General features: G+C 65.0%; 47 protein-coding genes (1 of these 47 cut by a window edge). 29 read left to right on the plus strand and 18 right to left on the minus strand.

Annotated elements, in window-relative coordinates; genetic code table 11:
* Positions 1 to 627 carry the 3' end of a methyl-accepting chemotaxis protein gene (locus KYG_RS19055; RefSeq protein WP_008906561.1) on the plus strand. Its footprint begins 1,047 nt before the window's first position, so only the last 627 of its 1,674 coding nucleotides appear in the window; the start codon falls outside the window, past its left edge; the stop codon is at positions 625 to 627.
* A 194-nt stretch (positions 628 to 821) separates the two neighbouring features.
* Here KYG_RS19055 and gph read toward each other — a convergent pair whose 3' ends face one another.
* The 4 genes from gph to KYG_RS19070 form a co-directional block, all read right to left on the minus strand.
* A complete protein-coding gene (gene gph, locus KYG_RS19060; protein ID WP_008906562.1) occupies positions 822 to 1,514 on the minus strand; it encodes a phosphoglycolate phosphatase in 693 nt (230 codons plus the stop codon).
* 97 nt (positions 1,515 to 1,611) lie between these two features.
* A complete protein-coding gene (locus KYG_RS24525; protein ID WP_255344436.1) occupies positions 1,612 to 2,655 on the minus strand; it encodes a DUF5666 domain-containing protein in 1,044 nt (347 codons plus the stop codon).
* Positions 2,652 to 2,984, minus strand: a complete 333-nt coding sequence (locus KYG_RS24880) for a hypothetical protein (protein ID WP_237707296.1) — start codon at positions 2,982 to 2,984, stop codon at positions 2,652 to 2,654. The genes KYG_RS24525 and KYG_RS24880 overlap by 4 nt, the downstream gene beginning before the upstream one ends.
* Before the next feature lie 126 nt (positions 2,985 to 3,110).
* On the minus strand, positions 3,111 to 3,971 hold the full coding sequence (locus KYG_RS19070; RefSeq protein ID WP_034695410.1) for a DUF6502 family protein: 861 nt from the start codon (positions 3,969 to 3,971) through the stop codon (positions 3,111 to 3,113).
* Between the two features lie 245 nt (positions 3,972 to 4,216).
* On the opposite strand from KYG_RS19070, the gene KYG_RS25290 reads away from it, so the two are divergent.
* Genes KYG_RS25290 through KYG_RS19100 form a run of 6 tightly spaced genes read left to right on the plus strand, consistent with a single transcriptional unit; the run spans position 4,217 to position 10,407 of the window.
* The gene (locus KYG_RS25290) at positions 4,217 to 4,606 is read left to right on the plus strand and encodes a type IV pilin protein (RefSeq protein WP_008906566.1); all 390 of its coding nucleotides are present in this window, start codon (positions 4,217 to 4,219) and stop codon (positions 4,604 to 4,606) included.
* A gap of 13 nt (positions 4,607 to 4,619) precedes the next feature.
* Positions 4,620 to 5,120, plus strand: a complete 501-nt coding sequence (locus KYG_RS19080; protein ID WP_008906567.1) for a GspH/FimT family pseudopilin — start codon at positions 4,620 to 4,622, stop codon at positions 5,118 to 5,120.
* Positions 5,108 to 5,659 (plus strand): type IV pilus modification protein PilV, encoded by a 552-nt coding sequence (pilV, locus tag KYG_RS19085; RefSeq protein ID WP_008906568.1) that lies wholly within the window; start codon positions 5,108 to 5,110, stop codon positions 5,657 to 5,659. Before KYG_RS19080 ends, pilV begins: the two co-directional genes overlap by 13 nt.
* Positions 5,656 to 6,765 carry a PilW family protein gene (locus tag KYG_RS19090; RefSeq protein WP_085942622.1) on the plus strand — a complete coding sequence of 370 codons (1,110 nt, stop codon included), beginning with the start codon at positions 5,656 to 5,658 and terminating at the stop codon, positions 6,763 to 6,765. The genes pilV and KYG_RS19090 overlap by 4 nt, the downstream gene beginning before the upstream one ends.
* Positions 6,762 to 7,343 carry a PilX N-terminal domain-containing pilus assembly protein gene (locus KYG_RS19095; protein ID WP_008906570.1) on the plus strand — a complete coding sequence of 194 codons (582 nt, stop codon included), beginning with the start codon at positions 6,762 to 6,764 and terminating at the stop codon, positions 7,341 to 7,343. Before KYG_RS19090 ends, KYG_RS19095 begins: the two co-directional genes overlap by 4 nt.
* 16 nt (positions 7,344 to 7,359) lie before the next feature.
* Positions 7,360 to 10,407 carry a pilus assembly protein gene (locus KYG_RS19100; RefSeq protein ID WP_160165355.1) on the plus strand — a complete coding sequence of 1,016 codons (3,048 nt, stop codon included), beginning with the start codon at positions 7,360 to 7,362 and terminating at the stop codon, positions 10,405 to 10,407.
* 77 nt (positions 10,408 to 10,484) lie between these two features.
* Here KYG_RS19100 and rpe read toward each other — a convergent pair whose 3' ends face one another.
* Positions 10,485 to 11,168, minus strand: a complete 684-nt coding sequence (gene rpe, locus KYG_RS19105; RefSeq protein ID WP_008906572.1) for a ribulose-phosphate 3-epimerase — start codon at positions 11,166 to 11,168, stop codon at positions 10,485 to 10,487.
* A gap of 88 nt (positions 11,169 to 11,256) precedes the next feature.
* Between rpe and apaG the strand changes: the two genes are divergently transcribed.
* The 7 genes from apaG to KYG_RS19140 all read left to right on the plus strand — a co-directional run bounded on the left by apaG (position 11,257) and on the right by KYG_RS19140 (position 18,232).
* The gene (gene apaG / locus KYG_RS19110) at positions 11,257 to 11,664 is read left to right on the plus strand and encodes a Co2+/Mg2+ efflux protein ApaG (protein ID WP_008906573.1); all 408 of its coding nucleotides are present in this window, start codon (positions 11,257 to 11,259) and stop codon (positions 11,662 to 11,664) included.
* Positions 11,661 to 13,658, plus strand: coding sequence for a site-specific recombinase (locus KYG_RS19115; RefSeq protein WP_008906574.1), 1,998 nt, complete (start codon positions 11,661 to 11,663; stop codon positions 13,656 to 13,658). Before apaG ends, KYG_RS19115 begins: the two co-directional genes overlap by 4 nt.
* 173 nt (positions 13,659 to 13,831) lie before the next feature.
* Positions 13,832 to 15,091 carry a cation:proton antiporter gene (locus KYG_RS19120; protein WP_008906575.1) on the plus strand — a complete coding sequence of 420 codons (1,260 nt, stop codon included), beginning with the start codon at positions 13,832 to 13,834 and terminating at the stop codon, positions 15,089 to 15,091.
* Complete coding sequence (locus KYG_RS19125; RefSeq protein WP_008906576.1) at positions 15,081 to 16,202, plus strand: YbdK family carboxylate-amine ligase; 1,122 nt, start codon at positions 15,081 to 15,083, stop codon at positions 16,200 to 16,202. Before KYG_RS19120 ends, KYG_RS19125 begins: the two co-directional genes overlap by 11 nt.
* A 157-nt stretch (positions 16,203 to 16,359) precedes the next feature.
* Positions 16,360 to 17,334, plus strand: coding sequence for a thiamine-phosphate kinase (gene thiL / locus KYG_RS19130; RefSeq protein ID WP_008906577.1), 975 nt, complete (start codon positions 16,360 to 16,362; stop codon positions 17,332 to 17,334).
* A 134-nt stretch (positions 17,335 to 17,468) separates the two neighbouring features.
* Positions 17,469 to 17,672 carry a DUF2892 domain-containing protein gene (locus KYG_RS19135; protein ID WP_008906578.1) on the plus strand — a complete coding sequence of 68 codons (204 nt, stop codon included), beginning with the start codon at positions 17,469 to 17,471 and terminating at the stop codon, positions 17,670 to 17,672.
* Positions 17,669 to 18,232 (plus strand): RNA polymerase sigma factor, encoded by a 564-nt coding sequence (locus KYG_RS19140; protein ID WP_008906579.1) that lies wholly within the window; start codon positions 17,669 to 17,671, stop codon positions 18,230 to 18,232. The genes KYG_RS19135 and KYG_RS19140 overlap by 4 nt, the downstream gene beginning before the upstream one ends.
* Positions 18,233 to 18,387: 155 nt before the next feature.
* Here KYG_RS19140 and KYG_RS19145 read toward each other — a convergent pair whose 3' ends face one another.
* Together KYG_RS19145 and KYG_RS19150 are read right to left on the minus strand one after the other, a co-directional pair.
* Complete coding sequence (locus KYG_RS19145) at positions 18,388 to 18,858, minus strand: hypothetical protein (RefSeq protein WP_008906580.1); 471 nt, start codon at positions 18,856 to 18,858, stop codon at positions 18,388 to 18,390.
* A gap of 17 nt (positions 18,859 to 18,875) precedes the next feature.
* Complete coding sequence (locus KYG_RS19150) at positions 18,876 to 19,574, minus strand: hypothetical protein (protein ID WP_008906581.1); 699 nt, start codon at positions 19,572 to 19,574, stop codon at positions 18,876 to 18,878.
* A gap of 226 nt (positions 19,575 to 19,800) precedes the next feature.
* Between KYG_RS19150 and KYG_RS19155 the strand changes: the two genes are divergently transcribed.
* From KYG_RS19155 to KYG_RS19190, 7 genes are all read left to right on the plus strand, one after another.
* Positions 19,801 to 21,453, plus strand: a complete 1,653-nt coding sequence (locus KYG_RS19155) for a DUF4139 domain-containing protein (RefSeq protein ID WP_008906582.1) — start codon at positions 19,801 to 19,803, stop codon at positions 21,451 to 21,453.
* An 88-nt stretch (positions 21,454 to 21,541) separates the two neighbouring features.
* Positions 21,542 to 22,018 (plus strand): universal stress protein, encoded by a 477-nt coding sequence (locus KYG_RS19160; RefSeq protein WP_008906583.1) that lies wholly within the window; start codon positions 21,542 to 21,544, stop codon positions 22,016 to 22,018.
* Between the two features lie 22 nt (positions 22,019 to 22,040).
* Entirely contained in the window at positions 22,041 to 22,574 is a 534-nt protein-coding gene (locus KYG_RS19165; RefSeq protein WP_008906584.1) for a phosphatidylglycerophosphatase A, read from the plus strand.
* On the plus strand, positions 22,574 to 23,101 hold the full coding sequence (locus KYG_RS19170; RefSeq protein ID WP_034695413.1) for a CinA family protein: 528 nt from the start codon (positions 22,574 to 22,576) through the stop codon (positions 23,099 to 23,101). Before KYG_RS19165 ends, KYG_RS19170 begins: the two co-directional genes overlap by 1 nt.
* A 213-nt stretch (positions 23,102 to 23,314) precedes the next feature.
* Positions 23,315 to 25,204: a cyclic nucleotide-binding and patatin-like phospholipase domain-containing protein gene (locus KYG_RS19175; RefSeq protein WP_008906586.1), complete on the plus strand. Its 1,890-nt coding sequence runs from the start codon at positions 23,315 to 23,317 to the stop codon at positions 25,202 to 25,204.
* A gap of 84 nt (positions 25,205 to 25,288) precedes the next feature.
* Complete coding sequence (locus KYG_RS19180) at positions 25,289 to 25,777, plus strand: nuclear transport factor 2 family protein (protein ID WP_008906587.1); 489 nt, start codon at positions 25,289 to 25,291, stop codon at positions 25,775 to 25,777.
* Between the two features lie 301 nt (positions 25,778 to 26,078).
* On the plus strand, positions 26,079 to 26,489 hold the full coding sequence (locus KYG_RS19190; protein ID WP_034695415.1) for a hypothetical protein: 411 nt from the start codon (positions 26,079 to 26,081) through the stop codon (positions 26,487 to 26,489).
* Positions 26,490 to 26,779: 290 nt separating this feature from the next.
* On the opposite strand, the gene KYG_RS19195 is transcribed toward KYG_RS19190, so the two are convergent.
* Positions 26,780 to 27,637, minus strand: coding sequence for a UPF0149 family protein (locus tag KYG_RS19195; protein ID WP_008906590.1), 858 nt, complete (start codon positions 27,635 to 27,637; stop codon positions 26,780 to 26,782).
* A 215-nt stretch (positions 27,638 to 27,852) separates the two neighbouring features.
* Here KYG_RS19195 and KYG_RS19200 point away from each other — a divergent pair, with 215 nt between their 5' ends.
* The 5 genes from KYG_RS19200 to KYG_RS25545 all read left to right on the plus strand — a co-directional run bounded on the left by KYG_RS19200 (position 27,853) and on the right by KYG_RS25545 (position 32,114).
* Positions 27,853 to 29,595 carry an FMN-binding glutamate synthase family protein gene (locus KYG_RS19200; protein WP_008906591.1) on the plus strand — a complete coding sequence of 581 codons (1,743 nt, stop codon included), beginning with the start codon at positions 27,853 to 27,855 and terminating at the stop codon, positions 29,593 to 29,595.
* A complete protein-coding gene (locus KYG_RS19205) occupies positions 29,592 to 30,404 on the plus strand; it encodes a hypothetical protein (protein ID WP_008906592.1) in 813 nt (270 codons plus the stop codon). The genes KYG_RS19200 and KYG_RS19205 overlap by 4 nt, the downstream gene beginning before the upstream one ends.
* A 104-nt stretch (positions 30,405 to 30,508) precedes the next feature.
* The gene (locus KYG_RS25535; protein ID WP_369750063.1) at positions 30,509 to 31,060 is read left to right on the plus strand and encodes a hypothetical protein; all 552 of its coding nucleotides are present in this window, start codon (positions 30,509 to 30,511) and stop codon (positions 31,058 to 31,060) included.
* The gene (locus KYG_RS25540) at positions 30,978 to 31,214 is read left to right on the plus strand and encodes a hypothetical protein (protein WP_342721010.1); all 237 of its coding nucleotides are present in this window, start codon (positions 30,978 to 30,980) and stop codon (positions 31,212 to 31,214) included. The genes KYG_RS25535 and KYG_RS25540 overlap by 83 nt, the downstream gene beginning before the upstream one ends.
* A 21-nt stretch (positions 31,215 to 31,235) precedes the next feature.
* Positions 31,236 to 32,114, plus strand: a complete 879-nt coding sequence (locus KYG_RS25545; protein ID WP_369750065.1) for an ATP-binding cassette domain-containing protein — start codon at positions 31,236 to 31,238, stop codon at positions 32,112 to 32,114.
* A gap of 10 nt (positions 32,115 to 32,124) precedes the next feature.
* Here the strand turns inward: KYG_RS25545 and KYG_RS19215 are convergent, their stop codons facing one another.
* The 9 genes from KYG_RS19215 to argS all read right to left on the minus strand — a co-directional run bounded on the left by KYG_RS19215 (position 32,125) and on the right by argS (position 40,766).
* Positions 32,125 to 32,619 carry a putative toxin-antitoxin system toxin component, PIN family gene (locus tag KYG_RS19215; protein WP_008906593.1) on the minus strand — a complete coding sequence of 165 codons (495 nt, stop codon included), beginning with the start codon at positions 32,617 to 32,619 and terminating at the stop codon, positions 32,125 to 32,127.
* On the minus strand, positions 32,609 to 33,901 hold the full coding sequence (locus KYG_RS19220; protein ID WP_008906594.1) for a class I SAM-dependent RNA methyltransferase: 1,293 nt from the start codon (positions 33,899 to 33,901) through the stop codon (positions 32,609 to 32,611). The genes KYG_RS19215 and KYG_RS19220 overlap by 11 nt, the downstream gene beginning before the upstream one ends.
* Positions 33,902 to 33,925: 24 nt before the next feature.
* Positions 33,926 to 34,357: a thioesterase family protein gene (locus tag KYG_RS19225; RefSeq protein ID WP_008906595.1), complete on the minus strand. Its 432-nt coding sequence runs from the start codon at positions 34,355 to 34,357 to the stop codon at positions 33,926 to 33,928.
* 66 nt (positions 34,358 to 34,423) lie between these two features.
* A complete protein-coding gene (locus KYG_RS19230; RefSeq protein ID WP_008906596.1) occupies positions 34,424 to 36,022 on the minus strand; it encodes an RNA polymerase factor sigma-54 in 1,599 nt (532 codons plus the stop codon).
* 88 nt (positions 36,023 to 36,110) lie between these two features.
* Positions 36,111 to 36,908: an LPS export ABC transporter ATP-binding protein gene (gene lptB / locus KYG_RS19235; RefSeq protein ID WP_050813900.1), complete on the minus strand. Its 798-nt coding sequence runs from the start codon at positions 36,906 to 36,908 to the stop codon at positions 36,111 to 36,113.
* An 11-nt stretch (positions 36,909 to 36,919) separates the two neighbouring features.
* On the minus strand, positions 36,920 to 37,567 hold the full coding sequence (gene lptA / locus KYG_RS19240; RefSeq protein ID WP_008906598.1) for a lipopolysaccharide transport periplasmic protein LptA: 648 nt from the start codon (positions 37,565 to 37,567) through the stop codon (positions 36,920 to 36,922).
* Between the two features lie 109 nt (positions 37,568 to 37,676).
* The gene (locus KYG_RS19245; protein WP_008906599.1) at positions 37,677 to 38,333 is read right to left on the minus strand and encodes a thiol:disulfide interchange protein DsbA/DsbL; all 657 of its coding nucleotides are present in this window, start codon (positions 38,331 to 38,333) and stop codon (positions 37,677 to 37,679) included.
* A 68-nt stretch (positions 38,334 to 38,401) separates the two neighbouring features.
* On the minus strand, positions 38,402 to 39,043 hold the full coding sequence (locus KYG_RS19250) for an SPOR domain-containing protein (RefSeq protein WP_008906600.1): 642 nt from the start codon (positions 39,041 to 39,043) through the stop codon (positions 38,402 to 38,404).
* A gap of 13 nt (positions 39,044 to 39,056) precedes the next feature.
* On the minus strand, positions 39,057 to 40,766 hold the full coding sequence (argS, locus tag KYG_RS19255; RefSeq protein WP_008906601.1) for an arginine--tRNA ligase: 1,710 nt from the start codon (positions 40,764 to 40,766) through the stop codon (positions 39,057 to 39,059).
* Between the two features lie 133 nt (positions 40,767 to 40,899).
* On the opposite strand from argS, the gene KYG_RS19260 reads away from it, so the two are divergent.
* Positions 40,900 to 41,190 carry a PsiF family protein gene (locus KYG_RS19260; protein WP_008906602.1) on the plus strand — a complete coding sequence of 97 codons (291 nt, stop codon included), beginning with the start codon at positions 40,900 to 40,902 and terminating at the stop codon, positions 41,188 to 41,190.
* 82 nt (positions 41,191 to 41,272) lie between these two features.
* Here the strand turns inward: KYG_RS19260 and KYG_RS19265 are convergent, their stop codons facing one another.
* Positions 41,273 to 41,719, minus strand: a complete 447-nt coding sequence (locus tag KYG_RS19265) for a DUF2214 family protein (protein WP_008906603.1) — start codon at positions 41,717 to 41,719, stop codon at positions 41,273 to 41,275.
* Positions 41,720 to 42,082: 363 nt separating this feature from the next.
* Here KYG_RS19265 and KYG_RS19270 point away from each other — a divergent pair, with 363 nt between their 5' ends.
* The gene (locus KYG_RS19270) at positions 42,083 to 42,580 is read left to right on the plus strand and encodes a hypothetical protein (RefSeq protein WP_008906604.1); all 498 of its coding nucleotides are present in this window, start codon (positions 42,083 to 42,085) and stop codon (positions 42,578 to 42,580) included.
* The gene (locus tag KYG_RS24940; protein WP_202798349.1) at positions 42,462 to 43,859 is read left to right on the plus strand and encodes an FG-GAP repeat protein; all 1,398 of its coding nucleotides are present in this window, start codon (positions 42,462 to 42,464) and stop codon (positions 43,857 to 43,859) included. The genes KYG_RS19270 and KYG_RS24940 overlap by 119 nt, the downstream gene beginning before the upstream one ends.
* Positions 43,860 to 43,921: the final 62 nt, after the last annotated feature.

A 43,921-nucleotide genomic window follows, 5' to 3' on the forward strand; every position in this document is an offset into this window, starting at 1 on the left:
AACGACAGCAGCAAGAAGATTGCCGACATCATCAGCGTCATTGACGGCATTGCCTTCCAGACCAACATCCTGGCACTGAACGCCGCCGTGGAAGCCGCCCGGGCCGGTGAGCAGGGCCGAGGCTTTGCCGTGGTGGCCGGAGAAGTGCGCAGCCTGGCCGGGCGCAGCGCCGAGGCCGCCAAGGAAATCAAGGGACTGATCGGCACCAGCGTGGAACGCGTGGAACGCGGCACCGCCCTGGTGGACAAGGCCGGCGCCACCATGACCGAGGTGGTGGGCGCCATCCGGCGCGTGACCGACATCATGGGCGAGATCAGTGCCGCCAGCAGCGAGCAGAGCACCGGTGTGGCCCAGGTGGGCGAAGCCATCACGCAGATGGATCAGGCCACCCAGCAGAACGCGGCGCTGGTCGAAGAAAGTGCCGCCGCTGCCGACAGCCTGCGCGCACAGGCTGCGCAACTGGTGGAAGCCATGGCGGTTTTCCACACCGGCACAGGCAGCAGTGCTGCCGCCCGGTCCCGCATGCAGGATGCCTCGGCACGCAGCAGCGCGCCCGTGCCCTCTCCCCAGTCCCGACCGCTGGCATCAAACGCGGCACCACGGCAGCTCGGCAATAGCGCGGCCTGAAATCAAATAACCCCCTGTGGCGCTTCGCGCCTTCCCCCTTTCTCTCGCGCTGCGCGCGGGAAGGGGGACGCCCCCAGCGCGGCGGGGCGGCCCTTGCGCGGGGGCCGCTGGGATGGACTGCGCCCGATTCATACGCCACGGGTGATGCGACGCACCATGCCGCACCGTATGAAGACGCCTGTCCGCTGGGAGCCTCAGGCCGTTGCCGGTACGAGTTCGTGCAGCGCTTCAACCCAGCCATCCGCATCCACATCGCGGACCGGCTGGCCGTGGTTGTAGCCATACGTCACCAGCACCACGGGGCAACCGGCAGCGCGTGCGGCCTGCGCGTCGTTGCTCGAATCGCCCACCATCAGCGTGCGCGCGGGCTCGGTGCCCAAGGCCTCGCAGGTCTTGCGCAGGGGCAGCGGATCGGGCTTTTTTCGCTCAAAGGCATCCCCGCCGAAAACGCAGTCAAAAAATGAATCCAGCCCCTTGCTGCGCAGTAGCGGCACAGCAAAGGCCGTGGGCTTGTTCGTCAGGCAGGCCAGCCGCAGTCCCGAAGCGCGCAGGGCCTGGAGCCCTTCCACGACACCGGGGTAGACGCTCGCAAACTGTCCGTTGATGGCCAGGTAGTGCCGCTGGTAGCTGGGCCATGCACGGACATAAAGCGCTTCCATTTCCATAGCTTCTGGCGCTTTTCCTGCTTGCGTCAGGACGTGATTGAGCACTGAACGCAGCAGGTGTTCGGAACCCTTGCCCACCATGCGCTCGATGTGCTGCGCCGCAATAGGCGGCAACTCCAGATCGCGCAGCATGCGGTTCAGTGCCTCGGCAAAGTCACCGAGCGTGTCCACCATGGTGCCATCGAGGTCGATGATGGCGGCGTCACAAAGAGCAATGTTCATTCGACTGTGTAGAGTGCATCACACGCCCTGCGCATGACAGATGGTGACTCCAGAGTGATATCACCGGGGCCGCACCTCGACCCTCTGAGCGGCAGAGTCAGAGGAACTCCACCTGAGTGACGACGAGCACGCCTTCGAGCACCTTGCTGCCAGATACACGAACGCGGACCCCATTGCGCATGCCGAGCGATGTTCCATTGACAAAGGACACATTGGAGCCGCTGGCATCGGCCAGTTGCCCATTGACGCGGAAGTTGGATAAAGACCTGTACTGAGCCACCGGACCCGTCGCCTCATACACCACAGGGCCCCCGGTACCTGGAACATGACGGATGCGCAACCGCTCGGCCACCAACTGCCCTTGCACCATACGCCCGACCACATCCAGCTTGACGCCATTGCCGATGGAGGAGGCGGGCCCGCCAGTAATCTGCGCAGTGGCCGCATTTACCCGCACGCCTTGCAGCGTGAACAACTGTGGCGAGGTGAAATTTTCCACAATACCCTGCAACGCTACCGGTGAGTTCGTACTGTCGGGTAGAGCATGCGCGCGCCGTATTTCCGAGGCGACAAAAGCACCGCTTCCTGCTGCAGGTACACCCTGAACATAGACGGGAACGCCATCACTCAGCGCCGCTGCCGACCAACCGGAGGCAAAGTTTGCCTGCCCATACGACACTGCCATGCCGTTGAGCTGAAAGCTTTTGGTCGACCGGTTCAAGCCTTGCACCGCACCCCACAAGCGCTGGGTTGCTGCAGCAGCAACCCATTGAACCCGGGTTGCACGCATGCGTCCAGAACCTTCAGGCAGTGCATGCACCTGTACGTTCTGCGCCGGCTTGAGGGCATCCAGCCCCGAAAGTCCGGCATACAGGGTTGCATCGTCCACGGATACACGCACCCCCACCACTTCAAACCAGCCTGCGGTCGCATCCACGGCAGTCACCGGGCCGCGCAGCTCGGGCACCGAGAGCACATGCGTCGCCACACCGGACTGCAGCGTCGCGTCCATGCTGCCACGCACCATGACGGTCATTCCCAACTCAAGGCCTGCGACATCCTCAGCCACCGTCTGAGTGGCATCCGTATTGAAACGAACGCCATTGACGATGACGCTACCCCATCCACCGACCGAACCTATCCCGGCTGCATCGGCAGAAACTCCCGTTCCGCCAGAGCCAACACCACCCGAATCAGAGGGACCACTGGCAGTGCCGTCTCCAACACCGGTTCCCGCATCTCCATCAGTGCCTGCTCCGGTGCCGGTTCCTGTGCCCCCATCAGTTCCAGTTCCAGTTCCAGTTCCAGTTCCAGTTCCAGTTCCAGTTCCAGTTCCAGTTCCAGTTCCAGTTCCAGTTCCAGTTCCAGTTCCAGTTCCAGTTCCAGTTCCAGTTCCAGTTCCAGTTCCAGTTCCAGTTCCGGCTCCTGAGCCACCATCGGTGCCTGCGCCTGTACCTGTGCCTGTGTCACTTCCAGTACCTGTCCCGGCATCGGCGCCCGCTCCCCCGGGAGGCACGACAGCTGCGGGCTCACCCCCGCCCCCACAGCCGGCCAGCCCCAACATCGCGGATAACAAGATGGAATACAGCCAGACTTTCATGATCTTTCCTGTGGGTGGGCCTCGGCAGTGGGGCGCTCGGTCTTAGGAGCTGCTACCGAAATTCGCCCGTCTTCATCTTCATAATAGGTATACACACCCACCCGAATCCGGGCAGTACCCGACCCCTCGGCCTGCTCGTATGACTGAGTCATCTCCCGGACCAGCTTGTAATGCACAGCATCCCAGTGCTGCCGGGTCAACTGGTGTATCCGCTCACACTCCTGCAACGGGATTCCTGTTGCAAATACGGCTCGCTCCAACATGCGAGGCTCCCGACCAAGGGTGTTGCCTACCGCCGCCAGTAAATGATCCCTGGCATTGTCGCCCACAAAGGCCAGCATGTCGCGCAGGCTGTCCACCGGAACAAAAGAATCACCCCGAAGTTCGACCGATTCGCCTTGTAGATCGACCATGCCCAAGCGCACCAGCTCCTCCAGAACGGCCCGGTGGTGGACATCACCCCGCGCCGCCAAGCGGGCCAGCAACTCAAATGAGGGGCCATCACCGCAATCCATGATGGGCAAGCGACGGCGCTCCGGATCATCAGTGACCAGTTGCAACCACGCCGTATAGGCCTTGGTGACAGCGGAACCTTCCGTATGCGGCAAGGTATCGCGCGTTTCACGCACCCGCGCCGTGACTTCCTTGCGGTTCAGACCCGTTGTCATGGATAGCTGACTCAGGTTGGGATGCCCTACCCCCTTGGCATTCCAGAGGTGACGGGCCTCCTCTAGCAACAGCTGGCGCAGCACATCCTCTAACTGCACGTGCTTGAGCCCCATGGCCAACGCCAACCGTACCGCTGGCCGCAGTATCCGGGCAATGGCTGACTGGGTCCAGGACAAACGATCGTGCATGAAAGTTCGGAAAAGAGCGGATTGTGCGTGGTTTTACGTACGTGGCACCCCTTGTTGTTTCCATTGGACACAAAAGCAACACTGCTGCCCGAACGCCAAAATTCGAGCAATTCCGCTCATCCACCGAAAAGCGCCGTTTGTCTTTATTCGGACTACACTTCCTTGATATGTGATTTTTTCCCATGTACATTTTGCAAAACATAGGAGTGACGGGCCCATAGCCTTCACATCCCAGGAGGATTCAAATGCGGCGAAATGCTGGCTTCACACTCATCGAGTTAATGATCACCGTGGCAGTGGTCAGCATCTTGGCGGCCATTGCATACCCGTCTTATCAGGACCAGGTTCGCAAATCTCGCCGCGCGGAAGCGCAATCTTTGCTGATGGACATCGGCACCCGCCAACAACAACGGTTGCTGGATGTACGTAACTACGCTGCCTCCACAGCCGAGTTGAATGTCAGCATCCCGACGTCGGTGATCCCACATTACGCCATCACCATGGTTGCGCCTGCGAGCACCCCTCCCTCATTTACCGTCACGGCCACCCCAAAGTCTGGCCAAAGCAAAGACAAGTGCGGAGCGATGACCCTGAACAATACCGGAGCCAAGACCCCGGCCACTGGGTGTTGGTAGCAGGAGCCGCACCATGCACGCCCAACCACCACTTGCACGCCAGGCCAGCCGAGGCGTCACATTGATTGAATTGATGATCACCGTGGCAGTGCTGGCCGTGTTGATGTCCATCGCTGCGCCGTCCTTCCGGGAGATCATGGAGTCGCAGCGCATGCGTGCTGCCGCTTTCGACCTCATGGCAGACCTGACACTGGCACGGAACGAGGCCCTCAAGCGCGGCAACATCCCCGCGCCCGTAACCCTGAGCCCCGCATCGGCCGACTGGGCGGAGGGCTGGAGCGTGACGGTCGGCACAGAAGTTCTAAGCCAGAGAAACAAGGTGGGCTCGGGTGTGGCACCGAAACTGACACCGACCAACCTCGCCAAGCTCACCTTCGACCGCAACGGACGCGTTTCCAACACCACTGATGTGGCGCGATTCTCCCTGAGCAACTCCAGCGGCACCCGCAAGCGCTGCATCTCCCTCGACCCCTCCGGTCGCCCCAAGAGTTCAACTGCGGCATGTCCAACATGAAAAAGCACTCAACCCAACAAGGTGTGGCGCTGATCGAGGCGCTGATCGCCATGCTGATCGTGGCCTTTGGTGTACTGGGTTTTGTCGGCCTGCAGGCCAAGACCACCGTCGCCAACCTGGAGGGCTATCAGCGCTCGCAGGCTCTGATTTTGGTCAACGACATGGCCGAGCGCATAAACCTCAACAGAGCCAACGCGCTGTCTTACGTGAGCAACAACATCGGCGTCACCGATCCCGGCAACTGCAGCGGCTCTACGCTAACCACCGCCCAAAAAGACCTTTGCGAATGGTCCAAGCTCATTCGGGGTGCTTCCGAAACGCAGGGATCCACCCAGGTCGGTGCTGTTCTCAACGCGCGCGGTTGCATCACCAATCCCGCAACCAACCAGTACCTCCTTGCACTGGCTTGGCAGGGCGTCCAGGCCAGCGGGGCGCCCGTCAATACCTGCGGTAAGGATGCCTTCAGTAGCGAAGACATGCGCCGCGTTGTCACAGTGGTCGTACAGATCGCCAACCTGTCCCCTCCGGCTGCGCCATGACACTCAAAACCACCTCCTATCGCCAAGCGTCTCTGCTCCGGGCTTCCGCCCGAGCGAGGGGATTTTCGCTGGTCGAGCTCATGGTGGGCATGGCGATTGGTCTTGTGCTGGTCGCCGGTCTGTCCCTGCTTTTCGCCAACACCAGCCAGTCTGGCAACGAGCTGAACAAGAGCATTCGCCAGATCGAGAACGGTCGCTACGCGATGGACCTGCTGCACGATGACCTGATGCTGGCCGGCTACTACGGCGAAGTACCCGCAGACAGCCTGGCCACCTCCAGCCCCAACCTCTGCACAACCAGCGGTGCCGTCGCCCTCGGGTGGGACGCCACGATTCCCAGCACACCCAAAGTCCCGCCGCCGATTGTGGGGCTGTCCGACGACGAGGCATCGGCACTCACATGCCTGCCCAACAGACTGGCTGGCACACGTGCTTTTGCGGTGCACAGACTGGACACGGATACCATTGCACCCGCCGCCATCACGACAAAAACAGAAAATGTTTTGTATGTCCAGACCTCTCGTTGTCTGGCCGATCCGGCCACATCCCCTTTCATTGCATCCTCTGATCCCGACGAACTGATATTGAAAGAGAAGGACTGCACCACACCAAGTTCAGCCCGCAAATACATCTCACGCATCTACTACATCGCCAGCTGCAACGAATGCGGGGTAGATACCGTACCAACACTGAAAATGGCAGAGCTGCGTGGCAACCAGATGGTGCCCGTCCCCCTGGCCGAAGGTATCGAGAACATGGTCCTCGAATACGGATTCGACACCACGGACCCGCTCGATGCGGACCCTGCCACCCATGCCAGCAAAGGGGTGCCGGACACTTTCCTGGATAAGCTCAGTGGCGTCGTTGGCGCACGCGATAACGACTGGGCCAATGTCGTCGCTGCACGCGTGCATCTGTTGTCACGCACAACCGAGCCGTCCAGGGGCTACAACGATACGGGGAGGTTCTATGTACTAGGCCCCTCCACTACCGCCAGTGGTGATACCAGCGGTTTCAAACGCCGGGTCTACACCAGCACCGTACGCATCATCAACGTCGCTGGCCGACGTGAGACGCCTCCACCAGCTCCAGCGGCTTCATCATGAAAACCAACGCATCCCAACGTGGCGCCACTTTGGTGGTGGCATTGATCTTTCTGGTGTTGATGAGCCTCTTTGCCATCAGCGCGTTCAACAGCTCCAGCAGCAACTTGCGCATCGTCGGCAACAGCCAGGCCATTCAGGAAAGCCTCTCTGCTGCCCAGATGGCAGTGGAGTCCACCATCAGCACCCCAGAGTTCCATAAAAACCCCTTGGGCGTCGCCGCGGTACCGATCAATGTGGACATGAACGGTGATGGAACACCGGAGTACACGGCATCCATCACACCCGCCCCAGTCTGCTACCGCGCCAAACCCATCCTGCCCAGCGAACTTCCGGCCGCCCCCAAGAATGCGGCAACGGCCGATATCTGGGCGCCCTGCAGGCCGCCCGTCCGGTCGGGCGGAACGTTCATCGACTCCGAGGCCCCGGTGACGGGCACGGATCCAGAGAGCTGCGCCAATAGCGAGTGGAATGTCCGCGCCGAAGTCACTGACGCGGCCACCCAAACCCAAGTCTCGGTGAACCAGGGCGTGGCCGTCATTGTTTTCGGCAATGAAGTTTCGACTTACTGCACCAAATAAAAGCGAGGACAGCACTATGTCACACACTCCTTCATTCAGCATGCGTTCATGGGCCACTCTGACGTTAGGCCTTGCGCTGTCGTTTCCTGCTTTTTCGCAATTTACCAGCGACATTGACGTCTACACGAGCGCCGGCTCTGGCTCCGTCTCGAACGTGCTTTTCGTTCTCGATAGCTCTGCCAATTGGAATGCGAGCTTGAAGCATGATTGCGTCTATGTCGATGGCAGTGGAGCGCCCAGCAAAGGTCCAACCAAAGGTGGAATGGAGCAATGTGCGCTGTACAACGTTATTCACTCTCTCAAAACCAATGACGATGGCTCTGCAGCCTTCAATATCGGTTTCATGGTTTTCAATGAGACCAATGTAGAGACAGGGGCGCGTGTCATACAAGCACTGACCCCTCTCACTACCACGGGCAAAGACGCGTTGAAGGCGTTTATCAAGAAACTGGATCAAAACCAGTCGCCGGCACCCACTTCCTATGCGTTGGCCATGCATGAGGCCGGCCTGTATTTTTCACAAGAATCACCCTTCTCGGGCCAACGGGTCGGCGTCTTGCCCTACGACCGTGATGCGTTCAATGGCGGCAAATATGCCCTCCCCTTCGGGTCGGATTGCGGAAAAAATTACATCATCATGATCGCCAATGGCCCACCGCAAGGCGATCAGATCAAAAACGAAGTCATGCAGGCCATGCTTGCCGCATCGGGCGGCAGTACCGCGCCCATCACCTATCCTGCAGGCAGTGTAGACCCCAAGGACGCCGCCAACTGGACGGATGAATACGCACGCTTCCTCAATGGAAATCTCCGCAGCAGCTCTGCCACATCGGCCCTCGCTACCACCTTTGCCATCGCGGTCACGGGGGCCGCGAGCGACAAGGCCAGTTATCCGACTATTTTCAAAGGCATTGCGAATGCTGGGGGTGGGGATTTTTTTGAAGCCAAAAACTCTCTCACACTGGAAATCGCGCTAGGCAATATATTCAGCCAGTTGCAGGCCCAGAATAGCGTCTTCTCTTCCGCAAGCCTGCCTGTCAGCGTGAATTCACGCGGCACGTATCTGAATCAGGTTTTCATGGGCATGTTCCGCCCCGATGGAGACTCCAATCCCCGCTGGCGAGGCAACCTCAAGCAATATCAGTTTGGCTATGATGCCATCAATGATTCGCTATTTCTGGCAGACTCCTCAGCCAAGCCTCAATCAGCGATCAATACTGCCACCGGATTTATTTCTCCTACCGCCATTTCGTTTTGGACCGAAACCAGCACTTTCTGGTCCAACCAAGAAATGGGAACCCCTCCCAACCCATCGGACTCACCGGATGGGGAGGTCGTTGAAAAAGGCGGTGCCGCGCAACAAATTCGCACGGCTTACGCCACAAGCCAGTCCGCACGGAAAATATACACCTGCCTCAGCTGCGCCAATAACACCAAACTGGCCAGCTCATCCACTGCGCAGTTTTCTACCGCCAACAGCAGCAGCATGGCCACGATTGCTGCGGACAGCACCGAACGCGATCTGATCATCGGCTGGGTACGCGGTACGGACAACGCGGGTGATGAAAAAGGCCCGGGCGCTCCTACCACCATTCGCCCCAGCGTCCATGGGGATGTGCTGCACTCACGCCCCGCAGTGGTCAACTACGGTACCGCAGAAGCCCCAAATATCGTAGTCTTCTACGGTGCCAACGACGGTTTGCTGCGTGCGGTGAATGGCAACAAAACGGGTACCGGCGCAGGCCAGGAACTGTGGGGCTTCGTTCCCGAGGAACACTTTGGCAAACTCAAGCGCCTGCGGGACAACAGCCCCGAGGTCCGCATATCCACCACCACAATCAACGCGGCAGATCCCAAGCCGCCTTTGTTAAAGGACTATTTCGTTGACGGCTCGATCTCCGTCTACCAAAAAGTGGACTCAACTGGCAAGAGCGTGAAAGTCTATCTCTATTTCACTATGCGCCGAGGTGGCCGTTTCCTCTACGCACTGGATGTCACCGACCCTGCTGATCCCAAGTACCTGTGGCGTCGTTCGCACACCGAAGCCGACTTTGCCAAGCTGGGCCAGACCTGGTCTGAACCACGTGTGGCCAAGCTGAAGGGGGCCGTCGGCACGGACGGGAAAATCCAACCAAAATTTGTACTTGTCATGGGCGGCGGCTACGATGCTGCAGCAGAAGACTTGGCCACACCGGGCACCACCACGATGGGCAACGCCGTTTTCGTGCTCGACGCCTTCGATGGAACACTGATCAAACGCTTCGATACCACCCGAAGCGTTCCAGCCGACGTTGGCCTGATGGACTCCGATCTGGATGGGTATACCGATCGCGCCTACGCCGTGGACACCGGTGGCAACATCTACCGCATCGATTTCGAAACCAGTTCATCGACCGACAAAAGTGTCTGGGACATCTACAAGCTGGCCGAACTGGGCGGAGGCGCCCAGCGCAAATTTTTCTTCGCGCCCGATGTGGTCCCCACCCCGTCATTCACCGCCATCCTGGTGGGCTCGGGCGATCGCGAAAAGCCGTTGATGAAGGTCAGTTCAGATGCTTTCTTCACGGTGTACGACGACCGGATGGAAAAGGGAACGCCCGCACCAGGCAGCCCGATTACTACCCTGGGCAAGGTGGGAACAACCGAAAACATGGATGCGGGCTGCTATATCAATCTGGCCTCCGGTGAAAAGGTGGTGAACGCAGCGACGACCTTCCGAGGCGTGACCTACTTCGGGACGCACAATCCCAATCCACCTCCCGACAAGCCGAAGCTAACGTGCACCGCGGATCTTGGAACGGCTAAGAGTTATGCCGCACCCCTGTTCTGCCGCACCCCTTACTCCGAGGAGTTGAAGGGCGGCGGCCTGCCTCCGAGCCCTGTGGCGGGGTTCGTGGAAATCACCTACACACCAGAAGGCAGCAGTGAATCGGTGACCACACAAAAAGACTTCATCATTGGCGCACCCAACACGAAGAAGTCAGCCATTGAAACTGGAAAGTCCACGGGCGCCCTGAGCACGCCACGCAAGCGCCGTTACTGGTACCAGGAGAACGCCCGCTAAGCGTGGGTGGGATGCCAAGGAAAAGGGCCGACGGATCGTCGGCCCTTTTTCATGGAGGCACAGAATGGGAGGCTCCGTCAGGCGCCCAGCTGCCCCCGCATCGCTTCGATCACACCCCGGTAGTCGGGCTTGCCGAAAATCGCGCTGCCCGCCACGAAGGTGTCGGCCCCGGCATCGGCCACGCGGCGGATGTTGTCCTGCTTGATGCCGCCATCGACTTCGAGGCGGATGTCCTTGCCGCAGGCGTCGATGCGTTTGCGCACGGCCTCGATCTTGCGCAGGGCCGAGTCGATGAAGCTCTGGCCGCCAAAACCCGGGTTGACGCTCATGATGAGAATGAGGTCGATGTCGTCGATCACCCAGTCGAGCACATCCAGCGGCTCGGCGGGATTGAAAACCAGGCCGGGCTTGACGCCCTTGGCGCGAATCGCCTGGATGCTGCGATGCACATGGCCTGAGGCGTCCGGGTGGAAGCTGATGTAGTCGGCACCCGCCTCGGCAAAGGCCGCAGCCAGCGCGTCCACGGGCTGGATCATCAGGTGCACGTCGATCGGCACGGCCAGGCCGGCGGGCGTCTTGGCGTGCGGCTTGAGCGCCTGGCACACCATGGGTCCGAAGGTGAGGTTGGGCACGTAATGGTTGTCCATCACGTCGAAATGGATCCAGTCGGCACCGGCGGCAATGACATTGCGCACTTCCTCGCCCAGGCGGGCGAAGTCGGCGGATAGGATGGAGGGGGCGATTCGGAATGTGCGGCTCATCCCCCGATTGTCTCAAAGCGCAGCCGGTCTGGGGTTTTAGCCCCCTGGCACGCCCTGGGCGCAAATCTCCACGGTTACCATTCGCCCCATGCCAAAGTACCAGTTCGACGTGAAAGTACTGCCTGAATACCTGCCCGAGCAGTCTGCGCCGGACACGGGGGTGTACAGCTTCGCCTACACCATCACCATCACCAACACCGGCGAATCGCCCGCGCAGCTGATTTCACGCCACTGGATCATCAGCGACTCCAGGGGCCACACCGAAGAAGTGAAGGGCCTGGGCGTGGTGGGCCACCAGCCGCTGCTCAAACCCGGTGAATCCTTTCAATACACCAGTGGATGCCGGTTGCGCACTGCCAGCGGCACCATGCATGGCACCTTCCATTGCGTGACGGAAGACGGCGAGCCCTTTCACACCGCCGTCCCTCTTTTTGTGCTGGAGGCGACGAACCACGGCCCCTCGGGAGAGCCACTGAGCGGTCGGGTGCTGCATTGAGGCGCGTAGCCGCGGGCACCGACCTGGAAACCCTGCTGTCCTCGCTGGACCCGCAGGCACACCTTGCCCACCGCCATCTGTGGCTGATCCATCTGCTGGAATGGGTGCGGGGGCGCCGAGATTCCGTGCCGGCCGCCGTGGGACGCGTGCAGCTGTTTCTCGACGCGGTGCAATCCCGCCCTGACATCCAGGTGCGCCTTCAGGCGTGGTGGACGACACTGGTGGACCAGGTGGACATCACCACCTTGCTGGCGGATTTCGGGTTTGCGCCCCGCACCGCCCTCGTGAGCGAGCTGGCCGAGCGGGTACGCAACAAACTGCTGCCCGGCAGCCCGGAAACCATCGACGCATCCGAACTCTTCATGCTGGCATTGCCCAGCGAGTTCGATGCGCAGTGGCTGGCCGCGCTGGAGGAAACCCAGCTCAATCGCCTGGTCGGCCTTCTGTCAGGGACGGCTGGCGAAGCCTCCCCCGGCCCCTCGCGCTGGCACAAGGCCCTGCTGGACGCCATCACCTACTGCGCCGGCCAGATCCTTTCCACCGGTTTTGCGCCCGAGCTGCGGCTGCGCATGAGCGAGTCGGCCCGCGACGCCCAGCCTTTTCATGCACTGATCCGCGACGTGGAGAGCCTGCGCGTGGAGGTGCTGCACGCGCTGCGCACGCCCGACCGGCTCAACGAGGCTGCCCAGCGCCTGCGCGAACGGCTGGAGGCCTGCCGAGCCGCCGCCACCACGGTTTACACCCATTTTGAAGAGAACGGGATCTCGGTCGGCCTGGTGTTTCGCCTGCGGCAGCTGCGCGAGCGCATCCTGCGCGTGCGCGAACTGCTGGAGTGCCTGCTGTCACCCAAGCCCGCCGTCACGGCCGCGCGGCTCATGGCACATCTGGTGATGGTGGGGCAGGAGCGGCGCAGCCTGCGCGCCCTGGTGGCATCCAACTCCTCGCTGCTGGCGGCCAAGGTGGCCGAGCGCAGCGCCGAAACCGGCGAGCACTACATCACCCGTACGGGCGCCGAATACCGCGCCATGGTCCGCAAGGCAGCGGGCGGCGGCGCGGTGATGGCGTTCACGACGATGATCAAGTTCGGCCTGTATGCCCTTGCGCTTTCCGCGTTCTGGGGGGGCTTCTGGGCCGGTGTGAACTACGCCACCACCTTTGTGCTGATACAGCTGCTGCACCTCACGGTGGCCACCAAGCAGCCGGCCATGACGGCACCGGCCATGGCGGCCAAGCTCAAGGAGCTTGGCGCCAGCGGCGCGATCGAATCCTTCGTTGACGAGATCACGCACCTGGTGCGCTCCCAGGTGGCCGCCGTGCTGGGCAATGTGCTGGTGGTGTTCCCGGCCGTCATCGGGCTGGCCATGCTGTTTGCGCTGGTGGTGGGCAGCCCTGCGCTCAGCGAACCCCAGGCCCTGCAGGTGTTCGAGTCGCAGCACCTGCTGGGGCCTTCGCTCATTTTTGCGGGGTTCACGGGGGTGCTGTTGTTCGTGTCCAGCATCATCGCGGGCTGGACCGAAAACTGGTTCGTGCTCTACCGCCTGGATTCGGCCATGCACTACAACCCGCGCATCACCGGCCTGCTGGGCCAGGAGCGTGCGGCGCGCTGGGCGCGGTTCTTGCGCGAGAACCTCTCGGGCTTTGCAGCCAACATCTCGCTGGGCTTCATGCTGGGCCTGGTACCAGCGTTTGCAGGGTTTTTCGGGTTGGGCCTGGATGTACGCCATGTCACACTGTCCACGGGCCAGGTGGGCGCGGCAAGCGCGGCACTGGGCCTGGAGGTGTTGCACCTGCCTGCCTTCTGGTGGGCGGCGGCCGCGCTGCCCTTGATGGGTGCGCTGAATGTTTCGGTAAGTTTTTATCTGGCATTCCGGCTGGCCCTGCGCGCACAGAACGTCAGCGGCGTAGACCGCTCCCGGATCTACGCAGCCATCCGTGCGCGCATGCGTTCGTCACCCCTGAGTTTCTTCATGCCAGAGCGCCGTACCGCCGCCTGACACAAGGCGCTCAGGCCCCAGCAAGCAAGCGCCGCCCATGTCCTACAGTGAACGTTTGTTTCCGCCTGTAAATTCAGGCACCGCCAGGTACAACGCCCTCCCCGCGGGGGCGGCCCGCGCCTGGCTTCTTCACCCCGACGGGCCTGGCCCGTCTGACGCAGAGGTCCCAAGACATGAATGAAATCCTGACCTTCTGGGCGCAGTGGCTGCGCCCCTCGGCCGGGTTGCCCACGGTGCAATGGTCACTGCTGCTCGCAGTAGCCGCCATGGTGGGTTATCTCACGCAACGCCACACCGGGCTGCCCAAGGTGCTGGGCTACTCGCTGGTGGGCACCGCCGCCGGGCTGGCCGGTTTCAGCGGTGCCGTGTGGCCCTTGCAAGGCATCGGCCTGTTCCTGCTGGAGCTGGGCATCGCCCTGGTGCTTTTTGAGTGCGGCGGCCGCATCCCGCTGCGCTGGTTCCGCCACAACCCCATGGTGCTGGTGCAGAGCATTGCCGAATCGGCGCTGACCTACTTCGCCGTGTACTGGGTGCTGGTGTGGCTGGACCTGCCCACGCAGGTGGCAGGCCCGCTGGCGCTGGTGGCACTGGCCGCTTCGCCCGCCGTGCTCACCCGCGTGGTCGCCGACACCCGCGCGGCCGGCCCGGTCACAGAGCGCGCCATTGTGCTCACCACGCTTTCCACGCTGTATGCGCTCACGCTGGGCAGCGCCAAGGCCGAGCTGATCAATCGCCAGAGCCTGACGGTGGTGGAGACGGTGTACCCCGTGATGGTGGTGCTGGGCGTATCGATTGTGGTGGCGGCCGTTTTGGCCCTGGTGCTGCGCATGGCGCTGCGCTTCATGAGCCCCACGAGCGAAAACACCTCCATGCTCTTTCTGGCGCTGGTGGCTGCGGGCACGGCGGTGGCTGCGCACATGGGTGGCTCTGCGCCGCTGGCGGCGCTGCTGGGCGGCATGCTGCTCAAGCAGCTCAACCCGCGCCCCTGGGCCTGGCCGCGCCAGTTGGGCAATGCATCGTCGCTGCTCACCATGCTGATGTTCGTGCTGGTCTCCACCGTGGCCGCGCAAGCCGACTGGAGCGCCCCCGTGGCCGGCGTGGTGCTGGCCCTGATTGCCGTGCGCCTGGTGGCCAAGGCCACGGGCGTGGCCCTGGGCAACGTGGGCAGTGGCGCCAGCTGGAAGCAGGCCCTGTGGGTGGGCTGTGCGATGACACCCATGTCGTCCATCGCGCTGCTGATTGCCTCGCAGTTCGTGCTGGCCTCGCCCTCCACCGGCCACGTGATTGCCGGGGTGGCGCTGCCCGCCATCTTGCTGATGGAAGTGCTGGGGGCCGTGATTGCCACCGTGGCCATTTACCGTGCGGGCGAAAGCTCCAAACCCTGGGCGCCACTGACCCGTGGCAACAACGGAGAGAACAGCCGTGAGTCTTGAAGCCTTCAACCATTCCGAACCCCTGACGCTGGGCGTCGAGCTGGAGCTGCAGCTCGTCAACACTAACGACTACGACCTGGCACCCTACGCCGAGGACATGCTGCGCCTCATGAAGAAAACCCCGCTGCCCGGCAGCGTGGTACCCGAGATGACGAACAGCATGATCGAGATCTCCACCGGCATCTGCCATTCGGCCAGCGAGGTGCTGGGCCAGCTCACGCCCATCCGCGATGCGCTGGTGAAAAATGCCGACAAGCTCAACATCGCCGTGGTGGGCGGCGGCACGCACCCCTTCCAGCAGTGGCATGAGCGGCGCATCTACGACAAGCCGCGCTTTCGCGAGCTGTCCGAGCTGTACGGCTACCTGTCCAAGCAGTTCACCATCTTTGGCCAGCATGTCCACATCGGCTGCCCCGACGCCGACGCCGCGCTACTCATGCTGCACCGCATGAGCCGGTACATCCCGCATTTCATTGCAATGTCGGCATCCAGCCCCTACGTGCAGGGGCAAGACACGGCCTTCGACTCGGCGCGGCTCAACTCCGTGTTTGCCTTCCCGCTCTCCGGCCGTGCGCCCATGGCCCTCACCTGGCAGGACTTCGAGGCGTACTTCAACAAGATGACGCGCACCGGCGTGGTCAAGAGCATGAAGGACTTCTACTGGGACATCCGCCCCAAGCCCGAGTTCGGCACCATCGAGATCCGTGTGTTCGACACCCCGCTCACCATCGAACGCGCCGCAGCCCTTGCGGGCTACGTGCAGTCGCTGGGCGCGTGGTTTCTGGCCGACCAGCCCTTCATGCCCGAGGAGGACGACTACCTCGTCTATACCTACAACCGCTTCCAGGCCTGCCGCTTTGGCATGGACGCGGTGTATGTGGACCCGGCCACCGGCGACCACATGCCGCTGCGGGAACACATCCTCAAGACCATGGACAAGATCGCCGGGCACGCCGCCGTGCAGGGCGCATCCAGCGCCATGCACATGCTGCGCACCGAGGTCGAAGCGGGCCAGAACGACGCGCGCTGGCTGCGCCAGCGCCAGAGCGAAGAGCAGCTGCTGGCCGAGGTGAGCCGCCAGGCGGCGCAGCGCTTTCGCGGCATGAGTTGACCCCCCCTGAGCCGCTTCGCGGCTTCCCCCCCAGGGGGACGCCGCCCGTGCGGCGGGGCGGCCCTTGCACGGCGGCCGCTGGCCTGAAGCACGCCAGTATCCAGCCGCGCAGGCCATCATGACGCGCAGCCATTGAACCACCGGACAATCCAGCCCCATGGGTGAATTCGACCTCATCGCACGCCATTTCACGCGCCCCGTGCGCCGCGCCGTCCTGGGCGTGGGGGACGACTGCGCGCTGCTGGCGCCCACGCCCGGCATGCAGCTGGCCATCTCCAGCGACATGCTGGTGGAAGGCCGCCACTTCTTTGCCGACGTGGACCCCGAAGCCCTGGGCCACAAGGCGCTGGCCGTGAACCTGTCGGACCTGGCCGCCTGCGGTGCACGGCCGCTGGCGTTCACGCTGGCCTTGTCGCTGCCGCGCGTGGATGAACCGTGGTTAGCCGGGTTTGCGCGCGGCATGTGGGCGCTGGCCGATGCCCATGGCTGCGAACTCATAGGGGGTGACACCACGCAGGGCCCGCTCAACATCTGCATCACCGTGCTGGGCGAGGTGCCCACCGGCCAGGCCCTGCTGCGCAGCGGCGCCCGGCCAGGCGATGACATCTATGTGAGCAGCACGCTGGGCGATGCGCGGCTGGCGCTGGAAGCCCTGCTGGGCCACATCACCCTGCCTCCCGATCTGCTGGCCCGCGCACGCCAGCGGCTGGAGCGCCCCACCCCGCGCGTGGCCCTGGGCCTGGCCCTGCGCGGCGTGGCCAGCAGCGCGATGGATCTGAGCGACGGCCTGCTGGGCGACCTGTCGCACATCCTCAAGGCGTCCGGGGTGGGCGCGCAGATCGACACCCACAGCACTTCAAATTTAATAGCTGTCAGCGCTTATCCAGAAAGCGCTAGAACCCAATTTGATCCTGAATTCATCCGCCAATGCACCCTGGCGGGTGGCGACGACTACGAGTTGGCCTTCACCGCACCGCCCGCGCAACGTGACGCGGTGGCCGCCGCATCCCGCACCAGCGGCACGCCAGTCACCCGCATCGGCACCGTGCTGGCCGAGCGCGGCCTGCAGCTGGTGGACGCGCAGGGCCAGCCGGTGGACAACCGCTACGCATCGTTTGATCATTTTCGATAGCGGGCAGCAGGGACTGGCGGGCTTCGCAGCGACTTTTTTTGCAAAGCATGAATCCTTTTGCGAAACCCGCCGCTCTTGGTGGATGTGGCGCCTGTGTTGGCGCCTCATCCATCCACCTCAGGAGCTTGTTCACCATGCTGTACCGCAAAAACATCACCCGCCCCGAAAGCCTGGTCCGCATCGTCGCCGGGCTGGCCCTCATCGCCGTCAGCCTGGCATGGCTGGGCGTCACACCGATCGGCCTCGTTCTGGCAGCATCAGGTGCGGTGGGCATCGTGACTGGCGTCTTTGGTTACTGCCCCGCCTGCGCCATGGTGGGCCGAAAGCCCCTGAAATGACCCACGCCCCGGCCACCGTGGCCCAGCTGCTGCCCGCCGCGCGCAACGGCGATGCCACGGCGATGGAACAGCTGCTGCGCCTGACCCGCCCCGACATCCGCCGCTATGCGCTGCGCCACTGCGCGGCCACCGCAGCCACCGACGACGTGGTGCAGGAAGCCCTCATCATCGTGTACCGCCGCGTGGGCGCATTGCGCGAGCTGGCGGCTTTTGGCGGCTGGGTGGTGCGCATCGTGCAGCGGCTGTGCATGCGCCCGGCGCTGGCCTGGCTCAAGAGCGAGCCACTGGCGCAGGTGGAAGACGCCCTGGCCTGGTCACACCGGCCCGACCACGAACTGCGCCACGACCTGGCCCTGGCCATCGATTCGTTGCCGCCGCTGTACAGGGAGGCGCTCCTGCTGCGCGATTTTGAGGAGCTGACGATTGAGGAGATGAGCGAACGCCTGGGCACCACGCGCGAGGCGGCCAAGAGCCGGTTGCACCGGGCGCGTTGCCTGGTGCGGGAGTATCTTGTGCAGCCCACCTATCCCGATGCCGAACAACCTGATCAAAAACGATAGCTGCCAGCGCTTATCAGGCAAGCGTTAGACGCCTTTTTGGCTTGAATTGACCATGGCGCATCACAGCCAGGCACCGCGAAATCCGAACCCGCCTCAGGATTCAGGCGGTGTACGGCTTTCTGGCGGCGGGGCGCCCCTGGTGCTCTCGGCACGCGCTAAGCACGCTCGGGCTGCGGCTGGCCACGCACAACGAAGTGGCGCGAGAACCCCAGGGGCCGGCTCACCCCGGTGGGTTCTGAAAGCAGCGGCACGCGAAAGCCCGGCTCGGGCAGCACCTGCACGCTCCAGTCGGTACCGCCAATAAAGCGAAACCGCACGGTGTCCGGCTCGGCGGCATCGAGCAACGAAAAAGACCCGGTGGAATACATGCCGCCCACCGTTGCGGAGTCCAGCAGGTTCAGCTGGGCGTCCAGCAGGTGGATGTGAAGGAGCTCCTCAAACGGCGTGTCATCGGTAGTGAACAGCAGCATGAACGACTGCCACTGCGCCGCGGCTTCCAGCACCGCGCCAGCCACCTGGCGGCCCGTGGCCTGGTCATTGCGCAGAATTTCACTGACAGGTTCTGCACCGTCCGGGCGATTCGGGATGCGTGCCAGAGACACATCTGTGGATGAGAGGATTTGCATGACGGAGCCTCTCCCGGTCACCAGAAAAAGTCCACGCCAAACGCGGCCAGCGCCCCGCCCACAAACGCCCCCACGGTGACGCACACGGGCGCACCGGGGCCACAGGCCAGGCCCGCCAGCGCGCCACCCGCGATGCCGCCGCCAATGCCCGCGCCCGTCACCGCCAGTTCGCGGCGTGCAGCGCCGGCCTTGTCTTCTGCGCTGGCCACGGAGTACACCGACAAGGCGATGGACACCACCAGCAGCCCCCGCCCCGCGCGCGAGAGGTTGCGCATGGTGGCGGTGACCCGCGGGTTGGACGTGCCGGCGGACCGCACGATCTCGGCATACACCGCGTTCTGCTGGGTGGGCGACAGGCGGTTGAAGTCCGCGGAGACACCGTACAACTGCTGCGTCTTGCGCGCGATCAGCTCGTTGAGCGACTTGCCTTCGCGCTTGAGCCGCTCGGCCATCGCGCGGCCCACCGGGGTGCTGCGGCCGCGAATGACTTCCATGATGACGTTGCGCGTCTCCTGTGCCTGCTGTGCGGCTTGCGCCCAGGTCATGCGGCCACTGGTGACCTGGCCGCGCAACTCGTTCGCCATCGCCTGAATCTGCCGGGAATAGGCCTGCCGCGCGGTGGCGTCGATCGTCAGGTGGGTGCCGGCATTGGCAATCTCGAACTCCAGCGCCCGGATGGCGGAATCAAAGGCACTTTTGTCATCGGTGTCCTGCACGCGTTGTCTCCCAAATATTGGTGGGCCGTAGGGGGTGAGCGGGATCGCTGCCCGCGGCGGCTTTTTTAAACGCTGTGGCCCGCGCCACCGCGCATTTGCCGCCAGGAAATGGTTACAAGACGTTGGGGGCGGGGCCCGCCTCCGCAGGCTGTCGGCGCTGCACGCAGCGCCAGCGCGTTGGTCGGCTGCTAGCATCCATGCCTCTCTGCGCACCCAGGAGCCGCTCTTGACCGCCACCCCTGCCCCCTCTGCCGCGCCGCCCTGCCCGGCGCTTGCCTGCCTCGCGCTGCTTCTTCTGGCCGCATGGCCCGCCCACGCCCAGGACACCTCGCGCATTGCCCGCGTTACCGTCTACCCCGGCAGTGCCACGGTGGAGCGCGTGGCCCGGGTGCCTGCGGGCGCACGCAGCCTCACGCTGGCCTGCCTGCCCGCGTCGCTGGATGCGCAAAGCCTGCAGATCAACGCCGACCCTGCCGTGCGCGTGGGCGAGTTCAACGTGCTGACCGAAGACCGCGATGTGGTGAGCGCCTGCGCCAGCCCGCTGGACGGTCGCATCCGCGAGCTGGAAGACCAGATTGCCGGCGTGAAGGCCGAGGCCTCGGCGCTGCAGCTGGTGCAGGGCTACCTGCGCAGCGTGGCCCAGGCGGGCCCGGGCGAAGAAACCGCCACCACCCCCCGCACGGCCAGCCCCGCACCCGCACAGATCACGGCCACCGCCGACGTGCTGCGCAAGTCGGGCCACGAGAGCTTTGCGCGTGCGCACCAGCTGGCGCGCAAGCAGGAGGCGCTGGAGCTGGCCTTGAAGCCCCTGGTGGCCGAGCGTGACCGCGTGGCCAGCCAGCGCGCACGGGTGGTGTCGGTCACCATTAACCTGGCTGCCGAGCGTGAGGCCGAGCTGCGCGTGTCCTACCAGGTGCGCGGCCCCGGCTGGCAGCCCAGCTACCGCGCCACGCTGGACGCAGAAAAGTCCACCCTGCTGATCGAGCGGCAGGCACTGGTGGCGCAAAACAGCGGCGAGGACTGGTCGAGCGTGCAGCTCACGCTTTCCACCGGCCAGCCCGGGCGCACCACTGCAGGCCGCCTGCCGCGCGCCTGGACGCTGGATGTGGCCCCGCCCCCGCAGCCCGTGGCCGCGCCCGCACCTGCGATGGCCATGGCCCCCGCGCCATCCACCCTGGCGCGCACACGCGGCGCGGCGGAGCAGGAGTCAATGCCCACCTTCGACGTGGGCACGCTCGACAAGGGCTTTGCCACCGAGTTTTCCGTGCCGCAGCGCATCACCGTGCCGTCCAGCGGCCAGCGCGTGACGCTGGCGCTGGGCAACCACACGGCCCCTGCCACGCTGATCACCCGCACCGCTCCGGCCGTGGAAGAGGCCGCCTACCTGGTGGCCCAGATTGCGCAGCCGCCCGGCGTGTGGCCCGCCGGGCCGGCGGGGCTGTACCGTGACGGCGCGTTCGTCGGCAACGGCCGCATCGACTTCGGCACGCCCAGCGCGGGCGCCCCGGCGGGCAGCAGCAGCCTCTCGTTTGGCCGCGATGAGCTGGTGACCGTGCGCACAGAGCCGGTGCAGGACCTGACGGGCAGCGCGGGGTTCACCGGCGCACGCACCGAACGCACCACACGCCGCGCCTACAGCGTGGACAACCGCCACAAAACCGGGATCACGCTGCAGGTGCTGCACGCCGCGCCGGTGTCGCGCAACGAGAAGATCGAGGTTGAATCCCGCTACCAGCCCCAGCCCACCGACACAGCCTGGAACCGCAGCCCCGGCACCGTAGCCTGGCAGCAGAGCCTGGCTGCGGGGGCCACGGCCCGGTTCAGTGCCGAGCACACCATCCGCTACCCCAAAGACATCGAGCTGCTGGAGCGCCAGTGAAGCCGAAGGCCCGCGGCGCCGCGCCAGGGCCCCCGCCGCTCGGTCACAATCCCCCTGCCCCGGTTCTGGGGCAGGAGCCCCACCCGCCATGAGCTACCAGCACATTCTTGTTGCCGTTGACGGCAGCCCTACATCCGGCCACGCCATCTCCCAGGCCACGGCCCTGGCGCATGCCACAGGCGGCCGCATCCGCCTGCTGAACGTGATGGACCCCGTCGCCCACATCAGCGGCTTCGAGCGGCCCGAGGTGTACCGCAATGAAGTACTGCCGCGCCTGCAGCAAGCGGGCGAGGCACTGTTGCAGCAGGCCCGGGCACAGGTGGCAGAGCGCGGCGTGCCCGTGGACACGGTGCTCATCGAGAACCTGGACGCCCGCGTCGCACAGATCGTGGTGGACCACGCACGGGCCTGGGGCGCTGACCTGATCGTGCTGGGCACCCACGGGCGCCGTGGCCTCGCGCGCGTGCTGATGGGCAGCGATGCCGAGCAGATCGCCCGCACCGCGTCCGTGCCGGTGCTGCTGGTGCGCACCCCCGAGCCCGCCGCCCCGCGCGCCGGCACCTGACCCACGCCGCGCCCTCTCTCCCATGATGCCCCTGCCCCAACCGCCCGAACCCGCGGCACTGCCCCCCCTGCGCCCCAACGTGCGCTTTCTGCTGGCGCACCCGGCCCACTTCATTGCCCTGGGCTTTGGCGCGGGCATGTCGCGCATCGCGCCGGGCACCGTGGGCACACTGTGGGCCTGGCTGAGCTACCTCGCGCTGCAGCAGTGGCTGTCGCCCCTGCAGATGGGCCTGCTGATTGCGGCAAGCACAGTGGTGGGCTGGTGGGCCTGCACCACCACCGCCCGCCACATGCGGGTGGCCGACCCCGGCAGCATCGTGTGGGACGAGGTGGTGGCCTTCTGGCTGGTGCTGTGGCTGGCCATGCCCATGGGTTTCTCGGGCCAGCTCGCGGTGTTCGCCCTGTTCCGCATCTTCGATGCCGCCAAGCCCGGCCCCGTGGGCTGGGCCGACGGCCTGTTCAAGGGCTTTGGCTGGCGCGGCGGCTGGGGCATCTTGTGGGACGACTTTGTGGCAGCCTTCTGCACGCTGCTGGTCGTGGCACTGTGGAGGTTTTGATGACGGTCACTTCACTATCAAAAAGTGAGCTACTCGCGCTTGATGCACAAGCGCTAGAGGCCAATCTGACTCAAATTTCCCTGCGGCTGATCCAGCAAGGCCACATGCTGGCCACCGCCGAAAGCTGCACGGGCGGCATGATCGCCGCGGCCTGCACCGACCTGCCCGGCGCCAGCACCTGGTTTGAGCGCGGCTTTGTCACCTACTCCAACGCCGCCAAGGCCGACATGCTGGGCGTGCCCGCAGCGCTCATTGAACAGGAAGGCGCCGTGAGCGAGGCCGTGGCCCGCGCCATGGCCGATGGGGCACTCCTGCATTCGCAGGCCCAGGTCAGCCTGGCCGTGACCGGCGTCGCGGGGCCCCTGGGCGGCAGCGACGCCAAGCCCGTGGGCACGGTGTGGTTCGCCTGGTGCGTGAATGGCGAAACCCACAGCGAAATGCAGCACTTCCCGGGCGACCGCGCCACCATCCGGGCCGCCACCGTGCGGTATGCGTTGCAGCGGCTGCTGGCTTTTTTGCTGGGCTGAGCCGCCCCGCCCCGCAGCGGTCTGGCTGTGGCCAGGTGCCCGCCCGCAAATCGCCAAGGCTGCCTGTGCAATTGTTCACGCTCACCCCGGCGGCAGGGTCAGCGGCAGCGCGCACGGCGTTGAACGTGTTCCTAGAATCCGCCGCTTCGCACGCTGTGAATGCCGGCCCTCGGCCGTTGCAGCGCCCCTTCCAGCCCGACCTATTGCGCGACCATGCCCCCTTTTACCGCCACCCAGAACCAACTCCTCACCGAGCACCTGCGCAACTTTCTGCCAGGCATCGAGCCCGAGGCGCTGGAGCTGCTGCGCGGCCAACTCGAATGGGTGGAAATGCCCGGCGGCGGCACCCTGATGGCGCAGGGGGAGCCCGGCGAGTCGATGTACCTCACCGTGAGCGGCCGCCTGCGTGCCTATGTGCGCAGCGATGACGGCAGCAGCGGCCCGCAGCGCCGTGTGGCCGATATGGGCCGGGGCCAGGTGATTGGCGAGATCAGCCTGTTCACCGATGCGCCCCGCGCGGCCACCGTGGTCGCCGTGCGCGACTCGGTGCTAGTGCGCCTGACCAAGGACGTGTTCAAGACCCTGCTGGCCAGCAGCGCCCAGGTGTCGATTGCCCTCACGCGCCAGATCATCCAGCGCCTGCAAACGGGCACCGCCGCCCACACGGCCGCACAGGAGCGGCCCGTGGCCATGGGCCTGCTGCCCGTGAGCAGCGGCGTGGACCTGCAGGGCGTTGGCCAGAGCCTGGCGCGCCAGCTGGGCACCATCGGCCGCGTGCGTGTGGTCGACTCCGCCACCGTGGACGCAGAGCTGCAAGAGCCCGGCATTGCCCAGCGCGAAGGCGCCGACGCCACGGCCAACCGGCGCATCGCCATGCTGCTCGACGAGATTGAGGCCCGCAACGACTTTGTGCTGCTGCTGGCCGACCCCGAGCCCACCCCCTGGACGCGGCGCGTGAGCCGCCACTGCGACGAGTTGCTGCTGCTGGCCGACGCGCAGGCCGAACCCGCGATCCACCCCATCGAGGAACACTGTCTCATGCGCCGCGCGCCCCTGGCCGAGGCCGCCGAGATCCTGGTGCTGCTGCACCCCCAAGGCACGCAGTGCCCGCGTGGCACCCAGCAATGGCTGGACCGCCGCCCCGTGGCCGACCATGTGCATGTGCGCCCCACCCTCGACCGCGACATGGCGCGCCTGGCCCGCATCCAGAGCCGCACCGCCGTGGGCCTGGTGCTGGCGGGCGGCGGTGCGCGCGGCTTTGCGCACCTGGGCATCTACCGCGCATTGCAGGAAGAAGGCGTGGAGATCGACTGCGTGGGTGGCACCAGCATCGGATCGGTCATGGCCGCGTATGTGGCATCCGACCGGCCGCTGGCGACGGTGATGGCCAACGCCCGCGAGGCGTTTCGCACCAACCCCACGGGAGACTTCAACCTGCTGCCGCTGATGTCGCTCATCAAGGGCCGCCGACTGCGCCACATCCTGCACGAGGCCGTGGGGAGCCTGGTGGGCTTCCCGGCCCAGGTGGAAGACCTGTGGAAGAACTACTACTGCGTGGCCACCAACTACTCGCGCGCCAGCGAACAGGTGGTGCGCCGTGGCAGCCTGGTGAAGTCGCTGCTGGCCAGCATCTCCATCCCCGGTGCATTGCCGCCCGTGGTGCACGAGGGCGACCTGCTGTGCGACGGTGGTACGTTCAACAACTTTCCGGTGGACGTGATGCGCAGCAGCATGCGCGGCGTGGGCACGGTGATCGGCGTGGACCTGAACTTCCGCAAGCCGCGCCGCATCGAGCTGGACGACATCCCCACCAGCTGGGCCCTGCTGCGCGACAAGCTGCGCCCGCGCGCCCAGCGCCACTACAAGCTGCCCTCGCTCGCCAGCTACCTCATGCAGGTCACCATCCTGTACAGCATGTCGCGCCAGCGCCAGTCGCAACAGCTCACCGACCTGTACTTCACCCCCCCCATGGACCGCGTGGGCATGCTGCAGTGGAACCGCTTCGAGCAGATCGTGCAGCAGGGGTATGCACATGGCATCCAGGTGCTGGACGGCCTGGATGACATCAAGCATCGGCGCATCGGCGGGCTGCGGGAGGCCTGAGCACCGGGCCGACGCACGGACGGTGCCGGCGGAGGGGCCGGTGTAGCATGGGCGCCCCGAGGAAACGAGAGAGGGACACCCCACATGCACCCCAACGCCCAGACCCTGCACCGCTTCTACACCGCCTTCGCGCAGCTGGACCACGCCACCATGGTCGCCTGCTATGCGCCCGACGCCAGGTTTGACGACGAGGCCTTTTCCCTGAAGGGCCGCGACCAGATCAGCGGCATGTGGCGCATGCTGTGCACCGCCACCAAAAAGCCCGGCGCCGCCGAGCACTGGAAGCTGGAATTCAGCGGTATCGACGCCGATGCCCAAACCGGCAAGGCGCACTGGGAGGCGCACTACCTCTTCAGCGCCACGGGGCGCAAGGTGCACAACATCATCGACGGCACCTTCACCTTCACGCCCGACGGGCTGATCGCCACCCACCGCGACCGGTTCAGCTTCTGGCGCTGGGCGCGGCAGGCGCTGGGCGCGCCGGGGCTGCTGCTGGGCTGGTCGCCCTCGCTCAAGCGCAAGGTGCGCAGTACGGCGGCGGGGAATTTGAAGAAGTTTTTGGCGCAGGGGTGAGGGGGCGCCGAGCGTCAGTAGTCGGCCAATAGCGGTCAGATGATTCTTTACGAAAGCACTTCGTGAGCAACCCGAACCAGTCCCACGACGACGCAGTCGCCACTGCCAAAACAAAGAGCGTCAACCACCATTTCAAGAGGGAGGGGCGATTGATGATCTGGTTTGTTGTTGGCGTACCAGTCATCCTGCTGCTCGGCGCCTTTCTGTTGGGTCCCGCGCTCCTCTCTTTCGTAGGCAGGTAGAAGGATCGAACGCGTAACTTGCAAACCACGGCCAGAAGCGTCAATTTGATTAAGCGACCATGACAGCCTCGACATCAAAAGAAGTAACCGCGTTGGATTCGTTCTATAGCGATTTCGACTGGTACGTGGGTCACGCTCGCTCACTTGCGATGAGTCCCGAAGATTGCTGCGCTGACCAGGGCAATTTTCTGGTTGCCGGTGAGCTTTTCTACTTCTTACTGCAACCGACTCAGCTTGTGGATGACCCGCTCGGGCTTATGACCACAACGCAGAAGCTAGCAGTTGAAATACTTCGGGACAGCGTCGAGTTGGTCCCCCCTGAGGCAAGGAGTGGTGGTTCGACCGCTGCTGAATCGCTTGCTGATATGCAGCATCCATCATGGACGCTACCCCGCCGCCTTGCGCAGGAGCTACTTACGGTCCTTGCTCCTCTTGCAGCGGCGCGCGATGTCTTTTATTCAAACGGATAACGCGCCGCTCAATGCGGCAACGAGCGGCTGCTTCGGGCCCATAACCGCTGTCCGTGCCGCCCGAAAGCGGTCACTCAGAGCGCGCGCAGCGAGCGTCCATTCTCGGGATGAGACCCGGGGCGGCTATAGAACCAAAACGCACACCACCGCACTCAACAACCCGCGGACAGCCACCGGTGCTGAACATCGCCCACAACCGCAGCTTGCACCAGCAGAATTACCAAGCCAAATTACCCTCCAGCGCTTACCAGGCAAGCGCTATCAGCTATCAAATCAGAAGCATCCATCACTCAAGCCCCGTGGCACTTCTTGTACTTCTTGCCACTGCCGCAGTAGCAAGGGTCGTTGCGCCCCGGCTCGGGTGCCTTGCGCACCGTCTCCACGCGCGGGCCCATGCTCTTCCACAGCTGGCGCAGGTCGTACACGGCCCAGATGGCTTCGCCGAAGGCCTCGACGCGCGCCTGGCTGGTGCTGGGTGGGCCGTCTTCGTCGTACATGCAGACTTCGGGCTTGCCCGTGTCGTCTTCGGTCAGGGCAACGATGCGGTCCAGCGCGTCATCCAGCCACTTGGCGGCTTCCTTGTCGCGGGGGGCGGCCCAGTCTTCGGGCCAGTTTTCCACCGCAAACATGAAGCCCAGCGCCCACACCTGGCCGAAGGACGGGATCTCCTGGTCGTCGCCCATTTCGGCGCGTTGCTCATCCGTCAGGCTGGCCACGGCGCCGCGCATGTCCATGGCTTCGGGCTGGAAGGTGCGGTCGTCGTCCAGCGTCTTCACGTCGGTGTCGAGCTGGGTCACGATTTCGGCCCAGCGGCGGTTCCACAGCTCTAAAAAGCGCGCCTGCTGGGCGGCGTCAGCAAAGGCTGGCAACTGCGGCAGCGGGTCGCCTTCGGCAACATCCAGCTCGGCGCCGTCGCCCAGCAGCATGGGCAGGTACTCGGCCGGGGCGATGGGGCGGCGGCTGCAGATCAGCGCGGTCATGAAGCCATCGCAGAACTCCCACTGCGGGATTTCCTCGCCGCGCGAGCGCAGGTCGTCGAGGATGTTGTCGATCTCTTCCAGCTCTTCAGGGCCCAGTGCGGCGGCCGGGGCGCCCGCGGGGTCATCAAGATCGTCGGTGGAGGGAGTGGGCGATGTGGGTTCGGTCATGGGGGGCTCCGGTCGTCAAGCGAGATAGCGGGGGCGGTAAAACATTGTTTTACTTTTATGATGCGCAGGCCTTGTGCCGTGGCGCTGGTGTAGCGGCGCAGGTACGGCGACCCGGGGTGGTGCCGGGCCTCAAAAGCGCCTTGCGCAACATGGCACCCGATAAAAAGGCGGTCAGTGTAGCCCCCTCTCGCACCGCCACCAGAACCAGGACCCCCATGCTCCACCAACTGAACTCCCTGTACCCGGTGCGCTACACGGCCTTTGCGCTGTGCGTGTTCGGGCTGCTGCTGTCGCTGTTTGCGCTGGTGGCGTTTGGCGTGGGCCTGCCCGTGGTGCTGGTGTTTGCTGCCTTGGTAGCAGTGGGCGTGTACGACCTGCAGCAGTCGCGCCACGCCATTTTGCGCAACTACCCGGTCATCGGCCACATCCGCTTCATGCTGGAATACGTGAGGCCTGAGGTGCGCCAGTATTTCATCGAGAGCGATAGCGAGGCCGCGCCGTTCTCGCGCGCCCAGCGTTCGCTGGTCTACCAGCGCGCCAAGGGCGACCCGGACAACCGGCCGTTTGGCACGCACCTCGATGTGGGCGCGCAGGGTTATGAATGGGTGAACCACTCGCTCGCACCCACACAGCTGCCGTCGCACGACTTTCGGGTGTGGATTGGCGGCAGCCCCGATGCGCCGTCATCGTCCGTATCGCCCTGCACCCAGCCCTACCACGCGAGCGTGTTCAACATCTCGGCCATGAGCTTTGGCGCGCTGTCGGCCAATGCGATCCTGGCTTTGAACCAGGGTGCAAAAAAAGGCGGCTTTGCGCACGACACGGGTGAGGGCAGCATCAGCCAGCACCACCGCGTGCACGGCGGCGATTTGATCTGGGAGATCGGCTCGGGCTACTTTGGCTGCCGCAACAGTGACGGTACCTTCAGCGAAGAACGCTTTGCCGCCAACGCCACCGACCCGCAGGTCAAGATGATCGAGCTGAAACTCAGCCAGGGCGCCAAGCCCGGCCACGGTGGCGTGCTGCCAGGCGCCAAGGTCACGGCCGAGATCGCCGCTGCGCGCGGGGTGAAGGAGGGCGAGGCCTGCATCTCGCCCGCCAGCCACAGCGCGTTCAGCAACCCGGTGGAGATGATGCAGTTCATCGCCAGGCTGCGCACGCTGTCGGGCGGCAAGCCCACGGGCTTCAAGTTCTGCCTGGGCCACCCGTGGGAGTGGTTTGCCATCGTCAAGGCCATGCTGGTCACCGGCATCACGCCGGATTTCATCGTGGTCGATGGCGCCGAGGGCGGTACGGGCGCGGCGCCGGTGGAATTCACCGACCACGTGGGTGCCCCGCTGCAAGAGGGCCTGCTGCTGGTGCACAACACGCTGGTGGGGGTGAACCTGCGTGACCGCGTGCGAATTGGCTGCGCGGGCAAGGTGATCAGCGCCTTCGACATCGCTCGCATGATGGCGCTGGGCGCCGACTGGTGCAACGCGGGGCGCGGCTTCATGATGGCGCTGGGCTGTATCCAGGCGCAAAACTGCCACACCGGGCACTGCCCCACGGGCGTGACCACCCAAGACCCGCTGCGCCAGCAGGCCCTGGTGGTGCCCGACAAGGCCACGCGCGTGGCGCAGTTTCATCGCAGCACGCTGCACGCGCTGCAGGAGCTGGTGCAGGCCGCCGGGCTGCGTCACCCCAAGGACATCACGGCCCACCACATCGTGCGCCGCATCAGCGACACCGAGGTGCGCCTGCTGTCCAACCTGATCACGCGCATGCAACCGGGCGCGCTGCTGGGCCCGCTCGACGCGCAGCACAACGTGTTCCGCCTGTACTGGCCGCTGGCCAATGCCCACAGTTTTCAGGCCAGCGAGCCTGCGCTGGAACCCTCCATTCCCCACCATGTGGAGCTGGTGCACGCTGCGGCGGCGGGCACCGCGGCCGTGGCAGCAGGGGAAGCCGCCGTATGACCGTGGCGACATCAGACGCAGTCGACTACGGGGCCTTTTTGCGGCATCAGCTGGCCACACAGCCGCACAACGTGATGAGCCATGTGCTGGGCAACGAAAAGATCTGGGTCAAGCGCGCAGGCACGCCCCACAGCATGGGCCGCTACCACGCCATGGGCGTGCTGGCCTGGCTGCTGCGCCTTCCCGTGCTGCGGCCGGTACCCAACCCCGGTGGCCCCGTCGCCATTTCCACCGAGGTGCGGCGCCTGCACGACCTGGCAGCGCGCGACATTCGTGTGCCCCAGGTGCTGGCCGTGCAACCCGACGGCTTTGCCATGCGCCATCTGGGCCGTGTAGGGGTGGAGACCCATTCCCTTGGCGACGAGATCGACCACGCCGTACAGGCCGGCGACCGCAGCGCCGTGCTGGCCCTGTGGCAGCAAGGGCTGGACGCGCTCGCCCAGGTGCACCGCCAGGGCACCTGCCTGAGCCAGGCGTTTGCGCGCAACCTCGTGCGCTGCCCCGACGGCGAAGTGGCCTGCATCGACTTTGAGGACGACCCCGCCGCCGTGCTGCCCCTGGCGGTGTGCCATGTGCGCGATGCGCTGTGCTATGCGCACTCCACCGCGCTGTACCTGCACACCAGCAGCACCCTGGACGAAGGGCGCGCGCGCTGGGCGGCGTGGGTGGCGCAGGGCAGCGCAGAGATGCGGGAGGTGCTGGCGACCAGCGTTCGCCGCATGGGGTGGATGCGGCGCCTGCCTGAGAGCCGCACGCTGGGGCGGGATTTGCAGCGGGTGCGGGCGGCGTACGAGTTGCTCGGCAGATGAAACGCGGTTGTTCTGTTCAAGCTGTGGTTATCCGCTGACAGCGCCAAGCGCGCTCATCGCCTATCGTTCAGGAGGAGCTTCCTCCAGCCCACCCCCCTCTTTTCATGCCACTGCCCGCCGCTGCCAGCCCAGCCGCCCCTGAGCCCACGCCCTTGCCCCCCGCTACTGACAAGCCGCGCCGCAGCCGCCCGCCCACCCTGTCGCGGGCTGCCTGGAAGCAATTCATGGGCGTGGCCCAGCCCTACTGGGCAGGCGACAAGAAGCGCACCGCCTGGGGCTTGATGGCACTGCTGATCGCCCTGATGGTGTGCGAGACCCAGCTGGCCGTCATGCTGATCGACAAGACAGGGGAGATGACATCGGCCCTGGCGGCCAGGCAGGCCGAACGCTTCTGGATCGCGGTGCGCACCAGCCTGGTGGTACTGGCATTCGCGGTGCCGGTGTACGACTTTTATTACTACATGCGCGATGCGTTCTCCAACCACTGGCGGCGCTGGCTCACCCACCGATTCCTGGATGGCTATCTGAGCGAACGCAAGTACTACGAGATCGGCGCGGGCGGCGACATCGACAATGCGGCTGCGCGAAAACGCCGAATCCATCGCCTTCTACCGGGGCGAACCCCAGGAGCGCGTGCAGATCGACCACCGGTTTGAGGCAGCGTTTACCAACTTCGCCCGGCTCATCAAAAAGCAGCTCTCGCTCAACCTGTACCAGCGCTCTTTCAGCCAGCTCACCTTGATCCTGCCCAGCATCCTCCTGGCCAATGCGGTGCTGTCGGGCGAGCTGGAGGTGGGCCGGGCCATCTAGGCGGCAGGCGCATTTGCCGCCGTGCTGGGCGCCATCTCGCTGATCGTGGACAACTTCGAGAGCCTGAGCCGGTTTGTGGCGGGCATCGACCGGCTGCATACCCTGTCGCAGGTCGTGCTCAAAACCCCTGCCGCGCCCACCCCCTGGGCCGATCCCGCCCCGGCAGGCCAGCCTGCGGACGATGCGAAGCCCGCGATCAACGCCCACGACCCCTGCGAGCCCCCACCGCACATCACCACCCGCATCGGCGACACGCTGGCCATCGAAGGGCTCTCGCTTTACACCCCCCACTTCGGCCGCCTGCTCGTGGCCGACCTCTCGCTACAGTTGCAGCCCGGCGATGCGCTGCTCATCACCGGCCCGAGCGGCTGCGGCAAAAGCTCGCTCTTGCGTGCCATTGCGGGCCTGTGGCACACGGGCAGTGGCACCGTGCAGCACCCGCCCCTGGAAGACATGTTCTTCCTGCCCCAGCGCCCCTACATGCAGATTGACACGCTGCGCAGCCAGATCATCTACCCGAGCAAGCAGACGGCGCTGAGCGACGAACGCCTGCTGGAGCTGCTGCGGGAGGTGCACCTCGAATCACTGTCCGAGCGTGTGGGCGGGCTCAACGCGTCCTTTGACTGGGAGAAGCTGCTGTCCGTGGGCGAGCAACAGCGCCTGGCCTTTGCCCGCGTGCTGGCGCGCCAGCCCAGCATCGTCATCCTGGATGAAGCCACCAGCGCGCTGGACAGCGCCAACGAAACCGCCCTCTACGAACGCCTGCGCGCCAGCGGCACCACCCTCATCAGCATCGCCCACCGCCCCGCCGTGCTCAAACACCACACGCACGTGCTGGAATTCAAGGGCGAAGGGGCTTGGGAGTTGTACGCGGCAGCGGATTTCAGGTTTGACAGCTGAGCGCGGTGGCTCAAGCGACGGCGCGTACTGGTTCGCCTGCGGGTTCTTCTATCACCAGCGCTGTCGCCACATCTGCCCCCAGGTTCAGCAACCGCTTGCGCATACAGATCACCGCTTTATCCTTGCTCAGCAATATGGACTGGTGCATCGCCGCCAGGTCGATGAACTTCTGGTCGTCCGCGTCTTTGCACACGTAGGCCACCTTGGGTGCGATCTCCACCAGGCGCGCCTGCGCATCAAACGCTGCCAGCACCTGTGCTGCATCCACGCGGTAGTAATTCATGCGCGAGGCGATGTGCGGGTAGGCCAGCACGCGCTCCAGTTCGTCGCGCATGACCTGGGTCGCTATCCAGACCAGGCGCCCTTGGGCCAGCAGTGCGCGCAGGGGGGCGGTGCGCGGGTCGCTGAAGATCAGCAGATCCAGCGCGACGTTGGTGTCCACCACCACGGGGCGGGCGGGTTCGCCCGGTGCGGCCTCGGCGGGCAGGCGCAGTTCAACCTGCATTGCGCGGGTCGTTGTCAGGGGCGGGTTTTGCCGCGCGGTCGCGCACCGCGCCCTTGATCATGTCGAAGCGGAACATGCGGCATTCGATGGGGCCGTTCCACATGGGCACGCGGCGCGATTCCTTCAGGCGCATCTTGCCGGGCAGCTTGAGGTCGGGAGTGAGCATCCAGGCCTGCCAACCAGCGTAGTTCTTCTTCCAGTGCGAGGCCAGCTGGCTGAAGAATTCGCCGCCATCCTCGGTCTGCGCCTCTTCGCGGCCCACGGCCATGCCCTGGGCACGGTCGGCAGCGCGCTCGCTGGCGTTGCGGCCTGCGCTGCCTGCGGCAGCAATGCGCTCGCCGTAGGGCGGGTTCAGCAGCATCACGCCAGGCTGGTCGCACGGTGGCATGCGCTGCAGGGAGTCGCCGCCGCGCAGTTGCACGGCATCGGCCACACCGGCGCGCTCGGCATTGCGCTGGGCAAAGTCGACCATGCGGAAGGCCACATCACTGCCAAACAGGGGCACAGCGCTTGCCTGCATTGCGCCTTCAGCTTCGTTTTTAATAGCAGACCACACGTGCGCCTGGAACGGCAGCAGCTTCTCGAACGCAAAGCGCCGCAGCATGCCTGCCGGGATGCGGCAGGCGATCTGCGCGGCCTCGATCACGATGGTGCCGCTGCCGCAGCAGGGGTCGTACAGCGGCTGGGGGTTGTCGCCGTGTGGGTCCCAGCCGCTGGCAGCAATCATGGCGGCGGCCAGGGTTTCTTTTAGTGGCGCATCGCCCTTGTCTTCGCGCCAGCCGCGTTTGAACAGCGGCTCGCCCGAGGTGTCGATGTAGATCGTTGCCTCGTCGGTGGTCAGGTGCAGGTGGATGCGCACATCGGGCCACTGGGTGTTCACGTCGGGCCGCACGCCGCTCTTGTTGCGAAAGCGGTCGGCCACGGCGTCCTTGACCTTGAGGCCCGCAAAGTTGAGGCTCTGCAGCGGGCTGTGCTGGGCGGTCACTTCCACCTTGAAGGTCTGGCGCGTGGTGAACCAGATCTCCCAGGCCACGTCGCTGGCCATGGCATAGAGGTCGTTTTCAGAGCGGTAAGGGCGGTGCGCCAGCTGCACCAGCACGCGCTGGGCCAGTCGGCTGTGCAGGTTGAGCAGCAGCGCCTGGCGCCACGAGGCGCGCAGCAGCACGCCGCCGCGGCCGACCAGCAGGTCTTGCCCCGTGAGGCCGGTGATGCCATGCACTTCATCGGCCAGAAAGCCCTCGACGCCCGCAGCGCAAGGGAGGAAAAGTTGGAGTTGGTTCATAGGACTGGCCGAAAGGATACGCGCTCAAGCCTTGCGCAGGAGCAACTGGCGGATGGACTCCGGGATCGGCGCCACCTTGCGGTCAGCCTTGCCGATGAAAACGATGCCGATCTTGCCGCGCGCCACCTCGCGGCCGGAGGTTTTCTCGGTCATGCAGAACACCAGGTCAAAGCCGTAGCGGTTGAAGTCCGCTGGCGCCATCTCCACCCGCATGGTTTCGCCATGGAAACCTTCGGACTTGTACTGCGCCACGATGTCGCCCACCACGATGGACAGGCCGCCCACATCGGCCTCGGGGTAGCCCAGCGACTGGAAGAACCGCACACGCGCCTCGGACACCAGCGTGAGCAACTGCGCGTTGTCCAGGTGCCCGCCCTGGTTGACGTGGCTGATGTAGATCTGCAGCTCGGTGGCAAAGCCGAAGTGCGGGGGGAGGTCAAAGACGATGCGGGCCATGGTGGGGCAGCGGGTAGATAAACAAAAAATCAAACAGGGTGAGCCAGGCGCACCCTGGCGGTGACCCTACAGCGCCTTGCGCAGATTGGCCGGCGCGATCTTGAGCGCCTCGCGGTACTTGGCCACGGTGCGGCGCGCGCACTCAATGCCCTGCTCCTTGAGCATCTCGGCGATCTGGCTGTCGGACAGCGGCTTGGCGGGGTTCTCGGCCGCGACAAACTGCTTGATCAGCGCGCGCACCGCCGTGCTGGATGCATTACCACCGGTTTCGGTGCCCAGGCCCGAGCCAAAGAAGTACTTGAGCTCGTAGGTGCCGATCGGCGTGGCCATGTATTTGGCCGTGGTCACACGGCTGATGGTGGATTCGTGCAGGCCCAGTTCGTCTGCGATGTCGCGCAGCACCAGCGGGCGCATGGCCAGCTCGCCATGGGTGAAGAAGTTTTTTTGCCGCTCCACGATGGCGCGCGAGACGCGCAATATGGTGTCAAAACGCTGCTGGATGTTCTTGATGAACCAGCGCGCCTCCTGCAGGCGCTGCTGCATGCCCTGGTGGCCCTCGCCGCCCTTGTGGCCGCGCAGCGCACCGGCATAGATGTCGTGCACGCGCAGGCGGGGCATCACGTCGGGGTTGAGGCTGACGATGAAGTTGTGCTGGCCATCGCGGCCCCGCTGCGAGCCTTCCCGCCCGGCTTTGCGCACGATGACATCGGGAATGATGATGTTGCGCTCCACGTCGGCAAAGCGGCGGCCGGGGCGAGGCTCCAGGCGAGCGATCAGCGCCATGGCGGCGCGGGTGCGCTCTTCGCCATCGCCACACAGCTGCGTCAGGCGGCGGATGTCGCGGCGGGCCAGCATCTCCAGCGGCTGCTGGCAGATGCGCAGCGCGGTCTGCACGGTGTCGGGGTCTGCGTCGCTGTCTTCGTCGGCCGCCAGGGCGGTGAGCTGCAGGGTGAGGCACTCGGCCAGGTTGCGCGCGCCCACGCCCACGGGTTCCAGGCTTTGCAGCAGGCGCTGGGCCACCGTGAAGCGGTGCACCAGTTCCTCGATCTGCTCCAGGTCTTCGGGCCCTGCCAGGCTGATGGCCAGCTCTTCGAGCGACTCTTCAAGGTAGCCATCGTCGTTCAGCGATTCGATGAGAAAACGCAGCGCGGCCGTGTCCACTTCGGACAGCCGCAGCGACAGCGCCTGGCGGTGCAAAAAGGCGGTGAGCGACTCGTGCGTTCGGGCCAGCTCGGTGGCGTCGGCCTCGTCCCCTTCCGCATCGTTGCGGGTACGCGCCGGGGCGTCGCCGCCCCACTCGGCGTCGTTGGGCGCCATCTCTACCGTGCCGTCACCGCTCCAGTCCGGTTCGTCGGCGCCAGCACTCGGTGTTTCAGCATCATTTTGGCCTTCAGCGCTTGTACTGCTTGCGCTGACAGCTCCTGAAAACATAGCATCGTCGGCGCTATAGTCGTCGGCCTGTGCGGGCGTGTCGGCGGCTTCCAGGCCAAACTCCTCGCGCGGTGCTTCGTCGGCATTGCGCTCAAGGAACGGGTTTTCGTCGAGCATCTGCTCGACTTCCTGCGAGAGTTCGAGCGTGGACAACTGCAGCAGCCGGATGGACTGCTGGAGCTGGGGAGTCAATGCAAGGTGCTGCGAGACGCGCAGCGACAGTCCAGGCTTCATTGATTGAGCGCCGCCGGGCCGCCCCAAGGCGCGAGAGCCCCCTTGGGGGGCAGCGCATTACACGAAGTGACAAGCGTGGGGGCCATGTCTACATCCTGAAGTGTTCGCCGAGGTACACGCGGCGTACTTCGGCGTTGTCCACGATCTCGGACGGCGTGCCCTGCGCCAGCACGCGGCCATCGCTGATGATGAAAGCGTGGTCGCAGATGCCCAGTGTTTCGCGCACGTTGTGGTCGGTGATGAGCACGCCGATGCCGCGCGCCTTCAAGAAGCCGATGATGCGCTGGATCTCGATCACGGCAATGGGGTCGATACCGGCGAAGGGCTCGTCCAGCAGGATGAAACGCGGCTGGGTGGCCAGGGCGCGGGCAATCTCGACCCGGCGGCGTTCCCCGCCCGACAAGGCCATGGCCGGGGACTCGCGCAGGTGGTCCACGCGCAGCTCCTGCAGCAGGGCGGTAAGGCGCTCTTCGATGGCGGTGCGGCTCAGGCGCTGGCCGTCGTCACCGCGCTGCAGCTCCAGCACGGCGCGCACGTTTTCTTCGACCGTGAGCTTGCGGAAGATCGACGCTTCTTGCGGCAAGTACGACAGCCCCAGGCGTGACCGGCGGTGAATGGGCATGTGGGCGACCGACTGGCCGTCGATGCGAATATCCCCCTCGTCGCTGCGCACCAGCCCCACGATCATGTAGAACGAGGTGGTCTTGCCCGCGCCGTTGGGGCCCAGCAGCCCCACGACCTCGCCTTTTTGCACCACCAGCGACACGTCCTTGACGACCTTGCGGGTGCCGTAGGACTTGGCCAGGTGCTGCACCTCCAGGCGGCTGCCCGTCTGCGAATCAGGCCCCAGGCGGCTGCCCGCCTGGGCGTCAGGCGCGGTACTCACGGTATTGCCGCTCACTTGGCGCCGCCGCCCAGGCTGTTGCTGGGGCGCAGCGCCGGAGCCGGAGTGGATGGTTCAGGTGCCGCCACAGGGGGCGACGGATCTTTGGGGGACAGCACGGCGCGCACGCGGCCGCCTGGCGCGGGGGCGTCCCCAGCGGCATTGGTGGCTGGCCGCTTGCCGTCCACGCTGAACACATCGGTCAGGTTGTTGTAGACGATCACGGCGCCGGTGATCTCGTCACTGAGCACCGATCCCCGATAACGGCGCAGTTCGGCGCGGGTGATAAAGCGCACGTTGTCGGCCTTGCCGTCGTACTCGATTACTTCGCTTTCACCCTCGATGAACTCATCGGGCGCACCCGGCAGGGTGTCGCGCTTTTGCCGAAAAAATGCGCGCTTGCCGGGCTCGGCCGTGACGACACCGTACTGGTAGCCATCGGCATCCTGGCGCACATCCAGCCGCGCTCCGCGCAGCACGATGGAGCCCTTGGTCATCACCACACGGCCGGAGAACACGCTGGTCTGCTTGAGTTCATCGTGCCGCAGGGCGTCGGCCTCGATGTTCATGGGCTTGCTACGGTCTGCCCGCTCGGCATGGGCCACACCCAGGGTGCAGGCCAGGGCGGTGAGCATGAGGATGGGAAGGAGGCGATGGTTCATAGGGCACGAATCTTGCAATCATTGTATCCATCCGTTCGCCCTCCTCCATGAAAAAAGCCCGCGCATGCGGGCTTCGAAGGCAATACGCCAAACAGACGGCCGTAAACCGTCAGCCTTTGCGGGCCACAGCCGTCAGGTGCTCGACCACCTGCAACACGTTCTGCATGCTGCCGGCCATCGTGCCGTCGGTATAGAACTTGCCAGCAACCCCCATGGAAGGCACACCCTCCACGCCATAGGCATCCTGCAGCTGCGAAGCACGGCGGACCTGGTTGGACACCGTGAAGGAGTTGTAGACCTCCTTGAACTTGGCCGCATCCACGCCCTGCTGCCCGACCCAGGCAAAAATGTCATCGTCCTTGGCGAGCTTGAGCTTATCCACATGGATGGCGCGGAAAACCTTGGCGTGCAGTGCTTCGAGCTTGCCCATGCCTTCCAGCGTGTAGTACAGCTTCTGCTGGGGGATGAAGCTCGCATTGAAGGCCACCGGCACGCGGCGAATGCTCAGATCCTTGGGCGCGGCCTTGGCCCAGGCGTCGAACGCGGGCTCAAACACGTTGCAGTGGGGGCAGCTGTACCAGAAGAACTCGATCACATCGACCTTGCCGGCTGCAGCGTCGGGCGCCACGGGCTTGTCCAGCCGCTTGTAGTCCTTGCCCTCCTTGAACTGGCGGGCCTGGGCCAGCGCGGGGGTGGCCACGGGCAGCGTCAGGGCGGAAGCGGCAACCACCGAAGCGGCAGACAGAGAAAAATCACGGCGTTTCATGTCAAAGACTCTCCTGTTACAGGTCTGGGGGATGTGAGCCATGCCCCCGCAAAAAGTTCAGATCGGCATCAGCGCTGCACGCGCACCAGCGCAGATTCGACGCCAGCGCCGCCGAGCTTCTCCTTGAGCTGCTCGGCGTCGTCGCGCTTGGCAAACGGCCCCACGCGCACCCGGAACACCGGGCGGCCGTTCTGTTCGCGCTCGCTCACCCGCGCCTCCCAGCCCAGCATCGCCAGCTTGGCGCGCTGGGCGTCGGCATCGGCCTGCGTGCGGAAGGCACCCGCCTGTACAAAGTAGTCAAACGGGTCCACCTCGCTCTTGGCCGCCGCTTTGGCCGCCGCCAGATCGCCCAGTGGGTCGGCGCTGGGCTTGCTCTCGGCCTTGGCCTCGGGCTTGCTGGCTGCGGGCTTGGGAGCCGACGCAGCAGCGCGTGCATCCGGCGGCGCCACTGAGGCGGGCGCCGAAGCGACCGGAGCAGGCGGCGCAGCGGGCCGCGCCGGGTTCTTGCCATACAGCGGAGAGTTGGGGTCCCAGTTCTTGTTCTTCTGCGATTCGGCGGCGTCCATGTCGGCACCACGGCCGCCACCCTTGTTGAGGAAGGGCACCGGCACCTTGGTCACATAGACCGCCACCGCCAGCGCGGCCCCCAAGCCCACGATCACGCCCACGATGAAACCGATGATGGTCCCGCCCGTCTGTTGCTTCTTCATAGTTTGTGACTGCTTACATTCTGGCCGGAGCCGACACGCCCAGCACAGCCAGGCCATTGTGCAATACCTGCGCGGTGGCGGCGACGAGCGCGAGGCGCGCCTTTTTCACGGCCTCATCGTCCACCAGGATGCGCTCGGCGTCGTAGTAGCTGTGGTAGCTGGCGGCCAGGTCGCGCAGGTAGAAGGTCACGTCGTGCGGGGCCTCGCCGTCGGCGGCGGCCGTGAGCATCTCGGGGTACTTGGCCAGCTGCAGCATCAGGGCCTGGGCCTGCGGGCCTTCCAGGGCCGAGAGATCCACTTCCTTGAGCGAAGCGACATCGCCGCCACCCGCCTCTGCCCAAGCGCGCAACACCGACTGGATGCGCGCATGCGCGTACTGCACGTAGTACACCGGGTTGTCGTTGTTCTGCGCCACGGCAAGGTCCACGTCGAAGGTGTATTCGGTGTCGGGCTTGCGGCTGAGCAGGAAGAAGCGCACGGCATCCTTACTGGTCCACTCGATCAGGTCGCGCAGCGTGACATAGCTGCCCGCGCGCTTGCTGATCTTGACCTCTTCACCACCCTTGACCACGCGCACCATCGTGTGCAGCACGTAGTCGGGGTAGCCTTGGGGAATGCCCACATCGGCCGCCTGCAGGCCAGCGCGCACGCGGGCGATGGTGCCGTGGTGGTCGGTGCCCTGGATGTTGACGACCTTGGTGAAGCCGCGCTCCCACTTGGCGATGTGATAAGCCACATCGGGCACGAAATAAGTGTACGTGCCGTCCTGCTTGCGCATCACGCGGTCCTTGTCGTCGCCGTAGTCGGTGCTCTTGAGCCACAGCGCGCCGTCCTGTTCGTACGTCTTGCCGTTGGCCACCAGCTTGTTCACCGTGGCCTCGACGCGGCCGCTGGTGTACAGGCTCGATTCGAGGTAGTACTCGTCGAACTGGAGGTTGAAGGCCTGCAGGTCCTTGTCCTGCTCGTTGCGCAGGTAGGCGACGGCGAACTGGCGGATGTTGTCGTAGTCTTCCACGTCACCATTGGCGGTGAACTCGCGGTCGTCGGCCTTGACGGTGGCTTTGGCCTTGAAAGCCTCGGCGATGTCGGCGATGTAGTCGCCGTTGTAGAAGTTCTTGGCCAGCGGGTTGTCGCTGTCGGTGGGCCAGCACTCGTCGCCGGGCTTGAAGCCCTTGGCGCGCAGCTGCGTGCTCTTGGTCAGCGTGTCGATCTGTACGCCCGCGTCGTTGTAATAGAACTCGCGGTGTACCTTCCAGCCCTGGGTGGCAAACAGGTTGCAGATCGCATCGCCCAGCGCCGCCTGGCGGCCGTGGCCCACATGCAGCGGGCCGGTGGGGTTGGCCGACACGAACTCGACCAGCACCTGCTGGCCGTGCGCGCTTTGGTAGCCGAAGCGGTCGCCCGCGGCCAGCACCTCGCGCACCACTTGCTGCTTGGCAGCGGGTTTCAGGCGGATGTTCAGGAACCCAGGGCCCGCGATTTCAATGGCCGATACCCAGCGCTGGAACGCGGGAGTGGCTTCCAGCGCCGTCTTGAGCTGCTCGCCCAGCGCGCGCGGGTTGAGCTTAAGGGGCTTGGCCAGCTGCATGGCCGCGGTGCAGGCAAAGTCGCCGTGCGCAGCCACCTTGGGGGATTCAAACGCCGCTTTGGCACCGGCGCCGGGGGACAGGGTTTCGAGCTCGCCCGCAAGCGCGGCGAGCAATTCATTTTTGGCTGTGAGCATCGGCGGATTTTACGGGGGCATCCGGGGCCAGCGCCGGACGCCCGTTCTTGCGCCGTCCGCGTTGTGGCCGCTAGGGTTCTATGGTGCAATGACTCCGGGAGCCCCCTATAACCCAATCACTCCAGGAGATTCCATGCAAAAGCTTCTTTCCCTCACCGCTCTGAGCCTGGCCCTGTCGCTGGGTCTTTCGGCCCAGGCAGCCGAAGACAAGGCCCCGACCAAGCAGCAATCCAAGATGGCGACCTGCAACAAGGAAGCGGGCGATATGAAGGGTGACGAGCGCAAGGCGTTCATGAAAACCTGCCTGAGCAACAAGCCCGCCTCCCAGCAAGACCGGATGAAGGCCTGCAACGCCGACGAAAAAGCCAAGACGCTCAAGGGCGACGAGCGCAAGGCCTTCATGAGCGAGTGCCTCAAGAAGTGACGTAACCGGCACCGACACACGGCAAAAAGCCGCTGCCCCGTGGGGCCAGCGGCTTTTTTTACGGGCGCAGGGCCTGAAAGGCCTACCAGCCCCGCGCCCAGAACACCGCAATCACCGCCACCACCGGCAACACGTGCGACTGGATCATCACCAGCCGGCGCACCTTCTTCACCTCCAGTTCGTCAGGCAGGGCGCCCGAGGCCTGCAGATTGCGCCGCCAGCGGCGGAACATGATGGAAGGCCAGATCGACAGGATTGCCATGACCACCACGATGGTGATCTTGATGTGAAACAGCGGCTGCGAGACATACCACGACACCCCCTTGATGCCCCAAAAGAGCCGTGCCAGGCCGCTGCCAATCATCACCAGAGCGGCCGCGCCATAGATCACATCCAGCCGCACCAGGCGCTCGACGACGGCGGCATTCATCCATTCGGTGCGGCACAGCGCCGCCTGGCTCGACAGAAAGACCACAAAGGTCAGGATGGCCACCAGGTGCAGGGCGGCAAGAATGGCTTCGAGGGTCATGGAGGGTTCCTTTTCAACACCCGGCGGCTCGATAAATGCGTCAACTCCACCCGGGGATGGTTGCCATTTTGCTTGAGGAAAAGCTCGCCAGCACCGCCCAGCGCCACCTGCGTGCACGCCCGCTGCTGCGCTGCGCCAGACGCCGCCGCCCTGCGCATCTACTTCTAAATTGATAGCTATAAGCGCTTTACCATCAAGCGCTGGAGGCCACTTTTATCTTAAAAATGACCCTGATACAGACACGTTCCTGCCCTTCAGCCGCGGACTCCCTGTCCTCAGTTCTGAGGACATACAAGCCTCGACGAATCCGGTAGCTTCGGCCGCGCCTGCCCTACAAGTGCCCCCCGGAGAAGCAACTGCATCATGGCCAAGACAACAGCAGCAGCGGCGCCCACGCCAAACATCAGAACTCTGACCCGCACCTGGCTGCTGGGATTCGCTGTCGTGCTTGCGGCCTGCGGCGGCGGTGGGGGCGATGACCCACCGGTGAACACCCCCAGTTTCCGCGTGGGTGGCCAGCTGGCCGGTCTGGGCGCGGGCAAGACCGTGGTCATTACCGATGCCAGCGGGCCCAGCGCCGCCGTGTCAGCCAACGGCAGCTACAGCCTGCAGCTACCCGCAGGCACCGCCTACAGCCTGCGCATTGCCGCCCAGCCGGTGGGCCAGACCTGCACCATCGCCAATGGCAGCGGCACCGTGAGCGCCGATGTGAACAACGTGAGCGTGGCGTGCCGCGACAACGATGTGCCCCCCCAACGCCCGCACGCTGGGCGGCAGCGTCGCGGGCCTCGCCACAGGCAAGGCGCTGGTGCTGCAACTCGCGGCCGGGGGAGCCACGCAAGAGGCCCGCGTGACCGCTGACGGGCCCTTCACGTTCGCCCAGCCCGTCACAGGGCCCTACAGCATCTCTGTGCTGACCCAGCCGCAGAATCAGACCTGCACCGTCACCGGGGGCCAAGGCACCGTCGATGCCAGTGCCGCCCTGCCCCCCATCACCGTAGCCTGTGCAACCACGGGCTACCGGCTCTCGGGCACCGTCAGCGGCAACATCGGCGTGGTGGCGTTGCGCAACAACGCCAACGGGGACACCGTGACCGTGGTGGACAACGGCGCCTTCCGCTTTGCCCAGCCTGTGCTGGCGGGCATGGGCTACGCCGTCAGCGTGTTCGACAGCAGTGCGGGGCAAAGCTGCAGCGTCAGCGGCGGCACGGGGGTCGCCACGGCCGACGTCACGCAGATGGCCGTCGTCTGCGTGGTGGATGCACCGCCACCACCGCCACCGGTGGTGGTGGTTCCGGGTATCCCTGCCCTGACCCTGGCCTATGACGTCAAGACCTTCAAGCTCAGCTGGGGCGCCATTGCGCCCCCCGCCGGTGGCGGCGCCATCACCTACCGCGTGACGGAAGACCCCGACGGTGCAGGCCCGGCCGCAGCCACGCAGATTGCCACGGGCCTCACCGGTACCAGCTACGACCGGGTGGTGACAGGCCTGCTGCACACGCGGCTGAACGCCACCTACCGCGTGCAGGCGTGCAACAGTGCGGGGTGCAGCGCGTTGTCGGCGGCGCAAGCGGTGGATCTGACGCGGGCCATCGGGTACTTCAAGGCGAGCAATACAGGAGCGGGCGACCTCTTTGGCTACAGCGTGGCCCTATCGGGTGACGGCACCACCCTGGCGGTGGGGGCGTACAGAGAGGACAGCAATGCCACCGGCGCCAATGGTGACCAAGGGGACAACTCCGCCGTTGATGCGGGTGCCGTGTATGTGTTCACCCGAGTCGGCAGCACCTGGAGCCAGCAGGGCTATGTGAAGGCCAGCAATACCGATGCGAATGACTTTTTTGGCACCAGCTTGGCCCTGTCGGGCGACGGCAACACCTTGGCAGTGGGGGCGACTGGGGAAGACAGCAATGCCACAGGCATCAACGGGGACCCGGTGGACAACTCTGCCACCCTTGCAGGTGCCGTGTATGTGTTCACCCGCAGCGGCAGCACCTGGAGCCAGCAGGCCTATGTGAAGGCCAGCAATACAGGGGCAGAGGACCGTTTTTGGCACCAGCGTAGCCCTTTCGAGCGACGGCAACATCCTGGCGGTGGGCGCGAACGGGGAAGACAGCAATACCACCGGTATCAACGGTGACCAGTCGAACAACGCGGCCAGCGGTGCTGGTGCCGTCTATGTGTTCAGCCGCAGCGGCGGCA

The organism is Acidovorax sp. NO-1 (genome assembly GCF_000238595.1).
In the GTDB taxonomy this organism is placed as follows: domain Bacteria; phylum Pseudomonadota; class Gammaproteobacteria; order Burkholderiales; family Burkholderiaceae_C; genus Acidovorax.

What these genes read in the sequence shown, in the direction of transcription:
- gph (WP_008906562.1), bottom strand. Translation starts at nt 1,514, where the DNA reads ATGAACATTGCTCTTTGTGACGCCGCCATCATCGACCTCGATGGCACC.
- KYG_RS19070 (WP_034695410.1), bottom strand. Translation starts at nt 3,971, where the DNA reads ATGCACGATCGTTTGTCCTGGACCCAGTCAGCCATTGCCCGGATACTG.
- KYG_RS25290 (WP_008906566.1), top strand. Translation starts at nt 4,217, where the DNA reads ATGCGGCGAAATGCTGGCTTCACACTCATCGAGTTAATGATCACCGTG.
- KYG_RS19080 (WP_008906567.1), top strand. Translation starts at nt 4,620, where the DNA reads ATGCACGCCCAACCACCACTTGCACGCCAGGCCAGCCGAGGCGTCACA.
- pilV (WP_008906568.1), top strand. Translation starts at nt 5,108, where the DNA reads ATGTCCAACATGAAAAAGCACTCAACCCAACAAGGTGTGGCGCTGATC.
- KYG_RS19090 (WP_085942622.1), top strand. Translation starts at nt 5,656, where the DNA reads ATGACACTCAAAACCACCTCCTATCGCCAAGCGTCTCTGCTCCGGGCT.
- KYG_RS19095 (WP_008906570.1), top strand. Translation starts at nt 6,762, where the DNA reads ATGAAAACCAACGCATCCCAACGTGGCGCCACTTTGGTGGTGGCATTG.
- KYG_RS19100 (WP_160165355.1), top strand. Translation starts at nt 7,360, where the DNA reads ATGTCACACACTCCTTCATTCAGCATGCGTTCATGGGCCACTCTGACG.
- rpe (WP_008906572.1), bottom strand. Translation starts at nt 11,168, where the DNA reads ATGAGCCGCACATTCCGAATCGCCCCCTCCATCCTATCCGCCGACTTC.
- apaG (WP_008906573.1), top strand. Translation starts at nt 11,257, where the DNA reads ATGCCAAAGTACCAGTTCGACGTGAAAGTACTGCCTGAATACCTGCCC.
- KYG_RS19120 (WP_008906575.1), top strand. Translation starts at nt 13,832, where the DNA reads ATGAATGAAATCCTGACCTTCTGGGCGCAGTGGCTGCGCCCCTCGGCC.
- thiL (WP_008906577.1), top strand. Translation starts at nt 16,360, where the DNA reads ATGGGTGAATTCGACCTCATCGCACGCCATTTCACGCGCCCCGTGCGC.
- KYG_RS19135 (WP_008906578.1), top strand. Translation starts at nt 17,469, where the DNA reads ATGCTGTACCGCAAAAACATCACCCGCCCCGAAAGCCTGGTCCGCATC.
- KYG_RS19140 (WP_008906579.1), top strand. Translation starts at nt 17,669, where the DNA reads ATGACCCACGCCCCGGCCACCGTGGCCCAGCTGCTGCCCGCCGCGCGC.
- KYG_RS19145 (WP_008906580.1), bottom strand. Translation starts at nt 18,858, where the DNA reads ATGCAAATCCTCTCATCCACAGATGTGTCTCTGGCACGCATCCCGAAT.
- KYG_RS19160 (WP_008906583.1), top strand. Translation starts at nt 21,542, where the DNA reads ATGAGCTACCAGCACATTCTTGTTGCCGTTGACGGCAGCCCTACATCC.
- KYG_RS19165 (WP_008906584.1), top strand. Translation starts at nt 22,041, where the DNA reads ATGATGCCCCTGCCCCAACCGCCCGAACCCGCGGCACTGCCCCCCCTG.
- KYG_RS19170 (WP_034695413.1), top strand. Translation starts at nt 22,574, where the DNA reads ATGACGGTCACTTCACTATCAAAAAGTGAGCTACTCGCGCTTGATGCA.
- KYG_RS19175 (WP_008906586.1), top strand. Translation starts at nt 23,315, where the DNA reads ATGCCCCCTTTTACCGCCACCCAGAACCAACTCCTCACCGAGCACCTG.
- KYG_RS19180 (WP_008906587.1), top strand. Translation starts at nt 25,289, where the DNA reads ATGCACCCCAACGCCCAGACCCTGCACCGCTTCTACACCGCCTTCGCG.
- KYG_RS19190 (WP_034695415.1), top strand. Translation starts at nt 26,079, where the DNA reads ATGACAGCCTCGACATCAAAAGAAGTAACCGCGTTGGATTCGTTCTAT.
- KYG_RS19195 (WP_008906590.1), bottom strand. Translation starts at nt 27,637, where the DNA reads ATGACCGAACCCACATCGCCCACTCCCTCCACCGACGATCTTGATGAC.
- KYG_RS19200 (WP_008906591.1), top strand. Translation starts at nt 27,853, where the DNA reads ATGCTCCACCAACTGAACTCCCTGTACCCGGTGCGCTACACGGCCTTT.
- KYG_RS19205 (WP_008906592.1), top strand. Translation starts at nt 29,592, where the DNA reads ATGACCGTGGCGACATCAGACGCAGTCGACTACGGGGCCTTTTTGCGG.
- KYG_RS25535 (WP_369750063.1), top strand. Translation starts at nt 30,509, where the DNA reads ATGCCACTGCCCGCCGCTGCCAGCCCAGCCGCCCCTGAGCCCACGCCC.
- KYG_RS25540 (WP_342721010.1), top strand. Translation starts at nt 30,978, where the DNA reads ATGCGGCTGCGCGAAAACGCCGAATCCATCGCCTTCTACCGGGGCGAA.
- KYG_RS19215 (WP_008906593.1), bottom strand. Translation starts at nt 32,619, where the DNA reads ATGCAGGTTGAACTGCGCCTGCCCGCCGAGGCCGCACCGGGCGAACCC.
- KYG_RS19220 (WP_008906594.1), bottom strand. Translation starts at nt 33,901, where the DNA reads ATGAACCAACTCCAACTTTTCCTCCCTTGCGCTGCGGGCGTCGAGGGC.
- KYG_RS19225 (WP_008906595.1), bottom strand. Translation starts at nt 34,357, where the DNA reads ATGGCCCGCATCGTCTTTGACCTCCCCCCGCACTTCGGCTTTGCCACC.
- KYG_RS19230 (WP_008906596.1), bottom strand. Translation starts at nt 36,022, where the DNA reads ATGAAGCCTGGACTGTCGCTGCGCGTCTCGCAGCACCTTGCATTGACT.
- lptA (WP_008906598.1), bottom strand. Translation starts at nt 37,567, where the DNA reads ATGAACCATCGCCTCCTTCCCATCCTCATGCTCACCGCCCTGGCCTGC.
- KYG_RS19245 (WP_008906599.1), bottom strand. Translation starts at nt 38,333, where the DNA reads ATGAAACGCCGTGATTTTTCTCTGTCTGCCGCTTCGGTGGTTGCCGCT.
- KYG_RS19250 (WP_008906600.1), bottom strand. Translation starts at nt 39,043, where the DNA reads ATGAAGAAGCAACAGACGGGCGGGACCATCATCGGTTTCATCGTGGGC.
- argS (WP_008906601.1), bottom strand. Translation starts at nt 40,766, where the DNA reads ATGCTCACAGCCAAAAATGAATTGCTCGCCGCGCTTGCGGGCGAGCTC.
- KYG_RS19260 (WP_008906602.1), top strand. Translation starts at nt 40,900, where the DNA reads ATGCAAAAGCTTCTTTCCCTCACCGCTCTGAGCCTGGCCCTGTCGCTG.
- KYG_RS19265 (WP_008906603.1), bottom strand. Translation starts at nt 41,719, where the DNA reads ATGACCCTCGAAGCCATTCTTGCCGCCCTGCACCTGGTGGCCATCCTG.
- KYG_RS19270 (WP_008906604.1), top strand. Translation starts at nt 42,083, where the DNA reads ATGGCCAAGACAACAGCAGCAGCGGCGCCCACGCCAAACATCAGAACT.
- KYG_RS24940 (WP_202798349.1), top strand. Translation starts at nt 42,462, where the DNA reads ATGTGCCCCCCCAACGCCCGCACGCTGGGCGGCAGCGTCGCGGGCCTC.